The organism is Roseateles sp., assembly GCF_039595295.1.
Classification (GTDB): domain Bacteria; phylum Pseudomonadota; class Gammaproteobacteria; order Burkholderiales; family Burkholderiaceae_C; genus Roseateles.
In genome coordinates this window covers 1-54,974 of sequence record NZ_JBCNLU010000023.1, presented here as the reverse complement: position 1 = coordinate 54,974, position 54,974 = coordinate 1, and the positions used below count along the sequence as shown (strand labels likewise).

54 protein-coding genes are annotated in these 54,974 nt (G+C 69.4%); 26 read left to right on the top strand and 28 right to left on the bottom strand.

Going from position 1 to position 54,974, the window contains the following annotated elements; translation table 11 throughout:
- Positions 1-134: 134 nt before the first annotated feature.
- The 3 genes from ABDW59_RS16710 to ABDW59_RS16700 all read left to right on the top strand — a co-directional run bounded on the left by ABDW59_RS16710 (position 135) and on the right by ABDW59_RS16700 (position 3,693).
- The gene (locus ABDW59_RS16710) at positions 135-659 is read left to right on the top strand and encodes a hypothetical protein (RefSeq protein ID WP_343631066.1); all 525 of its coding nucleotides are present in this window, start codon (positions 135-137) and stop codon (positions 657-659) included.
- A 62-nt stretch (positions 660-721) separates the two neighbouring features.
- On the top strand, positions 722-3,223 hold the full coding sequence (locus tag ABDW59_RS16705; RefSeq protein ID WP_343631064.1) for an ATP-binding protein: 2,502 nt from the start codon (positions 722-724) through the stop codon (positions 3,221-3,223).
- An 86-nt stretch (positions 3,224-3,309) separates the two neighbouring features.
- Positions 3,310-3,693, top strand: a complete 384-nt coding sequence (locus ABDW59_RS16700) for a VOC family protein (RefSeq protein WP_343631125.1) — start codon at positions 3,310-3,312, stop codon at positions 3,691-3,693.
- Positions 3,694-3,716: 23 nt separating this feature from the next.
- Here ABDW59_RS16700 and ABDW59_RS16695 read toward each other — a convergent pair whose 3' ends face one another.
- Positions 3,717-3,959, bottom strand: coding sequence for a glutaredoxin (locus ABDW59_RS16695; protein WP_343631062.1), 243 nt, complete (start codon positions 3,957-3,959; stop codon positions 3,717-3,719).
- A gap of 15 nt (positions 3,960-3,974) precedes the next feature.
- Here ABDW59_RS16695 and ABDW59_RS16690 point away from each other — a divergent pair, with 15 nt between their 5' ends.
- Positions 3,975-5,207: a helix-turn-helix domain-containing protein gene (locus ABDW59_RS16690; RefSeq protein ID WP_343631060.1), complete on the top strand. Its 1,233-nt coding sequence runs from the start codon at positions 3,975-3,977 to the stop codon at positions 5,205-5,207.
- A 172-nt stretch (positions 5,208-5,379) separates the two neighbouring features.
- Positions 5,380-6,036 carry a hypothetical protein gene (locus ABDW59_RS16685; RefSeq protein ID WP_343631123.1) on the top strand — a complete coding sequence of 219 codons (657 nt, stop codon included), beginning with the start codon at positions 5,380-5,382 and terminating at the stop codon, positions 6,034-6,036.
- A gap of 142 nt (positions 6,037-6,178) precedes the next feature.
- Here the strand turns inward: ABDW59_RS16685 and ABDW59_RS16680 are convergent, their stop codons facing one another.
- The 4 genes from ABDW59_RS16680 to katG form a co-directional block, all read right to left on the bottom strand.
- On the bottom strand, positions 6,179-6,814 hold the full coding sequence (locus ABDW59_RS16680) for a CAP domain-containing protein (RefSeq protein WP_343631058.1): 636 nt from the start codon (positions 6,812-6,814) through the stop codon (positions 6,179-6,181).
- A gap of 68 nt (positions 6,815-6,882) precedes the next feature.
- On the bottom strand, positions 6,883-7,350 hold the full coding sequence (locus ABDW59_RS16675) for a hypothetical protein (protein ID WP_343631056.1): 468 nt from the start codon (positions 7,348-7,350) through the stop codon (positions 6,883-6,885).
- Entirely contained in the window at positions 7,313-7,918 is a 606-nt protein-coding gene (locus ABDW59_RS16670) for a nucleotidyltransferase domain-containing protein (RefSeq protein WP_343631054.1), read from the bottom strand. The genes ABDW59_RS16675 and ABDW59_RS16670 overlap by 38 nt, the downstream gene beginning before the upstream one ends.
- Positions 7,919-8,040: 122 nt before the next feature.
- Positions 8,041-10,233 (bottom strand): catalase/peroxidase HPI, encoded by a 2,193-nt coding sequence (gene katG / locus ABDW59_RS16665; protein WP_343631052.1) that lies wholly within the window; start codon positions 10,231-10,233, stop codon positions 8,041-8,043.
- A gap of 202 nt (positions 10,234-10,435) precedes the next feature.
- Between katG and ABDW59_RS16660 the strand changes: the two genes are divergently transcribed.
- Together ABDW59_RS16660 and ABDW59_RS16655 are read left to right on the top strand one after the other, a co-directional pair.
- Positions 10,436-11,122 (top strand): hypothetical protein, encoded by a 687-nt coding sequence (locus tag ABDW59_RS16660; protein ID WP_343631050.1) that lies wholly within the window; start codon positions 10,436-10,438, stop codon positions 11,120-11,122.
- Positions 11,123-11,260: 138 nt separating this feature from the next.
- The gene (locus ABDW59_RS16655; RefSeq protein WP_343631047.1) at positions 11,261-11,920 is read left to right on the top strand and encodes a peroxiredoxin; all 660 of its coding nucleotides are present in this window, start codon (positions 11,261-11,263) and stop codon (positions 11,918-11,920) included.
- 71 nt (positions 11,921-11,991) lie between these two features.
- Here ABDW59_RS16655 and ABDW59_RS16650 read toward each other — a convergent pair whose 3' ends face one another.
- Positions 11,992-12,921: a LysR family transcriptional regulator gene (locus tag ABDW59_RS16650; protein ID WP_343631045.1), complete on the bottom strand. Its 930-nt coding sequence runs from the start codon at positions 12,919-12,921 to the stop codon at positions 11,992-11,994.
- A gap of 97 nt (positions 12,922-13,018) precedes the next feature.
- Between ABDW59_RS16650 and ABDW59_RS16645 the strand changes: the two genes are divergently transcribed.
- Together ABDW59_RS16645 and ABDW59_RS16640 are read left to right on the top strand one after the other, a co-directional pair.
- Positions 13,019-13,750 (top strand): SDR family oxidoreductase, encoded by a 732-nt coding sequence (locus tag ABDW59_RS16645; RefSeq protein ID WP_343631043.1) that lies wholly within the window; start codon positions 13,019-13,021, stop codon positions 13,748-13,750.
- Between the two features lie 31 nt (positions 13,751-13,781).
- Positions 13,782-14,048 (top strand): 4-oxalocrotonate tautomerase family protein, encoded by a 267-nt coding sequence (locus tag ABDW59_RS16640; protein WP_343631041.1) that lies wholly within the window; start codon positions 13,782-13,784, stop codon positions 14,046-14,048.
- 25 nt (positions 14,049-14,073) lie between these two features.
- On the opposite strand, the gene ABDW59_RS16635 is transcribed toward ABDW59_RS16640, so the two are convergent.
- The gene (locus tag ABDW59_RS16635) at positions 14,074-14,772 is read right to left on the bottom strand and encodes a YitT family protein (protein WP_343631039.1); all 699 of its coding nucleotides are present in this window, start codon (positions 14,770-14,772) and stop codon (positions 14,074-14,076) included.
- A gap of 76 nt (positions 14,773-14,848) precedes the next feature.
- Complete coding sequence (locus ABDW59_RS16630; protein ID WP_343631037.1) at positions 14,849-15,877, bottom strand: amidohydrolase family protein; 1,029 nt, start codon at positions 15,875-15,877, stop codon at positions 14,849-14,851.
- A 251-nt stretch (positions 15,878-16,128) separates the two neighbouring features.
- On the opposite strand from ABDW59_RS16630, the gene ABDW59_RS16625 reads away from it, so the two are divergent.
- From ABDW59_RS16625 to ABDW59_RS16610, 4 genes are all read left to right on the top strand, one after another.
- Entirely contained in the window at positions 16,129-17,307 is a 1,179-nt protein-coding gene (locus ABDW59_RS16625; RefSeq protein ID WP_343631035.1) for an NAD(P)/FAD-dependent oxidoreductase, read from the top strand.
- A 167-nt stretch (positions 17,308-17,474) separates the two neighbouring features.
- Entirely contained in the window at positions 17,475-17,756 is a 282-nt protein-coding gene (locus ABDW59_RS16620; RefSeq protein WP_343631033.1) for a type II toxin-antitoxin system RelE/ParE family toxin, read from the top strand.
- Positions 17,757-17,784: 28 nt separating this feature from the next.
- The gene (locus ABDW59_RS16615) at positions 17,785-18,132 is read left to right on the top strand and encodes a HigA family addiction module antitoxin (protein ID WP_343631031.1); all 348 of its coding nucleotides are present in this window, start codon (positions 17,785-17,787) and stop codon (positions 18,130-18,132) included.
- Between the two features lie 8 nt (positions 18,133-18,140).
- Positions 18,141-19,313 carry a YbfB/YjiJ family MFS transporter gene (locus tag ABDW59_RS16610; protein WP_343631029.1) on the top strand — a complete coding sequence of 391 codons (1,173 nt, stop codon included), beginning with the start codon at positions 18,141-18,143 and terminating at the stop codon, positions 19,311-19,313.
- An 8-nt stretch (positions 19,314-19,321) separates the two neighbouring features.
- Here the strand turns inward: ABDW59_RS16610 and ABDW59_RS16605 are convergent, their stop codons facing one another.
- The 4 genes from ABDW59_RS16605 to ABDW59_RS16590 all read right to left on the bottom strand — a co-directional run bounded on the left by ABDW59_RS16605 (position 19,322) and on the right by ABDW59_RS16590 (position 24,319).
- Positions 19,322-20,026, bottom strand: a complete 705-nt coding sequence (locus ABDW59_RS16605; RefSeq protein ID WP_343631027.1) for an SDR family oxidoreductase — start codon at positions 20,024-20,026, stop codon at positions 19,322-19,324.
- A gap of 112 nt (positions 20,027-20,138) precedes the next feature.
- The gene (locus ABDW59_RS16600; protein ID WP_343631025.1) at positions 20,139-20,804 is read right to left on the bottom strand and encodes a TetR/AcrR family transcriptional regulator; all 666 of its coding nucleotides are present in this window, start codon (positions 20,802-20,804) and stop codon (positions 20,139-20,141) included.
- 114 nt (positions 20,805-20,918) lie between these two features.
- Positions 20,919-21,179, bottom strand: coding sequence for a VF530 family protein (locus ABDW59_RS16595; protein ID WP_343631023.1), 261 nt, complete (start codon positions 21,177-21,179; stop codon positions 20,919-20,921).
- Complete coding sequence (locus tag ABDW59_RS16590) at positions 21,176-24,319, bottom strand: two-component regulator propeller domain-containing protein (RefSeq protein WP_343631021.1); 3,144 nt, start codon at positions 24,317-24,319, stop codon at positions 21,176-21,178. Before ABDW59_RS16590 ends, ABDW59_RS16595 begins: the two co-directional genes overlap by 4 nt.
- Before the next feature lie 217 nt (positions 24,320-24,536).
- Here ABDW59_RS16590 and ABDW59_RS16585 point away from each other — a divergent pair, with 217 nt between their 5' ends.
- Entirely contained in the window at positions 24,537-25,139 is a 603-nt protein-coding gene (locus ABDW59_RS16585; protein WP_343631019.1) for a response regulator transcription factor, read from the top strand.
- A gap of 41 nt (positions 25,140-25,180) precedes the next feature.
- Here the strand turns inward: ABDW59_RS16585 and ABDW59_RS16580 are convergent, their stop codons facing one another.
- The 3 genes from ABDW59_RS16580 to ABDW59_RS16570 all read right to left on the bottom strand — a co-directional run bounded on the left by ABDW59_RS16580 (position 25,181) and on the right by ABDW59_RS16570 (position 27,577).
- Positions 25,181-25,603 carry an organic hydroperoxide resistance protein gene (locus ABDW59_RS16580; RefSeq protein WP_343631017.1) on the bottom strand — a complete coding sequence of 141 codons (423 nt, stop codon included), beginning with the start codon at positions 25,601-25,603 and terminating at the stop codon, positions 25,181-25,183.
- 29 nt (positions 25,604-25,632) lie between these two features.
- Positions 25,633-26,658: an alpha/beta hydrolase gene (locus tag ABDW59_RS16575; RefSeq protein ID WP_343631015.1), complete on the bottom strand. Its 1,026-nt coding sequence runs from the start codon at positions 26,656-26,658 to the stop codon at positions 25,633-25,635.
- Positions 26,659-26,746: 88 nt separating this feature from the next.
- Entirely contained in the window at positions 26,747-27,577 is an 831-nt protein-coding gene (locus ABDW59_RS16570; protein ID WP_343631013.1) for an alpha/beta hydrolase, read from the bottom strand.
- A gap of 377 nt (positions 27,578-27,954) precedes the next feature.
- Between ABDW59_RS16570 and ABDW59_RS16565 the strand changes: the two genes are divergently transcribed.
- From ABDW59_RS16565 to ABDW59_RS16545, 5 genes are all read left to right on the top strand, one after another.
- The gene (locus ABDW59_RS16565) at positions 27,955-28,617 is read left to right on the top strand and encodes a TetR family transcriptional regulator (protein ID WP_343631010.1); all 663 of its coding nucleotides are present in this window, start codon (positions 27,955-27,957) and stop codon (positions 28,615-28,617) included.
- A gap of 174 nt (positions 28,618-28,791) precedes the next feature.
- Complete coding sequence (locus tag ABDW59_RS16560) at positions 28,792-29,646, top strand: FAD binding domain-containing protein (protein ID WP_343631008.1); 855 nt, start codon at positions 28,792-28,794, stop codon at positions 29,644-29,646.
- On the top strand, positions 29,630-32,509 hold the full coding sequence (locus ABDW59_RS16555; protein WP_343631006.1) for a molybdopterin cofactor-binding domain-containing protein: 2,880 nt from the start codon (positions 29,630-29,632) through the stop codon (positions 32,507-32,509). Before ABDW59_RS16560 ends, ABDW59_RS16555 begins: the two co-directional genes overlap by 17 nt.
- A gap of 13 nt (positions 32,510-32,522) precedes the next feature.
- Positions 32,523-32,786 carry a DUF3311 domain-containing protein gene (locus ABDW59_RS16550; RefSeq protein WP_343631004.1) on the top strand — a complete coding sequence of 88 codons (264 nt, stop codon included), beginning with the start codon at positions 32,523-32,525 and terminating at the stop codon, positions 32,784-32,786.
- Positions 32,783-34,291, top strand: coding sequence for a sodium:solute symporter (locus ABDW59_RS16545; protein ID WP_343631002.1), 1,509 nt, complete (start codon positions 32,783-32,785; stop codon positions 34,289-34,291). The genes ABDW59_RS16550 and ABDW59_RS16545 overlap by 4 nt, the downstream gene beginning before the upstream one ends.
- Here ABDW59_RS16545 and ABDW59_RS16540 read toward each other — a convergent pair.
- The 6 genes from ABDW59_RS16540 to ABDW59_RS16515 form a co-directional block, all read right to left on the bottom strand.
- On the bottom strand, positions 34,200-34,670 hold the full coding sequence (locus ABDW59_RS16540; protein WP_343631000.1) for a response regulator: 471 nt from the start codon (positions 34,668-34,670) through the stop codon (positions 34,200-34,202). The two genes, ABDW59_RS16545 and ABDW59_RS16540, sit on opposite strands and share 92 nt — an antisense overlap.
- 16 nt (positions 34,671-34,686) lie before the next feature.
- Complete coding sequence (locus tag ABDW59_RS16535; protein ID WP_343630998.1) at positions 34,687-35,373, bottom strand: response regulator; 687 nt, start codon at positions 35,371-35,373, stop codon at positions 34,687-34,689.
- An 83-nt stretch (positions 35,374-35,456) separates the two neighbouring features.
- The gene (locus ABDW59_RS16530) at positions 35,457-36,638 is read right to left on the bottom strand and encodes a thioredoxin family protein (RefSeq protein WP_343630996.1); all 1,182 of its coding nucleotides are present in this window, start codon (positions 36,636-36,638) and stop codon (positions 35,457-35,459) included.
- A 192-nt stretch (positions 36,639-36,830) separates the two neighbouring features.
- Complete coding sequence (locus ABDW59_RS16525) at positions 36,831-37,499, bottom strand: DUF4148 domain-containing protein (protein ID WP_343630994.1); 669 nt, start codon at positions 37,497-37,499, stop codon at positions 36,831-36,833.
- Between the two features lie 241 nt (positions 37,500-37,740).
- On the bottom strand, positions 37,741-42,933 hold the full coding sequence (locus ABDW59_RS16520) for an AAA family ATPase (protein ID WP_343630992.1): 5,193 nt from the start codon (positions 42,931-42,933) through the stop codon (positions 37,741-37,743).
- A 280-nt stretch (positions 42,934-43,213) separates the two neighbouring features.
- Positions 43,214-43,624 (bottom strand): RidA family protein, encoded by a 411-nt coding sequence (locus tag ABDW59_RS16515; protein WP_343630990.1) that lies wholly within the window; start codon positions 43,622-43,624, stop codon positions 43,214-43,216.
- A 69-nt stretch (positions 43,625-43,693) separates the two neighbouring features.
- On the opposite strand from ABDW59_RS16515, the gene soxR reads away from it, so the two are divergent.
- Positions 43,694-44,137 carry a redox-sensitive transcriptional activator SoxR gene (gene soxR / locus ABDW59_RS16510; protein ID WP_343630988.1) on the top strand — a complete coding sequence of 148 codons (444 nt, stop codon included), beginning with the start codon at positions 43,694-43,696 and terminating at the stop codon, positions 44,135-44,137.
- A gap of 104 nt (positions 44,138-44,241) precedes the next feature.
- Here the strand turns inward: soxR and ABDW59_RS16505 are convergent, their stop codons facing one another.
- A complete protein-coding gene (locus ABDW59_RS16505; protein WP_343630986.1) occupies positions 44,242-44,433 on the bottom strand; it encodes a hypothetical protein in 192 nt (63 codons plus the stop codon).
- Positions 44,434-44,691: 258 nt separating this feature from the next.
- Between ABDW59_RS16505 and ABDW59_RS16500 the strand changes: the two genes are divergently transcribed.
- Together ABDW59_RS16500 and ABDW59_RS16495 are read left to right on the top strand one after the other, a co-directional pair.
- The gene (locus tag ABDW59_RS16500; protein WP_343630984.1) at positions 44,692-45,462 is read left to right on the top strand and encodes a DUF481 domain-containing protein; all 771 of its coding nucleotides are present in this window, start codon (positions 44,692-44,694) and stop codon (positions 45,460-45,462) included.
- A gap of 88 nt (positions 45,463-45,550) precedes the next feature.
- A complete protein-coding gene (locus ABDW59_RS16495) occupies positions 45,551-45,943 on the top strand; it encodes a GFA family protein (protein WP_343630982.1) in 393 nt (130 codons plus the stop codon).
- On the opposite strand, the gene ABDW59_RS16490 is transcribed toward ABDW59_RS16495, so the two are convergent.
- Positions 45,940-46,839, bottom strand: coding sequence for a LysR family transcriptional regulator (locus tag ABDW59_RS16490; RefSeq protein ID WP_343630980.1), 900 nt, complete (start codon positions 46,837-46,839; stop codon positions 45,940-45,942). The two genes, ABDW59_RS16495 and ABDW59_RS16490, sit on opposite strands and share 4 nt — an antisense overlap.
- Before the next feature lie 165 nt (positions 46,840-47,004).
- On the opposite strand from ABDW59_RS16490, the gene ABDW59_RS16485 reads away from it, so the two are divergent.
- Positions 47,005-48,108: an NADH:flavin oxidoreductase/NADH oxidase gene (locus ABDW59_RS16485; protein ID WP_343630978.1), complete on the top strand. Its 1,104-nt coding sequence runs from the start codon at positions 47,005-47,007 to the stop codon at positions 48,106-48,108.
- Here ABDW59_RS16485 and ABDW59_RS16480 read toward each other — a convergent pair.
- Genes ABDW59_RS16480 through ABDW59_RS16465 form a run of 4 tightly spaced genes read right to left on the bottom strand, consistent with a single transcriptional unit; the run spans position 48,029 to position 51,230 of the window.
- Positions 48,029-49,486, bottom strand: a complete 1,458-nt coding sequence (locus ABDW59_RS16480) for a patatin-like phospholipase family protein (RefSeq protein ID WP_343630976.1) — start codon at positions 49,484-49,486, stop codon at positions 48,029-48,031. The two genes, ABDW59_RS16485 and ABDW59_RS16480, sit on opposite strands and share 80 nt — an antisense overlap.
- Positions 49,462-49,659, bottom strand: a complete 198-nt coding sequence (locus ABDW59_RS16475; RefSeq protein ID WP_343630974.1) for a hypothetical protein — start codon at positions 49,657-49,659, stop codon at positions 49,462-49,464. The genes ABDW59_RS16480 and ABDW59_RS16475 overlap by 25 nt, the downstream gene beginning before the upstream one ends.
- On the bottom strand, positions 49,656-50,276 hold the full coding sequence (locus ABDW59_RS16470; RefSeq protein ID WP_343630972.1) for a phospholipase D family protein: 621 nt from the start codon (positions 50,274-50,276) through the stop codon (positions 49,656-49,658). The genes ABDW59_RS16475 and ABDW59_RS16470 overlap by 4 nt, the downstream gene beginning before the upstream one ends.
- Positions 50,277-50,300: 24 nt before the next feature.
- Positions 50,301-51,230 (bottom strand): LysR family transcriptional regulator, encoded by a 930-nt coding sequence (locus ABDW59_RS16465; RefSeq protein ID WP_343630970.1) that lies wholly within the window; start codon positions 51,228-51,230, stop codon positions 50,301-50,303.
- 115 nt (positions 51,231-51,345) lie between these two features.
- Here ABDW59_RS16465 and ABDW59_RS16460 point away from each other — a divergent pair, with 115 nt between their 5' ends.
- Genes ABDW59_RS16460 through ABDW59_RS16450 form a run of 3 tightly spaced genes read left to right on the top strand, consistent with a single transcriptional unit; the run spans position 51,346 to position 53,944 of the window.
- Positions 51,346-52,722, top strand: a complete 1,377-nt coding sequence (locus ABDW59_RS16460) for an aspartate aminotransferase family protein (RefSeq protein ID WP_343630968.1) — start codon at positions 51,346-51,348, stop codon at positions 52,720-52,722.
- A 59-nt stretch (positions 52,723-52,781) separates the two neighbouring features.
- Positions 52,782-53,249: a YbaK/prolyl-tRNA synthetase associated domain-containing protein gene (locus ABDW59_RS16455; RefSeq protein ID WP_343630965.1), complete on the top strand. Its 468-nt coding sequence runs from the start codon at positions 52,782-52,784 to the stop codon at positions 53,247-53,249.
- Complete coding sequence (locus ABDW59_RS16450; RefSeq protein WP_343630963.1) at positions 53,240-53,944, top strand: HAD family hydrolase; 705 nt, start codon at positions 53,240-53,242, stop codon at positions 53,942-53,944. Before ABDW59_RS16455 ends, ABDW59_RS16450 begins: the two co-directional genes overlap by 10 nt.
- A gap of 355 nt (positions 53,945-54,299) precedes the next feature.
- Here ABDW59_RS16450 and ABDW59_RS16445 read toward each other — a convergent pair.
- Positions 54,300-54,974: hypothetical protein (locus tag ABDW59_RS16445; protein WP_343631131.1), on the bottom strand; the 675-nt coding region annotated here is incomplete at its 5' end.

The window sequence follows — 54,974 nt, the reverse complement described above, 5'->3', positions numbered from 1 at the left end:
TCCCGTAAATTGCGTTGTCAAAGCTGACGCACTCCGACACGCGCACTCAACGCGTGCGCCTTGCGCCCAACAACCCCGAGCCAGCGCGATGTCGCCCCGTCCGGTACGGTCACGCCTTGATTCAGGAAGTCCCCATGTCCCAACGCCATCCGCACCACCGCCCGCTCGCCTCTGTCGTCCGCTTCGCCGGAGCGGCGCTGCTGGCCGGCGCGGGTGCCGGTCTGCTGGGCGGCTGCTCCGAAGCGCCGGAGCTGAGCCTGGGCGGCATGTCCGTCGCGCCCGATGTGGGCGTCGCCTATCGCGGCCCCCAGCTGTCGCCTGAGGAGACCGCGCAGATGGACCGCTGTGTCGCGCTGATGACGCCGATGCTGCGCGGCCATGCGGTGCGCTCGACAGCCGCCGCGCGTGGTGGCGAAGGGCTGGAGTACGTCTGGGTCAACGCCGACATGCACGACGACGCCGAGGACATCGAGCGCCGCAACGCCGCGGGCGCGACCGTCGGCGGCCATTGCCAGTTCGAAGACGGCGGCGAGGCGGTCCACGTCCACGCGTATCAGCTGGACCTGGAAGCCGGCGCGACATCCGGCTACCCCGCCTATCGCTACGTCGGCGGTCTCGGCGACATCGACTCGGCCCCGACCGCCTCCGCCGCGGATTGACACCGGCGGGCCGGACCCGCGCCAGGACGGATACTCGCGGATCCTCGATTCGCGGAGCCTCCGTGGCCGACTCTTCCGACGCAAGCGCCCAGCCTGCCTTCCTCTCCGGCGGCGGCGAGATGGCCCGCCTGATCGCCGCGCTGGACTGGAGCCGCACGCCGCTGGGCCCGCTGGCCGGCTGGCCGGAGCACATCCGCCACGCCACCGCGCTGATGCTGCGCTCGCAGGTGCCGATCGTGATGCTCTGGGGCCCCAGCGGCGTCATGATCTACAACGACGCCTACGGCGTCTTCGCCGGCACGCGGCATCCGCGGCTGCTGGGCAGCAACGTCCTTGAGGGGTGGCCCGAGGTGGCCGACTTCAACGCCCATGTCATGAAAGTCGGGCTGGCCGGCGGCACGCTGCATTACGAGGATCAGGAACTGGTGTTGGATCGCCACGGCCGCGCCGAATCGGCCTGGCTGAACCTCGATTACTCCCCGATGCTCGATGACCAGGGGCATCCGGCGGGCGTGATGGCCATCGTGGTGGAGACCACCGCCAAGGTCGCCGCCGAGCGCCGCGTGCGCGGCGAGCGGGAGCGGCTGATGCAGCTCTTCGAGCAGGCCCCCAGCTTCATGGCCGTGCTGGCCGGCCCCGAGCACCGCTTCGAGAGCCTCAACCCGGCGTATCAGCGCCTGGTCGGCGGGCGCGACCTGCTGGGCCGCACCGTATCGGAGGCCCTGCCCGACGCTGCCGCACAGGGCTACGTGAAGCTGCTCGATTCGGTCTACGAGACGGGCCGCGCCTACACGGCGCAATCGGCGCTGTTCTCGGCCGATACCGGCGGGCAGCCGGAAGAGCATTTCCTGGATTTCGTCTATCAGCCGATCCGCGACGACAGCGGCGCGGTGACGCACATCTTCGTCGAGGGCGTGGACGTGACCGCGCGGGTGCGCGGCGAGCAGCGCCGCGCCGCGATGGCCGGCCTGAGCGAGCGGCTGCGCGAGGTCCGCGATCCCGGCGCGATCGGTCATGCGTCGGCCCAGATGCTGGGAATGATGCTGGGCGCCAGCCGCGCCGGCTACTGCAGCGTCGATCACGAGGCCGAGGTCGTGCGCATCGACCGCGACTGGGTGCGCGGCGCCGGCGCGAGCGTGTCCGGCGAGCACCGGCTGCGCGACTACGGCGACTTCGTGGACGTGCTCAAGCGCGACGAGGTGGTCGCGATCGCCGATGTCCACGAAGATCCGCTCACCCGCGATCACCGCGAGCGCTTCGACGAGGTGAGCGTGCGAACGCTGGTCAACGTCCCGGTGGTGGAGCAGGGCCGGCTGGTGGCGCTGCTGTTCGTGCACGACGATCACCCGCGCGCCTGGAGCGCCGATGACATCGGCCTGATCCGCGAGGTGGCGCATCGCACGCGAGTGGCGGTGGAGCGCGCCCGCGGCGAACGCGCGCTGCAGGACCGCGAAGAGCGGCTGCTGCGCTCGGACCGCCGCAAGGACGAGTTCCTGGCCACGCTGGCGCATGAGCTGCGCAATCCGCTGGCCCCCATCCGCAACGCGGTGCACCTGCTCGGCGCAGCCGATCGGGAGGGGCGCTTCGCTGACATCCGCGAGCTGATGGAGCGCCAAGTCAACCACATGGTGCGACTGGTCGACGACCTGATCGAGGTTTCGCGCATCAGCCGCGGCCTGATCACGCTGCGGCACGAGGCGGTCAGCCTGCGCGACATCGTCGATGCGGCGGTCGAGAGCAGCCGCCCGCTGATCGATCGCGAGCGCCATCGGCTGACGCTGCGCTTCGACGGTCCGGCGCCCTGGGTGCGCGGCGATCCGGTGCGGCTGACGCAGCTGCTGGTGAATCTGCTCAACAACGCGGCGCGCTACACCGACGCGGGCGGGCTGATTGACGTCAGCCTGTCGCGCGAGGGCGGCGAAGCCGTGCTCACCGTCACCGACAACGGCATCGGCATCGCGGCGGAGCAATTGCCTCGGCTGTTCGAGCTGTTCTCGCAGCTGGACCGCTCGCACAGCCGCTCGCAGGGCGGGCTGGGCATCGGGCTGAGCCTGGCGCAGACGCTGGCGCGGCTGCATGGCGGCCAGCTCAGCGCGGCGAGCGAGGGGCTGGGGCTGGGCAGCCGATTCCAGCTGCGTCTGCCGGAGATCGCGGCGCCCGAGGTGGTCGAACGCGAGACCGCGCTGGACGACGCGCCGCTGTCCGCGCGGCTGCTGCTGGTCGACGACAACCGCGATGCGGCCGACACGACGGCGGAGCTGCTGCGGCTGATGGGCGCGGAGGTCGAGGTGGCCTACGACGGGGCGACGGCGCTGACGACGGTGCGGGTGTTGCGTCCGGACGCGGTGCTGCTGGACATCGGCATGCCGGACATGGACGGGCATGAGGTCGCGCGGCGCCTGCGCGACATGGCGCCGGAGATCGGCCATCCGCGCCTGATCGCGCTGACGGGCTGGGGCCAGGAACAGGACCGGGAGAAGACGCGCGCGGCCGGCTTCGACGAGCACATGGTCAAGCCGGTCGACGTGGAGGCGTTGCGGCAGACGCTGCGTGCAGGGCGCTGATCAGGCGCGAGGCAGTGGAGTCATGGCCGGAGGCGTCGAGGCCCGGCGGCAGGCAGTGGGAGAGCCATCGAATGGAGACCGGAACGATGCTGCGGGGCATGCACCATGCGGCGATCATCTGCGCGGACTATGGGCGCTCGCGGCGCTTCTACGTCGAGGTGCTGGGGCTGCGCGTGATCGCGGAGACCTACCGCGAGGCGCGGCGCTCCCACAAGCTGGACCTGGCGCTGCCCGACGGTACGCAGATCGAGCTGTTCAGCTTCCCGGATCCGCCGGCGCGGCCCTCGTATCCGGAGGCGCGCGGGCTGCGGCATCTGGCCTTCGTCGTGGACGACGTGGCCGCATGCAAGTCGGCGCTGGAGGCGCAGGGCATCGGGGTGGAGCCAGTCCGGGTGGACGAGCTCACCGGCAAGCGCTTCGTGTTCTTCGCCGATCCGGACGGTTTGCCGCTGGAGCTGTACGAGCGCTGAGGCTAGTGAGCGCTCAGCGGGGTTCAGCGGCCGAGCTGCTTGAGCGCGGCTTGCAGGCCGGTAACGCCGCCGACGCGCTGGTCGTTGATGAAGACCTGCGGCATCTGGCGCACGGCCGGGCCGCACTTTTCGTAGAAGGCGAGGCGCTCGGCCTCGTCGTCGATCAGGATCTCCTGGAAGGGCATGCCGCGCGACTTGAGCAGCATCTTCGCCGTGTCGCATTGCGGGCAGGCGGACTTGGAGTAGACGACGATCTTGAGTTCCATGGCCGGGAGTTTAATGTGGACGCCCTGATCACCGCCGCCGCGCGGTTTCTCGCCGCCGGCGACGCGCTCGGCGCCTTGCAGCGCGTGGCGCTGCGCGAGGACCCGCCCGCGCTGGCCTTGCGAGGCATCGCCATGGCGCAGCTGGGCGAGCACGCCCGCGCCCGCGAGTTGCTGCGCAAGGCGGTCAAGGCCTTCGGGCCGAGTGAGGCCGTGTCACGGGCGCGCTGCGTGGTCGCCGAGGCCGAGGTGGCGCTGGCGATGCGTGACTTCGCCGATCCGCCGCGCGCCTTGCGCCAGGCGGCCGAGGTGCTGGACGCCCACGACGACCGCATCAACGCGCTGCAGGCGCGGCTCATCGCGGTGCGGCGGCTGGTTCTGCTGGGGCGCCTGGACGAGGCGTCACGGGCGCTGCCGATGGTGGATCCGTCGGCCGGCCCGCCCTTGCCTGCGGCGCTGGCGAGCCTCGCGGAAGCGGAGCTGGCGCTGCGCGCGCTGCGCATCCGCGAGGCGCGACTCGCGCTGATCCAGGCGCTGGCGGCGGCGCGCCACACCGGCGTCGCGGCGCTGATCGCGGAGACCGAGCAGCTGCACGCGCTGCTCGACCGTCCCGCGGCGCGGCGCATCGACGCCGGCGTCGAGCAGCCGCTGCGCCTGGGCGAGGTCGAGGACCTGCTCGCCTCGCCGACGCTGGTCATTGATGCCTGCCGTCGCGCGATTCGCGGCGAAGGGCTGGAGGTGGGACTCGCGCGGCGGCCGGTGCTGTTCGTGCTCGCGCGGGCGCTGGCGGAGGCATGGCCGGGCGACGTCGATCGCGCGACGCTGATCCTTCGAGCCTTCCGCACCCGCCATCCCGACGAGACCCATCGCGCGCGCTTGCGGGTCGAGCTCGGGCGGCTGCGCGCGCTGATCGAGCCGGTCGCCAGCATCGATGCGACCTCGCGCGGCTTCGCGCTGCGTGTCGACGAGGGGCGGACGGTCACCATGCTCGCGCCGCCCATCAACGGCGAGCAGGCGGCGCTGCAAGCGCTGCTCGCGGACGGCGCGGCGTGGTCGACCTCGGCGCTGGCGCTCGCGATGGGCGCGAGCCAGAGGACTGTTCAACGGGCCTTGGCAGAGCTGGAAGCGGACGGACTCGTGCGCGCGATCGGCCAGGCGCGGGCGAAGCGCTGGCTGGCGCCGCCGATGACGGGCGGGCTGTCGGGAATCACGACGATCTTGTTACTCCCGGCTTCGGCGCCGGCTGGATAGATTGCCCCTCATGCGACGGGTTTCTTCCTTCTTCATCCACCATCCCCGCCGCAAGGAGACCACGATGAGCACTTCTCAATCGACTTCGGGATCGACCTCCGGATCGCCTTCGCAATCGACCTCGCAGAGCGCCGCCTGCGATCCGCATCAAGGCGCGGAGCTGACGCCTTCCATGGGACTGCCTGCCTCGCGCGCGGCCGAGGTGGTGCGGGAGTACGGACCCTACCCCGGCGCGCCGGCGGTGCATGGCGTGAGCCACGACGGCGATCGCATCTGGGCGGCGACGGCGTTGGGGCTGTTGGCCATCGATCCGCCGACCGGCGAGGTCGTGCGCACGCTGCCTTGCGTGGCGGATGCGGGCACGGCTTTCGATGGCCGGCATCTCTATCAGATCGCGGAGTCGCGCATCAACAAGATCGATCCGGCGACGGGTCGGGTGATCGGCTCGATTCCCGCGCCGTCGGACTCCGGACATGGAAGCTCGGGGCTGACCTGGGCCGAGGGCAGTCTGTGGGTCGGGCAGTACCGCGACCGCAAGATCGTCCAGATCGATCCGGAGACCGGCGACGTGCGCCGCACCATCGAGTCCAACCGTTTCGTCACGGGCGTGACCTGGGTGGACGGGCAGCTCTGGCACGCCACCTGGGAGGGCGACGAGAGCGAGTTGCGTCGCGTCGACCCGAAGGATGGCGCGGTGCTGGAGCGGCTGAGCATGCCCGCCCACATGGGTGTCAGCGGTTTGGAGTCGGATGGCGCGGGCTTGTTCTACTGCGGCGGGGGACAGACGGGGAAATTGCGCGCCGTGCGGCGCCCAAAGCAGGCGGCCTAATCGCCGCGAAGTCGCGCTGAGGTTGCCAGGCTAGGCGCGAGGTCCCGCCGCATAGCAGCGCTATGCAAGGGGCTGAGCAACGACGCATGGCAGCCTCAGCGCGGCTTCGCTGCAAGGGGCTGAGCAGCGACGCATGTCAGCCTCAGCGCGGCTTCGCGAGGTCCATGACCCAATACCTAGAGTACGAGTTCGACGTCGACGCAGCCGGTCGGCACGCGACACCCACATGGACATAGCTCGCCGACATCAGATTCGCGCAATGCCCGGGGCTGTTGATCCACGCGCTCATCACCGATTCGACGGTGGGTTGCCCGGCGGCGATGTTCTCGCCGGCCGCGCTCCAGCTGTAGCCGGCGGCGGTGATGCGATCGGCAAACGAGCGCCCGTCCTGGCTGTCATGGCTGAAGTAATTCTTCGTCGCCATGTCCAGCGCGTGCGCATCGGCGGCGTTGGTCAGATTGATGTTCCAGCTCAGCGCCGTGGTGGGAGGGAAGGTCCCGGAACTCCCACAGCTTGCGCCCGCTGCCCGCAACGCATTGATACGAGTCAGCAGGTCCTGCTGGAAGTTGGGCAGGTCGCAAGTGCCGACGACGGCAGGCGGCGTGGTCGGATTGGTCGGGGTCGTGGGAGTGGTCGGGGTGGTCGGTGTCGTGGGCGTCGTTGCCACGGGAGGCGCGTCTCCGCCCCCGCCGCCACAGGCGGCCAGGACCAGCACCAGCAACATCACGGCATCGAGCGGCAGGCGAGGCGCGCTCGACGGCTTGGGGAATCGGTTCATTCCGGCATCTTAGGAATGAAGGGGCAGGGGAGATGGAACGAAACGTATATCGCCCAAGTGACCCCGGCTCAGCGCGCCAGCCCACGTTGGATGAGCGCGCGATGCTTCCGATCAAACCAGGTCGCGACGTCCGCAAGAAAGGGCGCGACCCACTCCAGCGCCTCGCTCAGTTCATCGCCTTCGACCATGTAGCCGGGCCGGTACTTCCGGTTGCGCCAGTCGCGAAGAATGTCCAGTTCATCGAAGCGGCGCTCGCCGATCGCCAGCTCGTGCGCCGCGCCTTCCAACGCCACCGCGTGGTGACCTCGATCACTCGTGATGCGCCACCCCTCGGCGCACGCGACGGCCATGCAGGACAGCAGCACCGCATCCCATGCCGCGTCCATGCGCGTGCCATTGGAGATCGCCGGGTGGCGCGCGTCCTGCAACTTGGCTTGCGCCTGGTTGAGCCACTGCACCACGTCTCGCGCATTGACCGCCAGCGGCTTCAGAGGCGCCTCAGGCCGGGCCGCCAGCTCCTGAAATGACTTCGGCATCGAAATCCCCCATCAAGGGTATTCGCGGCCCTCGCGCGATGTCTTGCGCGAAGCTCTCCCCGCCACGAAGCTGTTCCTGAAAGGCGGAAATCGTAGAGGCCGTCGCATGCACCTCGCGGCCGAGCGCGCGAGCCGCGGGCTTCAAAGCAACGTTCACCTTGAGTTCCGACAAACTTCCCAGCACGAGGACGTCGATGTCACTGTCGGCACCCGCTTCACCGCGCGCGACCGAGCCGAAAACGAAAGCGACCTGTACCCCCTTCAAGGGCTGCAGCGCCTCCTTCAATGTCTCAACGAGCCGGCTGTCCTGCTGCATCAGCGCCACCAGCGGCGCGAGCGATGGATCGGGACTCGCTTGATAGCGAGGCAATCCATCCTGCTGCCGCCGCGAGACCAACCCTGCCGCGACCCACCGCCGCAACCAACGGGCCACGCTGCCCACGTCGGTCCCCGCCTCCGCCGCCAACTCGCGCTGACCGAAACCACGAGCCGGCTCGGCGAAGAGCGCTCGCAGCACACGGAAGCGGCCGATGCTGCCGAAGACTTCGGTCAGTTGGGATTCATTCATGGCGGGCTTGCTGAAGGCGTAGGCAATCTGCCTACATTGTAGGCAATCGGGCTACAGCGTAGGCAATCCGCCTACACCGTAGCCAATTTGCCTACACCTCAGGCTCGCCCCGCCCCCAAGGCTCAAAGCAAGTCATACCGATCCAGATTCATCACCTTGGTCCACGCCTTGACGAAGTCCCGGGCGAAGACCTCCTTGCCGTCGCTGGACGCATAGACCTCGGCCAGCGCGCGCAGCTGCGCGTTGGAGCCGAACACCAGATCCACCGCCGTCCCCGTCCACTTCAGCTCACCGCTGGTCCGATCTCGGCCTTCGAGCACGCCCGGCTCCGCCGCCCGCTGCCATCGGGTCCGCATGTCCAGCAGGTTGACGAAGAAGTCGTTGTTCAGCGTCTCCGGCGTCGTCGTGAACACGCCATGCGTCGACTGCCCGAAGTTGGCACCCAGCACCCGCAGTCCGCCGATCAGCGCGGTCATCTCCGGCGCGCTCAACGTGAGCAGCTGCGCCTTGTCGATCAGCAGCTCCGCCGCCGAGTCCACCAGGTCCGGCCGGATGTAGTTGCGGAAACCATCCGCCATCGGCTCCAGCACCGCGAAGGACTCGACGTCCGTCTGCTCCTGCGACGCATCCGTGCGGCCCGGCGAGAACGGCACCGTCAGCGCGATGCCGGCCTTCTTCGCCGCCGCCTCGACGCCCGCGCCGCCCGCCAGCACGATCAGATCCGCCAGCGAAATCTTCTTGCCGCCGCCCAGCCCGGCATTGAACTCCTGCCGCAGCGTCTCCAGCCGGCTCAGCACCTTCTCGAGCTCCGCCGGCTGATTCACCTTCCATTCCTTCTGCGGCGCGAGCCGGATGCGCGCGCCGTTCGCGCCGCCCCGCTTGTCCCCGCCGCGGAAGGTCGACGCCGACGCCCAGGCCGTCGTCACCAGCTGCGAGATGCTCAGCCCGCTCGCCAGGATCTTGGCCTTGAGCGCGATCACGTCCTGATCGTCGACCAGCGGATGATCGACCGGCGGTACCGGGTCTTGCCAGATCATCACGTCCTTGGGCGCGAGCTTGCCTAGGTAGCGCGCATGCGGGCCCATGTCGCGGTGGGTCAGCTTGAACCACGCGCGGGCGAAGGCGTCGGCAAAGGCCTGCGGATCCTTCATGTAGCGGCGTGAGATCTTCTCGTAGGCCGGATCGACGCGCAGCGCCAGGTCGGCCGTCGTCATCATCGGCGCGTGACGCTTGGTCTTGTCGTGCGCGTCCGGCACCGTGCCCGCGCCGGCACCGCCCTTGGGCGTCCATTGATGCGCGCCGGCCGGGCTCTTGGTCAGCTCCCATTCGTGGCCGAACAGGGTCTCGAAGTAGCTCATGTCCCAGGTCGTGGGCGTGGGCGTCCAGGCGCCCTCGATGCCGCTGGTGATCGTGTACACGCCCATGCCGTCGCCGAAAGCGTTCTTCCAGCCCAGCCCCTGCTCCTCCAGCGCCGCGCCCTCGGGCATCAGCCCGACCTGCGCCGGGTCGCCCGCGCCGTGGCACTTGCCGAAGGTGTGCCCACCGGCGACCAGCGCCACCGTCTCTTCGTCATTCATGGCCATGCGGCGGAAGGTCTCGCGGATGTCGCGACCCGACGCGGCCGGATCGGGATTGCCGTTCGGTCCTTCCGGATTCACGTAGATCAACCCCATCTGCACCGCCGCCAGCGGATTCGCCAGATCGCGGTCGCCCGCATAGCGTTCGTCGCCGAGCCAGGTGGTCTCCGGGCCCCAGTAGATGTCGGTCTCAGGCTCCCACACGTCGGCGCGGCCGCCGGCGAAGCCCAGCGTCTTGAAGCCCATGGACTCCAGCGCGATGTTGCCCGCCAGGATCATGAGATCGGCCCACGACAGCTTGCGCCCGTACTTCTGCTTGATCGGCCACAGCAGTCGGCGGGCCTTGTCGAGGTTGCCGTTGTCCGGCCAGCTGTTGAGCGGCGCGAAGCGCTGCGAGCCGGTGCCCGCGCCGCCGCGTCCGTCCTGGATGCGATAGGTGCCGGCCGAATGCCAGGCCATGCGGATGAAGAACGGGCCGTAGTGCCCGTAATCCGCCGGCCACCAGTCCTGCGAGTCCGTCATCAACGCGTGCAAGTCCTTGACGACGGCGTCCAGATCCAGGGTCAGGAACTCCTTGGCGTACTTGAACTGCTCGCCCATCGGGTTGGCGCGCGCCGAGTGCAGATGCAGGATGGAGAGATTGAGCTGATCGGGCCACCAGTCGCGGTTGCCCTTGCCGCCCGCGCTGGTGTGCTTGCGGGGAACGCCCGTGACGGGGCACTTCATTTCACCTGACATGTCGGTCTCCTCGGGATCGTTTGTGGGGAACCTGAGCCTGAATGCTCAGGCGCCGAGACTGTCCGCTGGCTACGATGGCCGGCCGAGTCTAGGACCGCCGTTCAGGCAACGGCAAGTGAAGCACTCAATCGACCCGATAGCCGGAACGGTGCTGTCATCACCGCGTCCACGGCACGCGCGACACTCGCCCCAGGAGATCCTCATGCTCGCCATCCCGACGGTCTTGGTCGCGCTGCTCGCCGGCCTGTTGCTGTCCAGCCATTGCCATGCGGCCGGCGGCCACCACGCGGTGGACGACGCGGCCATCCTCGATCCCGATCAATGCACCCTGGAGCTGTGGGTCGAGCACGCCCATCAGCAGCGCCGCCGTCTGCAGCATGCCGGAGGCGCCTGTCGGATCGCGGCCGTCGAGCTCGGCGTGAGCCTGGACCGCGGCACCGCCACCGATTCGCCCACGCTGCATCCGCATGCGGCTCAAGTGAAATGGGCGAAGGCGCTGTCGCCGACATGGAGCATCGGCGCGGCCGCCGCCGTCGGCTGGCAAAGCCTGGCCCCCAAGCGGCAAGCGCTGCTGGTGATCCCGGTCAGCTGGGCGCCTCGCCACGATCTGGCCGTCCACCTGAACGTCGGCCGCGCGCTGCGCGCGGGATCGCCGGACCGCTGGCAACGCGGCGTCGCCGTCGAATGGCAGCCCGTGCCCGAGTGGCAAGGATTGGCCGAAGTCTTCCACGACGGTCAGCGCCCGCTGGCGCGCGTGGGACTGCGGCGCTTCCTCGGCGAGAAGCTTTCCCTCGACCTCAGCCGGGCGCGGGCGCGCGCCACCGGCACGACGCCGCGCGAGGACTGGTGGTCGCTGGGCTTGAACTGGGATTTCGGGCGACCTTTTTGAGCGGCGCTCATGCGCGCGCCGCGCATGCATAGACGCGAACCGGATGAGGGCATTGGGCGGGGGGTCGTCATCCTCCATCGCAGGGATGAGAATTGCGATCCTATCCATTCGACCGACCTGACGACACCGGAGCCCACCATGTCCCTGCGCATCAACGACATCGCCCCGAACTTCACCGCGAAGACCACGCACGGCGAACTGACCTTCCACGACTGGATCGGCGACAGCTGGGCCATCCTGTTCTCGCACCCCAAGGACTTCACCCCGGTGTGCACGACCGAGCTGGGCTACATGGCCCGCATCGAGCCCGAATTCACCAAGCGCAACGCCAAGCTGATCGGCCTGTCCATCGACCCGGTGGACAACCACGCCAAGTGGGTCGCCGACATCGAGGAAACGCAGGGCGCGTCGGTCAAGTACCCGATGATCGGCGACACCGATCTGGCCGTGGCCAAGCTCTACAACATGCTGCCGGCCGATGAGGGCGGCACGTCCGAGGGCCGCACCGCGGCGACCAACGCCACGGTGCGCTCGGTTTTCATCGTCGGTCCGGACAAGAAGATCAAGCTGATGCTGACCTACCCGATGACCACGGGTCGCAACTTCGACGAAATCCTGCGCGTGCTGGACTCGATGCAGCTGACCGCCAAGCACCGCGTCGCCACGCCGGTGAACTGGAAGCAGGGCGACGACGTCATCATCGCCGGATCGGTTTCCGACGACGAAGCCAAGACGATCTACCCGGAAGGCTGGAAGGCGCCGAAGCCCTACCTGCGCATCGTCAAGCAGCCGAAGTGATGGCCGTGTAACGCGCGTCCGCCAGGCACGCTGCTGGCCGCGGCGGACGCCGCTCCGCCCACCTCGTCGACCTAGACCGCGAAGAGCGCCCGCTCCTCCTCGAAGACGCGGATCAGGTACTCCGCCACCGTGCGGATCGGCAGATCGCGCCGGTCCCGGCCCCGGATCAGCAGCCAGATCTCGCGCGGCTCGGGCACGGGGCCGAGATCGCACGGGAAGAGATCCGGTACCTGCCGCCCGATGTAATGCGGCAGCAAGGCCAGGCCCGCGCCGGTGCGTGCCGCCGTCGCCTGCGCCATCTGGTTGTCGGCGCGGAAAGCCACCCGCGCGCGAGGGAATCGGCGCGCAAGCCAGGCCGCTTCGGGCATGTCGGCGTTGGCCTCGTCGAAGCCGATGAACACGGGCGACTCGGCTGCCCGCCCCGCACGTGCCTGTTCATCGGCATCCGCGCGGCCATGCCGCTCGCAGAGTGGCGCCGTGCCGTAGAAACCGAAGCCCATCACGCCCAGCAGCTTCGCGATGAAGTCGCCATCGGCGGGTCGCCCCAGCCGGATCGCGATGTCCGCCTTGTGCCGGTCCAAGCTCACTGACCGCAGGTCGGTCGCGAGGTCCACATCCAGTCCCGGATGCAGCGCCGGCAAGGTCGCGAGGCGACCGATCACAAAGGCCTGAGCCAGTGCGGGCGGTGCGTTCACACGGACCAGACCGCGCGGCGCGTCGTCGTCGCCGGCCCGGCTGAGGGTCTGCGCCGCGGCCTCCATCTCGCCCGCCGCAGTCAGCACGCGGCGGCCCTCCGGTGTCAGGGCGTAACCCTCGGGGCGACGATCCACCAGCTTGCGGCCCAGGCTGTCTTCCAACGCCTGGATGCGGCGCGAGATCGTCGCGTGGTTCACCGACAGCGCCCGCGCCGCGGCCGACAGACTGCCGTGCCTCCCCAACGCGAGAAACACGCGCAGGTCCTCCCAATCGGGCGTCGCCCCTGTGCGTTTCTGATCAGCCATTGAGCGAGGATAGCGGCTCCCCCTCGCGGGACCTCGTCCCTACTCTTTCGACAACGCCGGAAGCCTCCGGCGCCCCTCAGAAAGAAAGGACCGTCCCATGAGCACTTCCATCCAGACCGCGAACGATCGCCGCGTCGCCATCGTCACCGGCGCCTCGCAGGGCATCGGCGCCGGCCTCGTCGCCGCCTACCGCGCGCTCGGCTACGCCGTCATCGCCAACTCCCGCGCCATCCGGCAGGGCGAGGACGCCGACGTCGTCGCGGTGCCCGGCCACATCGGCGATCGCGCCGTCGCCCAGCGCGTCGTGCAGACCGCGCTGGACCGCTTCGGCCGCGTCGACACCTTGATCAACAACGCCGGCATCTTCGTCGCCAAGCCCTTCTCCGAATACACCGAGCAGGACTTCCGCGACGTCGTCGACGTCAACCTCGGCGGCTTCTTCCACATCACGCAGCTCGTGATTCCCCAGATGCAACGGCAACGCGCGGGCCACATCGTGCAGATCACGACCACGCTGGTCGAGCAGCCCATCGCCGGCGTTCCCGCCGGCCTGGCCAGTCTGACCAAGGGGGGCCTCGACGCCGTGACTCGCGGCCTGGCCATCGAGCTCGCGAAGGAGGGCATCCGCGTGAACGCGGTCTCGCCCGGCATCATCCGGACGCCGATGCATGCGCCGCAGACGCATGAGTTCCTCGACGCCCTGCATCCGATGGGCCATATGGGCGACATCGCCGACATCGTTCAGGCGGTGGGCTATCTCGAACAGGCCGGCTTCGTCACCGGCGAGACGCTGCACGTGGACGGCGGCCAGCACGCCGGCCGCTGGTGAGCCGCCGTCGGTCTCAAGCCAAGGAGCTCGCATGCCCTACGTCAACATCCAGGTGACCCGCGAGGGCACCACCCCCGGCGCCGGCGCCACCACGCCCGAGCAGAAAGCGGCCTTGATCCAGGGCGTCAGCGATCTGCTGTTCCAGGTGCTGGGCAAGCCGCATCACATGACCTTCGTCGTGATCGACGAGATCGAGCTGGAGAATTGGGGCGTGGGCGGGCTACCGACGCCGGAGTTCCGGCGGCGACAGGCCCAGGAACGGCCCGAGCAGCGGGATCCATCGGAAAGCTCGGCATGAGTCTCGCGGCCCGAGCGGGCCGCGCTCACAACACCGCGTAGCGTCCGGGCTTGTGGTTGACCGCGATGAAGAGGTTCATCACCACGGCCGCGAGCACGGAGTACGCGACCCGCTCCACATCGACGACGGTGAGCGCCAGCAGCACGATGGCGCAGTCCATGCCCATCTGCACCTTGCCCGCGCGCCAGCCCTTGGCCTTCTGCAGGTAGAGCGAGACGATGGTCGCGCCGCCCAGGCTGGCGCGATGCCGCGCCAGGAACAGGCAGCCCGAGCCCAGCAGCAGCCCGCCCAGCACGGCCGCGTAGGCCGGATGGATGCGGTCGATGGCGAAGAGCTTGGGCGAGAACTCGGTCATCACCGACAGCAGCGCGATCGAGACGAAAGTCTTGAGCGTGAACTCCCGGCCCATGCGGGTCCAGGCGAACCAGTAGAACGGCAGGTTGATCAGGAAGAACAGCTTGCCCAGGCTGATGCCGGTGGCGTAATGCAGTACGAAGGCCGCGCCGGCCGTGCCGCCCGTCAGCAGCCCGACCTGCGCGAAGAGGATCAGCGCCAGCGACACGAAGATGGTGCCGGTGAAGATGGCCTGCGCGTCCTCGAAGGTCGTGTGCGAGCGGATGGCCAGGTCGGCGAGCGGCTCGACGGCGGACGGCTCGGGCGAGGGTCCGGCCGAGAGCTCGTTGGAACGCTCGGCGTGGGAAGGGATTGGCTGGGGGTCGCTCATGAAGGAAAGCTAAGCAGATTGCGTGCCCGCGAGGGGCGCGCATTGTCCCGCAATCGGCGTCCCCGATGAAGCCTCCCTATCGTCCGCGCGCCTTCAGCCGCGCGTCAAGCCGGGGGAACACGCGGCGGGCGTTGCCTTCGTAGACCAGGTGGCGTTCCTCGTCGCTCAGGTGCGGCGTGGCGGCGATGTAGCGCTTGGTGTCGTCGTAATGGTGGCCGCTGAGCGGGTCGATGCCGCGCACGGCGCCGATCATCTCGGAGGCGAAGAGCACGTTCTTCACCGGGATCACCTTCGTCAGCAGGTCGATGCCCGGCTGGTGATAGACGCAGGTGTCGAAGAAGATGTTGTTGAGCAGATGCTCGTCCAGCAGCGGCTTCTTGAGTTCCTGCGCCAGGCCGCGGAAGCGGCCCCAGTGATACGGGACCGCGCCGCCCCCGTGCGGGATCAGGAAACGCAGCGTCGGGAAGTCCTTGAACAGGTCGCCGGTGAGGCATTGCATGAAGGCCGTGGTGTCGGCGTTCAGGTAATGCGCGCCGGTGGTGTGGAAGCAGGCGTTGCAGCTGGTGCTGACGTGGATCATCGCGGGGATGTCCAGCTCGACCATCTTCTCGTAGAGCGGGTACCAGTGGCGGTCGGTCAGCGGCGGGCTGGTCCAGTGGCCGCCGGACGGATCGGGATTCAGGTTGATGCCGACGAAGCCGTACTCGCGCACGCAGCGCTCCAGCTCGGGGATGCAGCTGGCCGGATCGACGCCGGGACTCTGCGGCAGCATGGCCGCGCCGACGAAGTGATCGGGGAACATCTCGGCCACGCGGTGGCAGAGCTCGTTGCAGATCGCGGCCCAGGTGGACGAGGTCTGGAAGTCGCCGATGTGATGCGCCATGAAGCTGGCGCGCGGGCTGAAGATGGTGAGGTCGGAGCCGCGCTCGCGCATCTTGGCGAGTTGATTGGTCTCGATGGACTCGCGCAGCTCGTCGTCGCTGATGCGCAGGTCGGAGGCGCGCGGTGTGCGCGACGGGTCCTGGAGCGCGGCGATCTGCAGGTCTCGCCAGGCGCCGAGCGCGGCGGGAGCGGTGGTGTAGTGGCCGTGGACGTCGATGATCATGGGGGTCTTGCGCGACAGGCGATGAGGCGTTGCGGCGGATTGTGGAGAGCCCGGCCTCGTCGTCCTAGTTATGGCGGGGACTAGCTGCTATTCGGATTGGGCATATCCCGAAGACCCTCTCCCCTGCCCCACACAATTGGACGGCGCACCGATCGGCCCGGCGCGGCAGAGTTCGCGCCGGACCGCATGCGTTAAGCTCCCGCGCCCGCCGCAGCGGTCGGGCCCGGTTTGAAAGTCGAAGGGAAGCAGTCGTGTTGGACATCGATGTCGTGATCATTGGCGCGGGCGCCGCGGGCCTGATGTGCGCGGCGCACGCGGGCGCCCGCGGACGGCGCGTGCTGGTCGTCGACCATGCCAACAAGGCGGGCAAGAAGATCCTCATGTCCGGCGGCGGCAACTGCAACTTCACCAACCTGTACACCGAGCCGGCCAACTTCCTTTCGCAGAACCCGCACTTCTGCAAGTCGGCGCTGGCGCGCTACACGCAGTGGGACTTCATCGCCCTGGTCAACAAGCATCAGGTGCCCCACCACGAGAAGAAGCTGGGCCAGCTCTTCTGCGACAACAAGTCCATCGACATCCTGCGCATGCTGCTCGCCGAGTGCGCCGCGGTCGACGCGCAGGTGATGCTGGAGACCTCGGTCGAGTCGATCGAGAAGGTCGAGGGCGGCTACGCGCTGCAGACCTCGGCGGGTCCGATGACATGCCAGTCGCTGGTGATCGCGACCGGCGGCCTGTCGATCCCGACCATGGGCGCGACGGGCTTCGGCTATCAGGTCGCCAAGCAGTTCGGGCACACCTTGCTGCCGACGCGCGCGGGGCTGGTGCCCTTCACCATCACCGATCAGCTCAAGGACCTGTGCAACGAGCTCAGCGGCACCTCTGTCGATTGCCTGGTGAGCTGCAACGGCAAGAGCTTCCGCGAGAACATCCTGTTCACGCACCGCGGGCTGAGCGGCCCGGCGATCCTGCAGATCTCGTCGTACTGGCTGCCCGGCCAGGCGGTGGAGATCAACCTGCTGCCCGACGTGGACGCCGCGCAGTGGCTGGCGCAGCAGCGCAACGACCGGCCCAATGCGGAGCTGAAGACGCTGCTGGGCGAGGTCTTCACCAAGAAGATGGCGACGCTGATCGCGGAGCAGTGGTTCGTGTCCAAGCCGATCAAGCAATACACGCATGCGGAGCTGGAGCGCATCGCGGAGCAGCTGTCCGCGTGGCAGCTCGTGCCCGCGGGGACCGAGGGCTATCGGACGGCGGAGGTCACGCTGGGCGGGGTCGACACCAAGGAGGTGTCGTCCAAGACCATGGAGTCGCTGAAGTCACCGGGGCTGTACTTCATCGGCGAGGTGCTGGACGTGACCGGCCATCTGGGCGGCTTCAACTTCCAATGGGCCTGGGCGTCGGGGCATGCGGCGGCGCAGTTTGTGTGAGGCCTTGGGCTCGCCGATACGCGCCTCGTCGCTGACAAGCGCCTGACTTGTCGCGTCCCCGCATCCCCGCCAAATGGGGACGCAACCGGACCATGCGATCGCGCAAGGTCGCACGCCCGCGCGATCGCTAGGCTTGACGCATCTACTATTGCGCGTCAATACTAATCATGATCGAGAGCTTCGCCGACCGCCGTACAGCGGCGATCTTCGATGGCCGGGAGATTCGCGAGATGCCTCGCGCGCTCCAGAACGCCATCCGTGGAAAGCTGAAGATGATCGACGGCGCCCCGTCCATCGAGACGCTTCGGGTGCCGCCGGGCAATCGGCTGGAGCTCCTGAAGGGTGACCGCAAGGGACAGTGGAGCATCCGCGTGAACCGCCAATGGCGCATCTGCTTCCGCTGGAAAGCCGGCGCGGCACTCGATGTCGAGGTGGCGGACTATCACTGACCCGGCTTTCTGAGATCGGAGCGACCCCATGAGCATCCCGCGCAGCCAGCTCAATCAACTGGACTTCAGCAACATCACGACGGGCCGGCGCCTGGATGCCGTGCATCCCGGGAAGATCCTGCTGACCGAGTTCATCGAGCCCATGGGCCTGACGCGCTATCGCGTGGCCAAGGCGATCGGCGTTCAGCAGCGCCGCATCGACGAGATCTGCGCCGGCGATCGCGCCATCACGGCCGATACCGCCATCCGGCTCGGCCTGGCCTTCGGGATCGACCCGAGGTTCTGGCTCAACCTCCAGGCGCAGTACGACATCGAGGTCATCCTGCGGACGCACGGGGATCAGTTGGTCGAGGAAATCGACGCCCTTGCGGCCTGACGCGCCCCATGAGCAGCGAACGCCACCTCCACCCCTGGCAAGTCTCCACCGGCGGCATCGCCGGCCTGATCCTCAGCATCGGTCTGGCGCGCTTCGCCTACACGCCGCTGTTGCCGCTGATGCAGCAGCAGGCCGACCTCGGCGACGCCATGGGCGGCACGCTCGCCGCGATCAACTATGCGGGCTACATGAGCGGCGCCTTGCTCGCCGCCTGGATCGACGATCCGCGCTGGCGCGCCCGTCTCTACCTCTGGGGCATGCTGCTGGGCCTCGTGGCGACGGCCATGATGCCGCTTGCGCCCAACCTCGCGCTGTGGGCGCTGTCCCGCTACCTCGGCGGCCTGAGCGGCGCCGCCGGCATGCTGCTCGGCTCCGGCCTCGTTCTCGGCTTCCTGATGCGCGCCGGCAAGCGGCCCGAGCTCGGCGTGCACTTCATGGGACTGGGCCTGGGCATCGTGGTCTCCGCCGTCGGGGCGATGGCGATGGACCGCCTCGGTCTCGATTGGGCCGGGCACTGGTGGGGCTTCGTCGTCGTCGGCGTCGCACTGCTCGCCGTCACCTGGTGGTGGCGACCGCCCGCGCCGCCGCCCACGACCGTTGCCCTCGGCACCGGCGCGCCCGGCGCCACCTGGATGCGATGGATGCTCGCCAGCTACTTCTGCGCCGGATGGGGCTTCGTCATCAGCGCCACCTTCACCGTCGCCATCGTCGAGCGCCAGCCCCTGCTCAAAGGCCAGGGCCCGTGGGCCTGGTTGCTGGTCGGGCTCGCGGCGACACCGGCCGTGTTCCTCTGGGATCGCGTCGCGCGCCGCATCGGCGACATCAACGCGCTGCTCACCGCCTTCGCGCTGCAGATCCTCGCCGTCGTGCTGCCCGCCCTGTCCGGCAGCCTCGCCGCCGCGCTGGGCGGCGCGCTGCTCTACGGCGCGACCTTCATCGGACTGGTGAGCCTGACCCTCGCCCTCGTGGGGCGGCGCTCGCCCGGCAACCCCGGCAAGGCGATGGCGCGGTTGACGCTCAGCTACGGCGTGGCGCAGGTGACCGCGCCCGCGCTGGCCGGCGCCATGGCGCAGGCCAGCGGCAACTACCAGGCGGCGATGTGGATCACCGCCGCGGTGCTGACCGCCGGCATGCTCATCCTGCTGCGGCTGCGTGGACTGGAGCGCTCAGGCAAGGCCTGACGCCGCGCTCAATGCGCGAGCGCGTCCTGCAGGTACACGCCCGCCGACAGCGCCTGCTTGACCTGCCGCGTCGATTCGTCGACGGAGACCTCGACCTGCCCCGCCTGCACCGCGTCCAGCGTCTGACGGACCACGTCCTCCGGGCGCGACTTGGGCACGTCGAAGGCGCTGATCATGTCGGTGTCGATGAAGCCGCCATGGAAGCCGAGCACCTGCGTGCCCTGCGCGCTCAGCTCCTGACGCAGGCTGTTGGTCAGCGCCCAGGCCGCGGACTTGCTGACGCCGTAAGCGCCCAGCGTCGGCGTGTTCACCCAGCTCAGGATGGACAGGATGTTGACGATCGCGCCGCCGCCGTTGCGGCCCAGCGTGGCGGCGAAGGCGCTGCTCAAGCGCCACACGCCGAAGAGGTTGGTCTCCAGCTGATCACGCAACAGCGCCTCGGCGTCGTCAGCCAGCGCGCCGCCGGTGCGGCCGATGCCGGCGTTGTTGATCAGCAGCGTGACATCGCCGCAAGCGGCGACGGCGGCGGCGACCTCCTCCGGCTTGGTCACGTCCAGCTTCACCGGGATCACACCCGGCAGCGTGACCGACTCGATCTGCCGCGCCGCGGCATAGACCTTCTTCGCGCCGCGGGCCAGCGCCTGCTTGGCGAATTCCAGACCCAAACCCCGATTCGCACCGGTGATGAAGACGACGGATCCTTCGATGTTCATGGCTGTTCCTTTCCAGCTTGCTTCGATGACCGCGTTCGCGGCCGTTGATTTCATATGACGCACGTCATATTTACAGACAAACGAATGGCCTCGCGAGGGAGGCCATGTCGAATCAATGCCGACGCTTGGCGTCGGACTTCGTTTCCTTGTTGGACTTGACGGTGCTCGCTTTCGCCTCTTCGCCGTAGCGGGACAGCAGCGCCTGCTTGGTGCTGTCGAGCACCGCTCGCCCCTGATCGTTGTCGCCGAAAGCCCGGGCCAGCTGCAGCGCGCCGACCAGACTGCTGACGATGGACCACGCCTCGTCGGCCGGCGCGCGGTCGCCGAGCGCCTCGCCCACCATGCGATGCAGGTGCGTCATCAGCGCGCGCGAAACTTGCTGCACCGATTCGGATTGCCGCGGCATCTCCGAGACCAACGCAGCCACGGGGCAGCCGTTCTCGCAGTTGCCGATGCCGCTCTCGTGCAGATAGGTCTCGACCATCGCCCGGAACGGCGGCACGCCGGCCGCGGTGAGACGCTTCAATAGGTCCTCGAAGAGCGCCCGGCTGTCCTGCCCCGCCCGCGCTGCAGCCGCGCCGAGCAGCTCATCGCGCGACTCGAAATGAGCATAGAAACCGCCATGCGTCAGCCCGGCCTGCTTCATCACGTCGGCCACGCCGATCCCGTGGAAGCCGGCGCGCCTCACGCCGCGCGAGGCCACTTCCAGAATGCGCTCGCGCGACGCCTCCTTGCGGTCGGTCTTCGCGTTGCGGGGGGATGGGTTGATCGGTGCCATGGGGTGGATACTAATATGATGATCATCATACTGCAACGGAGGGGTACTTCAACCGCAGCGCCGAGATTGCCTATGACATGGCGCCCGGTTACTGAGGAGCTTCTGATCCGGCGCTCAGCCCCGCTCGTTCCTGCGCCGCTCGCGCAGCATGAACAGATAGAGCCCTTCGACCTTCTCCCGCGCCCACGGCGTCTTGCGCAGGAACTTCAGGCTGGACTTGACGCTGGGCTCGAAGGCGAAGCAGCGCAGCGGGATGCGGTCATCCAAGCCCTCCCAGCCGTACTCGTCGACCAGGGCGGTCACGATGGCCTCCAGCGTCATCCCGTGCAGGGGGTTGCGGGGCTGCGCTTGCGGCGGCGGGGCGTTCTCGGTCATGGGGCGGGATTGTCCTTCACCGGACCGACCGCATCGGCTGAATCGGCTGTATGGGCCGATTCGATCGGCCCGGCGGCATACGCCTTCGACGCGCGCAGCCGCAGCTCCACGGTGGTCCCCTTCCCCACGCGACTGGCCACGGACAAACGCGCCCCGATCGCCCTCGCGCGCTCGCGCATCGCGACCAGCCCCAGGTGACCCGGCCGACCGTCCGCCAGCAGCTTCGGCGCAATGCCCCGCCCATCGTCGCTCAGCGTGACCCGCAGCCCCCGCCAGCCGTAGCGCAGGCACAGCGTCATCCGCGTCGCGTCGGCATGCCGGAAGGCGTTCAGCAACGCCTCGCCGAAGATCAATCGCAGCTCCTCGCGGACCTCAGGCTTCAAGGGACGCTCACGGCCCTCGATCTCCACGCGGCATTCGCCGTCGTAGTCCCGCGCCAGTTGCGCGATCACGTCCTCCAGCGCTCGCGCCAGGCTTCCCGCCGCGGCCGGCGTCGAGCGCAGCGCCATCACCCGCCGGCGGCTTTCGTCCAGCACCTCATCCGCGAGGGCCAGGTCTTGCTCCATGGCCGCGCGGGCGGGGTGATCGATCGGCAGCCGCGTCGCGTTCGCCTCGAAGCGCAGGATCAGTCCCTGCACGCCCTGCAGCAGCGTGTCGTGCAGCTCGCGCGCGATGCGCTCGCGCTCGGCCAGCCGGGTGCGCAGCTTCTCGCGCGCGGCGCGTGCCGCCTGCCGCATGCGCAACCGGTGCAGCGCCCAGATCAGCGCGATGGCCGCCAGCACGCAGGCGGCGCGGAACCACAGCGTCTGATAGAAGGCCGCGGGGATCTCGATGACCTGGAGGGTCTCGCCCGCCGTCGGCACACCGTCGTTGTTGAAGGCCTGCAGGTGGAAGACGTAGCGCCCCGGCGCGAGGTTGGTGTACAGGGTCTCGCGCCGCGAAGTCCTGTCGCGCCAGCCGCGATCCTGGCCCTCCAGCTTGAACCGGAAGCGCACCCGCTCCGGAATGGACAGGCTGGCCGCCGAGAAGCGCAGCTCCAGCATCGAGGTCTTGATCGGCAGCCGCAGCGGCGCGCCGGGCGGGTACTCGACGCCGTCGGCGCGCACGCCGGTCACGCGCGCGACCGGCGCCACCGGGTTGCGCGTCAGACGGCGCGGATCCAGCCAGGCGACGCCCGTGATGCCCGCGAACCAGAGCCGCCCATCCGCGGCCTCCACGACGCTGGGCTGCGGCCAGAACGAGGTCGCGCTGACCGGATAGCCGTCGAGCGCATCGATCAGCGCATGCCGCAAAGGCTTTCCAGGATCCGCGAGGAAGGCGTCCAGATCGGCCTTGGTCACTTGCACGGCGCCCTTGCGGCCGTTGAGCCAGAGGTCGCCGTTGGCCGTCTCCACGATGCCCGACACGCCCATCAGCGCATCCGTGGACTCGGACATCAGCGGCACGAAACGATCCCCGTGCAACACGTCCACACCCAGCCCGCCGGCCACCAGCACGCGCGTGCGCCCTGCATAAACCAGGAAGGGATCGCCGACATCGACGCCCTCCTCCGGTCCGAAGCGGCGCACCGCACCGTCCTTCAAGCGCAGCACGCGGTTGTTCTTGAGCCCCAGCCAGACCGCGTCATCCGGCGCGACCGCCAAGGCCGCCTCGACCGGACCCGGCTCGCCGGGCACCGCCAGCGGCTGCCAGACCCCGTCGTCGAAGCGCTGCACGCCCAGCTTCTGGAACGAGGCCAGCATGCTCCCGCCCTGCGCCGCGATGCCCAGCACCCATCGGCCTTGCGCGCCGACGGGCCGTGGCAGCTCGACCCAGCGCTCCCCCTCCCTGCGCCACAGGCCGCTCGATCCGCCCATCAGCAGACGCCCCTGCGCGTCGCGTCCGACCGCGGTGACCTGCGCATTCGGTGCCGGGAGGGACGCCGCATCGCCGACGCCGCTCAAGCGCCATTTCGAATAGGTCCCCGTCGCGGATGCCGCCGTCCACACGCTGCCGTCGGGCTCCGCCGCGAGCGCGTAGTTGCTGGTCCCGCGCGGCAGCTCCGCCGGGACCAGCGCCGCGCGCCGGAACCGGTCCAAACCGGTCTTGGTCGCGACCCACAGATTGCCCTCGACGTCCTCCATCATCGTCATGCCGAAGTCGCCGCTCAGGCCCTCGGCGACGCCCATGCGTTCGGGGGGTTCGGGGAGGTCGATGGCGTCGGAGGTGGAGATCGGCAGCTTTCGCCGACAGAGCCCGGCGGGGCAGTACAGCGACCACAGGTTGCTCTCGCGATCGAGCCAGGTCGGCGACGAGCGTCTCGCGCCCCAGGTCAGCCGGGGCAGCAGCGGGGCTTGGGAGACCTCGGGCATGCGCCGCGCCGACTTCGCGTCGACGATCCAGACCCGGCCGTCCGTCACCGGCATGCTGCGCGCGTCGGTGCAATCGCCCACGCTCTTGAAACTGGTCGCGCCGCGCGGCAGCGCCTGCACCAGCCGGTCCCGCGCGCACACCCACACCGTGCCGCGGCCGTCGATCACCAGCCCGCCCAGCGGCATGCCGCCGAAGCCCGGGATCTCGTCGCCCCGCGTCCAGTGCTCGCCGTCGAAGCGGAAGAAGGCGGATTCGCCGCCGACCCAGATCCGCCCGTCGGCATCCTCGGACAGGTAGCGCACCCGCTGCGCGGCGACCGGCTCGGACTCCGGCACCTGCCAGACCTCGCCCTGCCGGATCCGCACCAGCCCGCGGGGGAAGAAGCTCACCCACAGATCGCCGTTGGACGCGGCCATCACCCGCAACACCGCGCCGGCCGGGAACGGCGTCGCCCTCGAAGTCGGGAAGCGCTCGAAGCGCAGACCGTCGAAGCGCAGCAACCCGCCGGGTCCGCCCATCCAGATCAGGCCGTCGGTGGACTGCGTCATCGCCCAGGTCTCGGTCGGCGCGCCGTCCGCGGCCGTCCAGGCGCGATGCTGGAACTGGCTCAGCCGCAGATCCGCATCCAGCGCCCAGGCCGCCGGGAGGCCCGCCACGGACGCCCACAGGACGACCACGGTCGCGGCAAGGCGCCGCAGCGACCGCAGGGCACAGCGTTGCAGGAGACGCTGCAAGAAGCGCTGGCAGAAGCCTTGGCGCAGCGGCGAACGGTGGGGATCGGACGTCATCGACTCGAGCGGGAGGTCGCGCGGACGCTATCAGAACTTTGGTCCGGCCAGGTCGCGGAATAACTCTTTCGAGGGATGACTTCGCAACCGGGGGCAACGGTACGTCAGCCGGCGGCCGGCACAGCGGCTACGCTTGGGCTTTCGCGATCCGGCCGATCGCGTCCTTCTTGCCGCCCCTGTGACCGACACCACCCCGAGCCCCCGGCCCATCACTGTGATGGCCGTCGACGACCATGCGCTGATGCGCAGTGGCATCGCCACCGTCGTGGACGCCGAGCCGGACATGCGCCTGGTGGCCGAGGCGGGCAACGGGCTGGATGCGCTCACCCGCTTCCGCCAGCACCTGCCCGATGTCACGCTGATGGACCTGCGCATGCGAGACATGGACGGCATCGAGGCGATGGCCGCGATCCGTCGCGAGTTCCCCGAGGCGCGCATCGTCATCCTCACCACTTTCCCCGGCGACTTCCAGGCCATGCGGGCGATGAAGGCGGGCGCCTCCGGCTATCTGCTCAAGGGCCTGCTGCGCACCGACCTGGTGGACACCATCCGCGGCGTGCACGCGGGTCGGCTGATGGTGCCGGCGGAGATCGAGGCCGCCATCGCCCAGCACGCGCACAGCCGCACGCTGTCGCTGCGCGAGACCCAGGTGCTGCGGCTGGTCGCGCTGGGTCAGGCGAATCGTGAAGTGGCCGAGAGCCTCTCGCTGACCGAGGAGACGGTCAAGGTCCACATCCGGACCATCCTGGGCAAGCTCTCGGCCAAGGACCGCACGCATGCGGTCACCATCGCGCTCAAGCGCGGGATCATCGAGCTCTGAGCCTGCGCCCGAGCCGGCGATCCGCGCTCGCCACGCCGAGTTCAGGCGACGCTGAACGAGACCTCGATGTTGCCGCGCGTGGCGTGCGAGTACGGGCACAGCTGATGCGCGCCGTCGACGAGGGCCCACTTCTGCGTCTCGGTCAGGCCCGGCAGGTTGACATGCAGCTTGGCCGCCAGCGCGAAGCCGCCGTCGGCGGTGGTGCCCAGCGTGACCTCGGCCTCGATGGAGGCGTTGTCGGGCACGCGCACGTTGTCGGCGGTCTTCACGCGGCGCATCGCGCCCATGAAGCAAGCCGAATAGCCGACCGCGAAGAGCTGCTCCGGATTCGTGCCCTTGCCGCCGCCGCCCGGCGTGCTGAGCTTGACGTCCAGCGCGCCGTCGCTGGAGACACCGGCGCCTTCGCGACCGCCGGTGGTCAGCGTGGTGGCGGTGTACAGGGGTTTCTCGATGATGCGGGTCATGGGGATGTCTCTTTCTTGTCGGGAGTGGCTTACCACTTGCTCAGGTCGATGATGGCCTTGGCGAAGTCCGCCGGCGCCTCTTGGGGCAGGTTGTGGCCGATGCCGCCGCTCAGGTTGCGGTGCTCGTACTTGCCCTTGAAGCGCGAGGCATAGGCCGCGGGCGCCGGGTGAGGCGCGCCGTTGGCGTCGCCTTCCATCGTGATGGACGGCAGCGACACCGACTGCACCTGCGCCAGACGCGTCTCGAGCGCCTCGTACTGCGGGTCGCCCTCGGCCGCGGCGATGCGCCAGCGGTAGTTGTGTACAGCCACCGCGACCTGATCCGGATTGACCAGGCTGGCCGCCGCGCGATCGAAGGTGGCGTCGTCGAAGTTCCACTTCGGCGAGGCCTGGCGCCAGATGAAGCGCGCGAACTCCTTGAGATTCTTCTCGTAGCCGATGCGGCCCCGCTCGGTCGCGAAGTAGTACTGGTACCACCACGAGAACTCGTCGGCCGGCGACAGCGGCGTCAGCGCGGTGGCGCGGTTCAGCACCAGGAAGCCGCTGACGGAGACCAGCGCCTGGCAGCGCTCGGGCCACAGCGCCGAGACCACGCAGGCATTGCGCGCGCCCCAGTCGCAGCCGGCCATGATCGCGCGGCGGATGCCCAGCGCGTCCATCAGCGCGATGGTGTCGGCGGCCAGCGCGGTCTGCTGGCCCGAACGCAGCGTCGCATCGGACAGGAAGCGCGTCGAGCCGTAGCCGCGCAGGTGCGGCACGATCACGCGGAAGCCTTGCGCGGCCAGCAGCGGCGCGACTTCTTCGTAGGTGTGGATGTCGTAGGGCCAGCCGTGGAAGAGCATCACCGGCGTGCCGTCACGCGGGCCGAGGTCCACGTAGCCGACGTCGAGCAGGCCGGCCTTGATCTGGCGCACCGGACCGAAAGCTTCGCGGCCGGTGGCGGCCGTCGCGGCGAGCGCGCCACCGGTCAGACCGGTGATGCCGGACAGCGCCAGACCGGCGCCACCGACGGCGGCGAGCGACAGGAAGTCGCGGCGGGAAGATTCATTCGTCATGAGGATCTCCTTGGGGGGACAGGGGGAGTGGCGGGAAAGCACGGCCCGCGGCGGCCAGGCAAGGGGCGGACGCCGCGGGCGCGGGGGCTTACTCGGCGTCGTGCGCGGCGGTCTCGATCAGCGCGGCGACTTCATGCGGATGGCTGACCATCACCACATGCGAGGCGTTGCGAATCACGAGTGTCTTGCGCGCATGGGCGCGCTCGGCCATCCAGGCCATCGCGGCGGGCGGAATGTTCTTGTCGGCGCTGCCGTAGACGTAATAGCTCGGCAGGGTCTTCCAGGCCGTGCCCTGGCTGGCTTCCTTCAGCGCGGCCTCGGCCACCGGGCGCTGGCCCACGGCCATCAGGCGCGCGGCGTCCGGCTTCACGTCGGCGGCGAACTGGTTGCGGAACTTGTCCTGGTCGATGTACAGGTCCACGCCGCCTTCGGGCAGCGGCACCGGCGCGGCCAGCGCGTCGCCCAGCGTGCTGCCGGGGAACTTGCCCGCGAGCTGGACCACGGATTCACCGGTTTCCGGCGCGAAGGCCGACACGAAGACCAGCGCCTTCACGCGCGTCTGGCCGACCGCCGCGTTGCTGATCACCGAGCCGCCGTAGGAGTGGCCGACCAGCACGACCGGGCCGGGGATCTTGTCCAGAATGGACGCGGTATAGCGGGCGTCGCCCGAGACGCTGCGCAGCGGATTGGCGACGGCGACGACGGGATAGCCCTTGCCGCGCAGCTCGCCGGCGACGCCGTTCCAGCTGGAGGCGTCGGCGAAGGCGCCGTGAACGAGCACGATGGTGGGCTTGGTCGTCGCCGACGCGGCGGTCGGAGCGGCCGAAGCGGACGCGGCGTCCTTGGCCAGGACCGGCAGAGCGACGGCGAAGGCGGCCAGCGCCGACAGGGTGAGCGTGCGAAGAATGCGTTTGGACATGTGGGCCTCTGATTGGCGGGTTGCCGAGTCGGCGCAGGGCCGTTCGGCGGGTTGATCCGGGGACGCGCGAGCGGCGCCCCGCGATGTCCGCCATCAGAGCAGCGGCACTTGCCGCGGAGAATTGAACGAGCGGCCTGCGGCGCTCATACCTTGGTATCGATCCGCGATCGAGATCCCGCGCGCTGCTCGCGCGCGGACGCGGCTCGCACGGCGGGGCGCGCCCCGCGCGATCCCCCGATTGCCGGAAGTCATGACGCTGCGTATCATCGCCACATTCATGTAGTGCCTGCTACATGAAATCAACATCCGGCGCGGCGATCCCGCGTCGGGACGGAGACGCCGCCCAGGATGGCGGCGCTCCGGGCACCGGAACATTCATGGCCCAGACCAAGCAGACCAAGGCGGTGCGCGGCACCGGCATGCGCGAGGCCGCCGCCCAGGCGACCCGCGACAGCATCCTCAAGGCGGCGACCAAGGTCTTCGCCCGGTACGGCTACGACGGCGGCAGCATCGAGAAGATCTCGAGCTCCGCGAAGACGCACGACCGGATGATCTATTACTACTTCGGCAGCAAGGAGGGGCTGTTCATCGCGGTGCTGGAAGGCATCTACCAGCGCATGGACGAGGCCGAGGCCAAGTGCGTCGCCGACCCGGACGATCCGGTGGAGGCCTTGAACACGGTGATCCGCTTTAAGATCGACTACTACCGGCGGCATCCCGAGTTCGTGAACCTGCTCAACACGGAGAACCTGCTCAAGGGCAAGCACGTGCAGAAGTCGGACAAGGCGACGGAGTACTCCTCGCACGCGGTGCGGCTGATCGACCGCATCCTGACGACGGGCGCGGAGCGGGGACTGTTCCGACCGGCGCTGAACGCGCGCGACGTCTATCTGCTGATCGTGTCGGCGTCCTACTTCTTCACCTCCAACCGCTACACGATGTCCGCCTTCCTGGGCGATTCCATCGACAACGGCGTCGCCGCGGAGCAGTGGGAAGGCTTCGTCATCGACAGCCTGCAGCGCGTGGTGCGAGCGGATTGAGTTTGCCGGGGAGCGCCGCGCTACCTCCGAAGAGGTAGCCGATCCTGGTCTCAAGCGGCATCGGCGTCGCGGGGCGCACCGTGCGCCATCCTCGACTTGTAGGATCGCCCGCACGGCCCGGCAGAACGACTCTTCCCCCCAGCGCCCCGCGCCTGGGACCGGCCGCTTGCCCCGATGAACCATCTTCGCGTCCACACCCTCGACGAGGCGCTGGCCGAGCTCGCGCGCCATCCGCGGCGCGTGCTCTGCGGCGGCACCGACGTCTATGCCGATCCGTCCCGCCCGGTCGCCGGGTCGACGTGGCTGGACATCGGCCGGGTCGCGTCGCTGAAGCCCATCGCGCTGACGGACGGCCATCTGCGCATCGGCGCCGCCGCGACCTGGGAAGCGATCGAGCAATCGCCGCTCACGCCGGGCGTGCTGCGCGAGGCGGCGGGCCAGGTCGGCTCCCGGCAGATCCGGGTGCAGGGAACGCTGGGAGGCAACCTCTGCCACGCCTCGCCGATCGCCGACGGCGTGCCGCCGCTGCTCGCGCTGGAGGCGCAGGTCGAGCTCGCCAGCCTGGCCGGTGTCCGGCGATTGCGGCTCGATCAGTTCCTGCTCGGGCGGCGCCACACCGCGCTGAGGCCGGATGAGTTGCTGAGCGCCGTGCTCATCCCGACGCCCGCTCCGCATGAGCGCGGCGCCTTCATCAAGCTCGCCAATCGCGACGGGACGGCATTGGCCACGGTCTCGGCGGCGCTCTGCCTGCGATGGAACGAGAACGGCGTCGCCGCGCGCGCCGCGATCGCCATTGGCGGCGCCTCGGACGTCCCGGTGCGGCTGCGCGGTCTCGAGGCGAGACTCGAGGGCGCCCGCCCCGTCGACCTGACGCACCTCATCCGCGACACGCCGATGCCGGAGCTCTCGCCCATCGACGACCACCGCGGCAGCGCCGCGCTGCGCCGCCATCTGGTGCGCGTCGCCATCGAGCGCGCCGCCGCGCACTGCGGCATCGAGATGGAGGTGAACCATGTCGCCTCCAAATGAAGTCACGACGCCGCCCTCCGCCGACGCATGCGCCGATGCGGGCGACACCGCCTGGGCCGAGATCAACGGCCAGCGCCGCACGCTGCCTGCCGATCGCTCGCGCACCGTCGTCGCCTTCCTGCGCGAGGACCTGGGCCTGACCGGCACCAAGGTCGGTTGCGGCCAGGGCGACTGCGGCAGCTGCAGCATCGTCGTCGACGGCGAGCCCCGCTACGCCTGCATCACGCCGGTCGCGCAGCTCGACGGCTGTCGCGTTCTGACCGTCGAGGGCCTGGCCGAATCCAGTCGCACCGGCGCGCGCCTGCAGCACGCCTTCCTCGCGCACCAGGCGGTGCAATGCGGCTTCTGCATCCCGGCGATGCTCACCGCCGCGGCGGCCGCGATCGATGCGGGCCGGGTGACGGACCGCGCCACCGCTTGCGCCGCGATCGACGGCGTGCTGTGTCGCTGCACCGGCTATCGCAAGATCGTCGACGCGATCGTCGAGGTCGCCACCGGCGCCGATTCGCGCCCGCTCACGCCGCCGCCCGAGACCGGCATCAACGTCGGCCAGCCGCTCACCCGCCTGGACGGCCCCTGCAAGGTCGACGGCAGCCAGCACTTCGGCGCCGACGGCATTCCCGCCGACGCCCTCTTCCTGCGCGCGGTCCGCAGCCCGCATCACCGCGCACGCTTCACGCTCGGCGACGTCGACGGCTTCGTCCAAGCCCATCCCGGAATCGTCCGCGTGTTCACGCACGCCGACGTGCCGGGCCGCAACCTCCACGGCATCGCGCCGGCCTATGCGGACCAGCCGGTCCTCGCCGAGAGCGAGACCCGTCACCGCCTCGAAGCCGTCGCGCTGATCGCCGGTGAGCGCGAGGCCGTCGCCGCGCTGGACCTCGCCGACTTCCCGGTCACCTGGACGCCGCTGCCCGCCGTCTTCAGCGTCGAGGACGCCGCCCACCCCGACAGCCCGCAGCTTCACGCGAGCCGCGTCGGCAACCAGTTGATCGAAGGCCGCGTGAAGCGCGGCGACGCGGCGGCCGCGATCCGCGAGGCGGCGCACGTCGTCAGCGGCCGCTTCTCGTCGAGCTTCGTCGAGCACGCCTACCTGGAGCCCGAAGCCGGCTGGGCACGGCGCGTCGGCGACACGATCGAAGTCCGCTCGCCGACGCAGGCGCCGCATCCGCATCGCGAGGACCTCGCGAGGGTGATGGGCGTCGCGCCGGAGCGCATCCGCGTCGTGCCGACCGCCGTGGGCGGCGGCTTCGGCGGCAAGCTGGACATGACGGTGCAACCGTTGCTCGCAGTCGCGGCTTGGCATCTGGATCGCCCCGTGGGCATCGTGTTCACGCGCGAGGAATCGATGGCGACCTCGACCAAACGGCATCCGGCGCGCATCGTCTCCACGCTCGCCGCCGATGAGCAAGGTCTGCTGCGGGCGGTCGAATTCGAAGGCGACTACAACACCGGCGCCTATGCGTCGTGGGGAACGGCGGTCGCCAACCGCGTACCGGTGCATGCGGGCGGCCCTTATCGTGTGCCGCATTACGCCGCGCGCGCCCGCGCCGTCCACACGCACATCACGCCGGCCGGCGCCTTCCGCGGCTTCGGCGTGCCGCAGACGACGATGTCGCAGGAGCAGTTGATCGACGAGCTCGCGCTGCACGGCGGTTGGGATCCGCTGGAGTTCCGCGCCCGCAACGCGCTGAGGCCGGGCGACTCGCTGCCCACGGGGCAGGTACTCGATGACAGCGTCGGCATGGTGGCGTGCCTCGATGCGCTGCGGCCGCATTGGATCGCGGCGCGCGAGCGTGCCCACGAACGAAACGGGGCGGCGCGCCCTCACCTTCGCTACGGCGTCGGCATGGCGGCCTTCTTCTACGGCTGCGGCAACACCGCGTCGCCCAATCCGTCGACGGTCCGCATCGGGCTGCGGCCCGACGGCACGCTGGTGCTGCATCAGGGCGCGGTCGACGCGGGACAAGGCGCCAACACGGTGATCCCGCAGATCGCCGCCGACGCGCTGGGCGTGCCCATCACGCGCCTGCACATCGTCGGCGCGGACACGCATCTGACGCCGGACTGCGGCCGCACCTCGGCCTCGCGCCAGACCTTCGTCACCGGGCGAGCGACCTTCCTCGCCGGCACCGCGCTGCTGCGCCGCGTGCGCTCGCTGCTGGACGCGCCGGCCGATGCGCCAGTCGTGTTCGGTCCTGGCTGGGTCGGCGTCCGAAGCGATGACGGCACCGGCGCTGAGACGGGGTCAGACACGCAAGCGGACGGGACAGGCGTCGCGCGACGCTTGTCCTTGGCCGACCTGCCCGTCGACGTCCACGGCTACGCCATCGCCGCCGAGGAGCGCTTCGACCCGCCCACCGTGGCGCTGAACGCCGCCGGCCAGGGCCGTCCCTACGCGACCTACGCCTTCGGCGCGCAGATGGCCGAGGTCGAGGTCGACATCGAGACCGGCCGCGTGCGGGTGCGCCGCGTCGTGGCGGCGCACGACGTGGGCCGCATGGTCAACCCGACCCTGCTCGAAGGCCAGATCGAAGGCGCGGTCGCGCAAGGCGTGGGACTCGCGCTGATGGAGCAGTACCTGCCCGGCCGCAACGACAACCTGCACGACTACCTGATCCCGACGGTGCACGACGTGCCCGAGGTCGAGACGCTCTTCGTCGAGGCTCCGACGGCCATCGGCCCCTACGGCGCCAAGGGCATCGGCGAGCCGGCGCTGGTGCCCACCGCCGCCGCCATCCTCAACGCGATCCACCACGCCACCGGCGCCCGCGTGCGCGAGGCGCCGGCGACGCCGGACGTGGTGCTGCGCGCGCTTGCCGCCACCGGTCGCGGCGTGCATGCGCGATCGACACGATCATGAACCCGGAGGCCGGATGAAGCTGCGTCACTGGCTCGCACTGCTACCCGTCGCGCATGCGGTGCTGGGCGTCGTCTTCGCCGACCGCGTGCGGCCCTTTGTCGCCGGCCTGCCCTTCTTCATGGCCTGGATCATCTCGGGCACGCTGCTGTGCGCCGTCGTGATGGCGATCGTCTACCGGCTCGATCCCGCGAACCGCGGTGAGGAGGCCGAGACCGGCATCGACGGCGGCGAGGCCCCGCTGCCCGCCACCAACGCGCCACGCGGCCATCGCTCATGAACCTCGCCGCTGTCGTCATCCTGCTGCCGCTGGCGTTGTCCGTCGCCATCGCGCTGCGCGCGCGGCGCGGCGTGACCATGGACCTGGCGCAATGGAGCGTGGGCGGCCGCGGCTTCTCCGCGCTGCTGGTCTTCGTGCTGATGGCCGGCGAGCTCTACACCACTTTCACCTTCCTCGGTGCCAGCGGCTACGCCTACGGCCACGGCGGCGCGGCGCTCTACATCCTGGTCTACACCTCCCTGGCCTTCGTGATGTCCTACTGGCTGCTGCCGCCGATCTGGCGCCTGGCCCGGCGGCACGGCGCGATGACCCAGCCCGAGATCTTCGCCAAGGTCTACGACAGCCCCGCGCTGGGCCTGCTGGTCGCGGCCGTCGCGCTGCTCGCGCTGGTGCCTTATCTGGTGGTGCAGATGAAGGGCCTGGGCCTGATCGTCGAGATCACCTCCTACGGCGCGCTGTCGCCGGCCGCCGCCGTGTGGCTGGGCGCCAGCGTGATGACGGTCTACGTGATGCTGTCGGGCATCCATGGCTCGGCGATGACGGCCGTCGTCAAGGACGTACTGGTGCTGGTCGTCTGCGTCTTCCTTGGCCTGTACCTGCCCTTCCACCATTACGGCGGCCTGGGCCCGATGTTCGACAGCATCGAGGCCGCCCGGCCCGGCTTTCTCGCGCTGGCCGAACCCGGCCGCGGCGGCGTGTGGTTCCTGTCGACGGTGGCGCTCTCGGCGCTGGGCATGTACCTGTGGCCGCATGCCTTCAGTGCGGTCTTCACCGCCCGCACCGAGCGCAGCTTCCGCAAGAACGCCGTGGTGATGCCGCTCTACGCGCTGGTGATGCTGTTCGCGATGTTCGCCGGCTATGCCGCGGTGCTGAAGGTGCCGGGCCTGAGCGGCGGTCAGATCGATCTGGCGCTGCTCAAGCTCTCGCTGCAGACCTTCGATCCCTGGTTTGTTGGCGTCATCGGCGCGGCCGGCATGCTGACCGCGCTGGTGCCGGGATCGATCATGCTGATCTCGGCCTCGACGCTGCTGGCGCGCAACCTCTATCGGCCGCTGCATCCGGGCGCGGACGACGCGCGCCTGATGCTCGTGTCGCGTCTGGGTGCGCCGGTGCTGACGCTCATCGCGGTCGCGCTGACGCTGCGCGGCGGCTCCAGCATCGTGGCCTTGCTGCTCATGGGTTTCGGCGTCGTGACGCAGCTGGCGCCGGCGCTGCTGTGCGCGCTGATCGGCCGCCCCTATGCCAACCGCTACGGCGTGATGGCCGGGATCGTCGTCGGCGTCGGCTTCGTGGCCGCGACCGTGGTCAGCGGCGCCGGCACGCGCGAGCTGCTGCCCTTCGCGCCGGCCTGGGTGCATCAGCTCAACATCGGCATCGTCGGACTCGCGTTGAACGCGACCGTGCTGCTGCTGGTCAGCCGCCTGACGCGCGGCCTCGCGGCCCCGACGCCAGCGCCCGCTGCACCCACTCCTCCAGCTCATTCGCATCGATCGGTTTGTCGATGACGTGCAGCGCGCCCTGCCCCAAGGCGCGGCGCCGCACCGTCTCCGATGTCAAGGCCGTGATGAACAGCGTCGGCGGCGCGACGCCGTCCTTCTGCAAGCGCGCCAGCAGCCCGATGCCGTCGAGCCTCTCCATCTGGATGTCGCAGACCAGGCAGGCGGTGCGCGCCGCGAGGCCCGACGCCAAGTAGTCCTCGGCCGAGCAGAAGGTGTGAGCCTCCCAGCCGAAAGCCCGCACCAGGCTGCCGGTGGCCGCGCGCACGAAGGGGTCGTCGTCAACGACGGCGACGATGGTGGTGGCGGCGGCGACCGCAGCGGCCGGAAGTGCCGAGGCGACCGGGGCATCCGGGTCGGCCATCACGGCGGAGGGGCTGATCGACACGCGCGGGCTCCGGGGCTCAGACGGTCTCGCGGATCACGCCGAGCGCCTGCATCTTGCGCACCAGCTCCGCCACCGAGCGCGATCGCATCTTGCGCATGCCCTGGCCGCGGTGGATCTTGGCGGTGATCTCGGCGATGCCCATCTCCCCGGCAATCTGCTTGTTCAGACGACCGGAGGCGACGTGCTCCAGCACCTCGCGCTCGCGCGGCGTGAGCGACGCCCAGCAGCCCCGCAGCTCCTCGAGCGAGCGCTCGACGACCAGCCGCTTCGCATCGAGCTCCAGCGCGGCGATGACCGCGTCGATCATGTCCTGGTCGCGGAACGGCTTCTCGAGGAAGTCGCGCGCGCCGGCCTTCATCGCCCGCACGGTCATGGAGACATCCCCATGGCCGGTCATGATGATCACCGGCATGTGGCCCAGGCCGCGGCCGGCCAGCGACTGCTGGAAGGCCAGCCCGCTTTCACCGCGCAGCCGCACGTCCAGCACCAGACAGGACGGACCGCTGACCTTGGGCGCGGCGAGGAAGGCCGCGGTCGAGGGGAAGTCTTTCACCTCTAGTTCCATCGAGCGCAGCAAGCTGGCCAGCGAGGTCCGGATCAGGTCCTCGTCGTCGACGATGAACACGGTGCGGCGCACCGCAGCGTCCGCCTGGCCGGCGATGTGGGGGGCCGGCTTGCCGGGCTGGGAAAACACTTGCTGCATGACGGTCACCTGATCGCGCTGGCGCGCACGGTAGCACTGCGGGCGGCCCCGCGGCGGCCGCCCTATACGAAGAGATGAGCTCGTTAACCGAAGGTGAAGGCGTAGGTCCGCGCGCCGGTGCCGAGGAAGCGGATCTCCACGCGCCGGTCGCGTTGCACCGCGCGCTGGCGCACCAGCTGGTAGAGCCGCGTGGCGTCCACCATGCCGTTGCCTTGCGCGTCGATGTCGACGCCGTGGTCCTCGCCGGGCGGCTGGCCGTCGATGGTCACGAGGATCTTCACCGGACCGCCGTCGCTCGGCGGGCCCATCACCAGGTTCACGTCGCGCGCGTGGAAACGCACGGCGAGGGATGCGTTCGCCTCGTCGGCGGTGGCGTACTCGGCGCCGACGGTCCATGCGCCGGAGAGCGTCCATTCATTGAGGTCCAGCTGACTCGCGACGTAGCGCCGCGAGCGGTCGCGGGACAGCGCGCTCGCTCCGGCCATGCTGGTCGCCTGGGCGTAGCCGATGTAGCTCTCGGGCGAGCGCAGATGATCCAGGTCCGCCGGCATGCCGACGCCGCTGAGATCGGTGTCCATCGGCGCGGGCGTCGATGGGGAGGTCGGCGTGGCCGTCGCCGCCGCGGCGGCGGGCTTGGCCGCCACGGTGGTCGAGGTCGTGGGTGCGGGCGGCATGGTCTCGCGCAGCAGGGTCTGGATGATCTGCTCGGTCTCGGGCGACCCGTCCTCGCCGAACTGGTGATGGCGGATTCGCCCCTGGGCATCGACGATGTAGAGCGCCGGCCAGAAGCGGTTGCCGTAGGCACGCCAGACCTTGAAGCCGTCGTCCAGCGCGATCGGGTAGGTCAGCTTGAGGTCCTTGACCGCGCGGGTGACGTTGGCGGGGTCCTTCTCGAAGCCGAACTCGGGCGAGTGCACGCCGACGACGACCAAGCCTTGCTTCGCATAGCGCTGCGACCAGGCGCGCACGTAGGGCAGCACGCGCAGGCAGTTGATGCAGGAGTAGGTCCAAAAGCTCACCACGACGACCTTGCCGCGCTGCGCGCTCAGGTCGATGGGCGGGGAGTTGAGCCAGCCGGTGGCGCCGGTGAAGGCGGGGGCCATGCCTTCCACGGGCGGAGAGGCGGCCTGGCTGGTCACGCCGACGCTGGACATCGCCAGCAGGATCAGCGCGAACGAGCGCCGCGGCCAGTCGACCAACGCGGCACCGGCGATCAGGGCGAGGGTCAGCGCGACGGCGCCGAGAGCGAGGAGGGAGAGCGTCATCGCGGGCTCCACGGGTTGCGGATGGGTCGAGGGGGAAAAGAATGCAGGAACGGAGGTCGGAGTGGGGCGCCGGCCCTCACTCCTCCCCCTCTCTCGCTGGCGGGAGAGGGGAAACGCCGGGCATGTCGGGCGACCGATGTTGTTCGAGTGCTTGGTCGTGCGGCAGGCATGGCGATATCGACAAGGCGTCGTTCAGCTCGACTTGCCGAGCGCCATCACCAGATGCTGGTAATGACCGTCGCGCTTGAGCTGCTTGTAGCGGGCCAGCGCCTGCTGATAACCGGCGCTGCTGCGTTGCACGTCGCCCTCGCTGCGGTCATAGGCGGCCAGGCCGGACTCGCGATAAATCTGCAGATCGGCGACGACTTCGGCGCGCGTCAGCGGGCGGTCCATCATGTCCATCATCGTGAGCTGGTCGTAGCGCTCCTGCGCGGCGACGAGGGCGGCGGACTGATTGGACTCCTCCCCATCACGGCGCTCGACGTCGGCCAGACCGGACTCGCGGTAGAACTTCAGATCGGTCAGCACCTGCTGGCGCGACAGCGCCGGCTTGACCGCGCCGTCGGCCGGGATGCCGCGCAACTCGAGATAGCGCAGACGCGCCGCGCGCCACTCGGCCGTGCCGATCTTCGATTGCGACTCGTCCGACTCCAGCGCGGCCAGGCCCGAGTCCTGATAGGCCTTCAGATCGGCGACGACCTGGTCGCGGGTCACGGGGCCCGTCGTGGCCGAGGCGGCCGGCTCGGCCAGCGCGACCGACATCAGGCCGGCCATCAACGCGCAGCCCAGCGTCGCGGCGAGCAGCAGGCGCTGCGGCTGGAAGCGCCGCGGCGGGAACAGGGGAATTTCATGGTGGTTCATCGTCAACTCCTTGGGTCAGGGGATGCCCGGCGGCGCGCGTCGCGCACTCGGTCGCGACCGGCTGCCGACGGGTCGGCGGATCGCGGTGTCCGGGCCATCCGAGCTCGTGTCCGCGATGTCGTCGATATGACCAGAGCCCCTTTCCTCGACCAATCCAACCAAGCGGCGGCTCCTCTCATACGAGGGTTTCCACCGAGATGACCGCCGTATGCCCCGTCGCCGTCCGCAAGGCGCGATCTCCTCATCCTTCCTGCTGAGGACTGGCGCCAAAGCTGGGCAGGCTCAGCGTGACCCGCGTGCCGCCAATGGCGCCCGGATCGAAACTCAACGCGCCGCCGTGCGCATCGACGATGGATTTGCAGATCGCCAGACCCATGCCCATCCCGTGCGACTTGGTCGTGAAGAAGGGCTCCAGCACCTGACGGACCGCGTCGGCGGCGATGCCCACGCCGCGGTCCTCGACGACGACCTCGACCAGATCCGGACGCGTCACCGCCCACTGCAGGGACAGACGGCGCAGATCGGTCGGCAGATCGGACATGGCCTCGGCGCCGTTCATCAGCAGATTGATCGCGACCTGCTGCAGCTGCACCCGGTCGCCGCGCACCGGGCAAGGCATCGTGGGTCCCGTCACCGACAGCGTGACGCCGAGCTCCGCCAGCGAGCCGCCGACCAGGGTCGCGCACTCGCGCAGCGCGTCGCCCAGATCAACCTCGGCAAACTGCGGCTCGGCTTTGCGTGCCATCGCGCGCAGTCCCTGGATGATGCTTTTCGCGCGCTTGGCGCTCAGACTCACATGGGAAATCATGGTGAGCGCCTCGCCGATGTCGGGCTCGGGCCGGCGCAGCCAGCGACCGGCCGCGCTGGCCGAGGTGTCGATGGCGCTGAGTGGTTGACCGATCTCGTGAACGATGGAAGCGACCAGCTCGCCCATCGCCTTCAACCGGCTGGCACGCGCGAGCTCCTGCAGCGCGTTGCGCAGACGCTCCTCGGCCTCGGCGCGCTGGCGGTTCTGATCGACGAGCTCCTCATAGAGCCGCGTGTTCTCCAGCGAGAAGGCCGCCTGCGACGCGATCACCTCCAGCAGCTCGGCCTTGGCCGTGGTGAAGACGCGCGGCGCCAGCGAGTTCTCCAGGTAGAGCACGCCGATCAGACGCGCGTAGCGCATCATCGGCACGCATAGCAGCGAGCGCGGCTTGGCGCGCATCACGTAGTCGTCCTGCGCCAGAGCCGGCGCGTCACGCGCGTCGTCGTGCTGCACCGCATGCTGCGTGCGCGCCACCGCATGCGCGATCGAGACCGGTAGCACCTCGGGCGAGAACGGCGCCGGCTCCTGCGTCACGACCAGCTCGTCATCGTTGAGCCGCGCGCGCGCCCGCACGATCCATTGCCCGTCGCGCAGCAGCGCGAGCGCGCCGTAGTCGGCGCCGGCGGACTCCAGCGCGGTGCGCATCGTCGTCTCGACCAGGCGCTCGGGCACGATGTCGCTGGCCAGCGCATGCGTGATGCGCAGCACCGCCTGCACGTCCAGCTGATGCAGTCGACTGGTCGGCGCAGCGGGCTGGTCAGCGTCATTGAGCTCGGGATGACGCTGCAGCAGGTCGCGCGCCTTCGCGACCGCGCCCCAGCGCTGCCAGGCGGCCAGCGCATGGCGCAGATAGGCGCGGCTCTCGATCTCGCGATGCTGGTCCGCGTGGAAGCCGGCGGCGAGCTCCGCCGCCAGCGCCTCGACCTGCGCGAAGCCGTGGCGACGCGCTTGCGCGACGGCACTGGCGTAGAGCTCGGCGGCCTCGGTCGCATGCCCGAGCGCGCGGGCCTGCTCGGCCAGCACCAGCGCGCGACGGGCGCCGAAGTTCTCCGCGCAGTCCGCGGCCCAGGTGTCCAGCGCCGCCACATGACGACGCAGCGCGGCCTCCTGCGCGTCGTCGCGCTCGCGCAGACGCAGCAAGGCGAGCGCGCCGTAGAACGGCAGGTCCGCGTACTCGGCGAACGAGCGGCCCGCGCGCTGGCAGGCCTCGGCGCGACGACGCGCCTCGAGCGCCTCCGGCAGATCGCCGAAGAGCAGTCCCGCCTGCAACCGATAGACCCAATAGGCGAAGTCGACCAGCGTGGCGGGCGCGCTCTCGACCGGCTCGGCCATGCGCTCGGCATCGCCGGGGCGCGCGGCTTGCAGGTCCGCGTGGTCGCGGCCGGGTTCGCCGTCTTGAAGCGCGGCCAGCAGCGAGCGCTGCGCCAGCAAGGCATCGACAACCAGCTTGAAGTTGGCGTCACGCGCGCGTTGCAGCGCGCGGTCCACGGTCTGGCGCACGTCTTCCAGGAAGTCGCCGGCGAAGAGCATCCCGGTCGCCTGATTGCGCCCGCAGTACAGCGCGAAGGTGTGGTCGCCGACGCGGGTCGCGATGTCGAAGGCGCGCAGGTGATGCTCACGCGCGACGCGGGCCGGCGCGGTCCAGGGCACGACGAAGGTCGCGTAGGTGTGATGCACGCGCTGCTGATAGCGGCGCAGGCCGCGGTCCTCGATCAGATGCAGCGCCAGCTCGCCGAACTCGCGCGAGCGCCCGTAGTCGCCGTAGCGCTCGCCCAGCACGCGGATCATGCACACGTAGCCGTTGACCGAGGCGTCGGTGTGACCGTTGGCGACGGCCAGGCCGACCATGCGCATCAGCATCAGGTCCTCGAGGTTCTGGTCCGAGTACATCGCCGGCGGCAGCAGGTCCGCAAAGATGTCCACGATCGCGCGGCGCAGCGGGTCGGTGTCGGCGCCGATGTGGCGCAGACCGGCCACGCCGCGCTCATCGAGCCAGCCGCGCAGACGCTGATGCTCCTCGTCGACCTGCGCATCGGTGGGCCGGCGCGGCAGCTCGATGCCCGCGCGCGCCAGGAAGGCGAAGCCCACGTCCAGCGCCAGATCGAAGCGGCCCAGCGTCGTGTAGAGCGCGACCCGCAGCCGCGCCACGTCCGTGCCGAAGAGTCCGTCGCCGGCCATGCCCTGCAGCGCGGCCAGCCGGCCCTCGGCCGCCTCCAGCGCGCCGGTCATGAACTCGGCCTCGCCGCAGAGCAGGCTGGCCTCGAGCGCGTCGGCGCTGGTCTGCTCGTCGCCGAACCAGTGCAGCGCCCAGCCCAGGAACTCCAGGGCCGAGTGATGCGCGGTCGCGGCTTTCGCACGCTTGCCGGCCTCCAGATTGATCAGCGCGAAGCGGCGCCGCTCCGCCGCATCCGTCACCGCGGGCGCGGCGAGGTTGGCCTGCGCGGCGATCGAGAACACCGGCGGTTCCGCCATCGCCGCCTTGGCCGCCGTGCGGCCGTCGGCCTGCACGACGCCGGTGCCCACCGTCATCAGACGCCGGGCGATGTCCAGATGCAGCGCCGCGCGCTGCGCCGTCGGCAGGGCGACGTGCACCGCCTCGCGCACGTGGTCGTGGATGAAGGCCCAGTGATCGCCCTCGTCGGCGACGAAGCCCGCCGCCACCGCGGGCGCGAGGGTCTCGGCCAGCATGGACTCGTCGATGCCGGCGGAGAACGCGAGCAGGCAATCCTTGGCGTGATCGCCCAGGCAGGCCAGCGTGTGCAGCAGCGCGCGCGTGGCGTCGGGCAGCGCGGTCAGCTCGTCGGCCAGCAGCTCGCCGACGTCGCGCATCGCGGGGTGCGCGGCGATGCGCTCGATCGCCCAGGTCCAGCGCGCGGACTCGGCGTCATAGGACAGAAGCTGCTCGTGGACCAGACGCGCCAGCAGTCGTCGGATGAAGAAGGGGTTGCGGCCGGTCCAGGACTCGATCAGCGCGATCAGCTCGCCGAGCTGGTCCGCGTCTTGTTGCAGGGCACGCGCGACCAGTTCGCGCGCGGCGCCGGCTTCCAGCGGGCTCACGCGCAGATGCAGGGCGTCGGGGCGCTGGAACAGCGGCGTCGCGCGCAGCGGATGCCCGTCCTGCACGTCCGGCGATTCCTGCGAGCGCACCGATCCCAGCACCAGCAGCGGAGCCTGCGCACGGTCGATGAGCAGCCGCTCCAGGACCTGGAGCGTGTCCACGTCGGCCCATTGCAGGTCGTCGATCAGCAGCACCAGCGGGCGCTCCGGACGCGCGAAGCAGGCGATGAGGCGGGCCATCGCGCGCAGCACGATCTCGCGCTCGAAGATCAGCGCCGCGTCGGCCATGGCCGGCGCCTGCGCGTCGGCGGGCAGGCCCAGGATCTGACGCAAGCCCGGCACCAGTCCGGCGACAGTGGCGCCGACCGGCTCGGTTGCCACACGCAGGCGGTCGCGCCAGACGTCGAACTCGATGTCCGAGCTTCCCAGCACGCGCTGCAACAGCGGCTCCAGCGCGCGGGACAGGCAATCAAAGGGAAGGCCGCCGCGCGCGGCGGTGCACTTGCCCGTGGCCACAAGCGGCGCCGCAGTGCCCGGCCCGGCGCCCATGCGGGCGACGGCCTCGCGCAGCAGCGAGGACTTGCCGATCCCGGGCGGGCCCCAAACCCAGCCGGTCTGCGCGCCGTCGCCGGCCAGCACGCGCTCATGCAGCAGGCGCAGCTGGACCAGTTCGTCATCGCGGCCAACCAGCGGTCCGTCGTCGCGCACGGCGGCGATCGCGGCGCGGGCGTCGAGCGCGAAATCGGGGATCTCGCCATGGCGGCGCAGCAGCTCGTCGCAGCTGCGCAGGTCGGCGAGCAGGCCGTTGGCATCGGCGTAGCGCTGATCGGGGGACTTCTCCAGCAATCGCATGACGATCCTCGACAGTTGCGCCGGCAGATCGGGGCGGGACTCGTGTGGCGGCGCGGGCCGTCGAGTCGCGTGGGCGTGGACGCGCGCCGCGGTGTCGGCGCCCTCGAAAGGCGGCGCGCCGGTGAGCAGCTCATGAAAGATGCAGCCCAGCGCATAGAGATCGGCACGCGCGTCGACATCGACATTCATGCGGGCGCCCAGCTCGGGCGCCATGTAGTCGAAGCAGCTGTCGTCCCAGGCGAGCGTCTCGTCCGCCTGCGGTCCGGGCGCGCCCAGACGCAGCGCGAAGCCGAAACCGGTCAGCGTGGCGCGGGCGGCGGGGCCGTCGATGAAGATGCGATCGGGCGAGAGCGCGCGGTGGATCACGGCCGCGCCGTGCATGCCCTCGACCGCCGTCGTGATCGCCAGGGCCAGGCGCAGAAAGTCTTCGGCGGGCAGCGGTGCGCCGACGAGCTCGCGCAGCAAGCGACCGCCGGGGTCGCGCAGCAACAGCAAGGCGCCCTCTCCGGCGGGCTGCATGGATTCGGGGATGGCGGCCCAGTCGGGATGCAGGGCGGCGCGGAAGGCGTACTCGCGCTGCAGGACGGCCAGGGTGGCCGGCGCCTCGCTGCCGCGGCCGGCCACCAGCGTCGCCGCCCCGGCCGCGGGGCTGACGCGATGCAGACGCGGTCCGTGGGGGGACAGCTCGATGGAGGGCAGGTGGGCGAGGTCGTTCATGGGCACTTCAATGTAGGGAACACTACATGAAACCCATCATAGGAGCCGCCACCTCGCCGGCGCAAGGCGCGGGAGCGCCGAGGCATCCCTCGAAAGAGTTAGTCCGACCGTTTCGGTCGCGCCGGGACCGGGACTGGCGCGAGCCTCGCGCAGGTCGTGCGATTGCCCGACGCCCTTGCTACACGCCGATACGTCGCAGGCGCGCCGCCGGTCGATCCGCCGGTCGATCCGCCGGTTGGGGTGAGGGCCGTCGCAGCCCAGAGCGCACCGGAGCTCCGCGCTATGCAGCCACTGCCGCCGTCGCCTCAATCTCAAACAGCATCCCATCCAGCGCCAGCCTCGGCACCGGAATCAAGGTGCAAGCCGGCGTCGGATGTTCCCCCCAAAGCGCCTTGATCGCCTCGCCGAGCAGGAACAGCCTGGCCTCCGAGTGATCGACGACGAGCACCGTCAGCTTGACGACATCCCTCACCCGCGCCCCCGCTGCCGCCAGCGCGATCTGCAGGTTCTCCAGCGCCTGATCCACCTGGGCGCCGAAGTCCTCGGCCAGCCGCCCCTGGGCATCCTCCCCGCCTTGCCCGGCGACGAAGACCAGCCGTGCCGGCCCGTCGACGGTCGCCACATGCGAGTAGCCATTCGGTGCCGGGTCATAGAGCCCGGCGGGATTCGTGAATCGGAGCATGGCGGTCATGTCGTTGCTGAAAATCCGCCTACTATCCAACCTCAACTTCACTTGAGGTCAAGACATGACCCTCGATCCATGAACCTGGCCCGCAAGGACGACCGCCTCGGCGTCGGCGAGATCGCCTCCCGCAGCGGCCTGGCCGTCTCCACGCTGCATTTCTACGAGCAACGCGGCCTGATCCGCAGCGAGCGCAACGCCGGCAACCAGCGCCGCTATCCGCGCTCGGTGCTGCGGCGCCTGGCCGTCATCAAGGTCGCGCAACGCATGGGCATCGCCCTGGGCGAGATCGCCGACGCGCTCGCCGTTCTCCCCGACGGACGCGAGCCCACGAAGGCGGACTGGAAGCGCCTGTCCTCGGCCTGGGCCGAATCGCTGGACGAGCGCATCCGCACCCTGACCCGACTGCGCACCCAGATGGACCGCTGCATCGGCTGCGGTTGCCTGTCGCTGAAAGCCTGTCCCTTGCGCAACGACGGGGACCGGCTCTCAGGGGAAGGCCCAGGGCCGCACTTCGAATGACGCTGCGCATGATGGTCCGTCGTTGGAGGCGTGACCGTGAGGCCCTTACCGCCCGTCCTTGATGCCGTTGCCTGCAGGTCCTGGCTGGCCGCCGAGACGCGCGCCTACGCCGACGAGCCCTGCAGCGCCCAGGACCGGCTCGCGCCGACGATGGCGCTGTTCGAGCAGGTCATCGCCGGCGAGCCCGGCGACTTCGGCGTGGAGCTCGCCTGGCACTTGACCGACCTGTGCGGCGAGCTGTGGCGCTCCGAGCAGATCGAGGCCGTGCTGGACGCGGTCATGCCCTGGGTTGACATCTACCCCTCCATCTCGCTTGCGCATCGCAACCTCGGACAACGTACCGAAGAGCAGCAGGTGCTACGCGAGGGGCTCACCGTCGCGGTGGCGCAGCCGGCTCGACTCCGCGACGGCGCTGCAACGCATCGAGGTCGCGCACGCGCAGCAGTTGCAGGCGCCGCGCGCCTCGCAACACCTGGCGTCAACGACTCGTTACCGCGTGGGAGCGGCACTTGCCGCAGGCCGGCGTCATTCAACTCCCCCAAAGGACTTCCGCCATGCCGCCGACGCGTCAGCACATCGCTTCCGCCTGCCTCTGCGCAATCTCCCTTCTGCCGCTCGCCAGCCAGGCGCAGGTGACGGTCAAGCCGGATGGGCAATGGCGCTCGCTGTTGACGGCGGGCGCGAGCCTCTCCTCCGGCAACAGCAACTCGACGACGGTCAACCTCAGCGGCGAAACGGTGAAGGCCAGCGAGACCGACAAGCTCTCGATGAACGCGCGGGCGCTGTACGTCAAGAACGACGACTCGGAATCCGAGCAGCGCTACTCGGCGGGCGCGCATTACCAACGCGACCTCAACGAGCGCATCTTCGGTTTCGGCCAGTTCGACGCGTTGCGCGACGAGCCGGCGAATCTGTCCTCGCGCTACTCGGTCGGCGGCGGTCTGGGCTACCACGTCATCAAGCGCGACGACCTGACCTTCGACGTCTCCGGCGGTCTGGGCTACACGGCCGAGCGCTACCTCGCACCGGAGATCAAGGACGGCGTCTCTCGCAGCCGCTACAACAACACCGAACTGCTGATCGCCGAGGAATCGACGCACAAGATCAGCGACAGCACGACGCTGAAGCAGAAGCTGTCGGTGCTGCCGAATCTGCGCAACAGCGGCGAGTACCGCGCCGTCTTCGACGGCGGCGTGTCGGTGGCGATGACCAAACGGCTGAGTCTGACGGCCACCGTCTCGCATCGCTACGACAGCGATCCGGGACCGGGCCTGAAGAAGGGCGACACGCTGTTCATCACGGGTGTGTCGTTCCGCGTGGATTGACGCTACGCCGCTGCGCGCGCTAGTTTCCACTCGGCATCGGCTCGCCGAGCGTGCGAGCCGGGTGCCGCTTTGGCCCAAGGAGAGACTCATGGACCGGATCAGCGCAGGCTGTCTTTGCGGAGAGGTGCGGCTCGTCGCGAAGGGGCGTCCCTATCGTGTCGGCCTCTGCCACTGCCTCGATTGCCGCAAGCATCATGGGGCGCTCTTTCATGCGTCGGCGATTTATCCGCAAGAGGCGGTCCGGATCGACGGTGAGACGCACCACTACGCCGGCCGGCACTTCTGCCCGCGTTGCGGCTCGTCGGTGTTCTCGCGCAGCGGGGATGAGGTGGAGGTCTCGCTGGGCGCGCTCGATGCGCCGGACCAATTCACGCCGACCTACGAGCTCTGGACGATACGGCGCGAGTCCTGGCTGCCGCCCTTCCCGCTCGCGCATCGCTATGAGCGCGATCGCGAGGGCTTGGGGAGGACGGAGGATTAGAGCAACTGCGGCAAGCTCGGCGCCATCGCCCCCACCGTCCCGCGCAGATGCTCGACCACATGCTGAGCGCGCGCGGACAGCGGCCATTCGGCGCGATGGATCAGCCACAGCGTGTCCACCACCGGCGAGCCGCAATCGAGCACGCGGATCTCGTCCTGCCGAGGGAACGCACGCCGCGCATGCTGCGTCAGCACGGTGAAGCCCAGCCCGCGCGCGACCGGCTCCAGCATCAGGCCGATCTGGTTGCTGAAGCCGCGCACCGGCAGGTCCTTCACGCCTGGCGAGCCCGGGAAGTGCCGGCTCAGCAGGCGATTGGCCATGGACTGGCCGTCGGGATAGTCGATGAAGCCGATGCGGCGCAGGTCCTCCCAGGTCCGGACCTCCTCGCCCGCCGGCATCACCAGCTCCAGCCGTTCCTCCAGGAACGCGCAGCTCGCGAGCCGCGCGTCGTCCGGGCGCAGCGTCACCAGGCCGAGCTCATAGCGGTTGTCCAGCACCGCCTGCAGCACCTCGGGATCCGGCGCGAAGCGATGCCGCACCACCAGGCCCGGCCGCTGCGCCTGCAAGTCCAGCAGTTGCGGATAGATCAGCAGCCCGATGCCGCCCGGCGTGATGATGCCGACCTCGCCTTGGCAGGCGTTCTCGTCGGCGAGCCGGCCGCGCAAGCGTTGATCGGCCTCGTCCAGCTCGCGCCAATAGTCCAACGTGGCTTGGCCGGCAGGTGTGAGCTCGATCGCGCGCGGACGCCGGATCACCAGCGATCCCAGCGTGCTCTCCAGATGGCGCACATGCTGGCTGACCGCCGCCTGCGTCAGGTCCAGCGCCTCGGCCGCACGGGTGAAGCTGCCCAGCCGGGCGAGCGTCGCGAAGCTGCGGAGCCATTGGGGATTCAGCATGGGGAGTCCTGAAAACATAAGCAACTCTTATCGACGCAATAAGAGCGCATGACTTTTCATTATGGACGTGAGTTTTTAGACTGCCGCTTCCGCAGGTCTTTCCGGCCTGCGCGCGGTCGCCGATCGCTGTGCGGCGCGACCGCCTCCCCTCTCCGAAAGTCCTCGATGTCCCAACTCTTCTCTTCGTTCTCCCTCAAGGATGTGGTGCTGCGCAACCGCATCGCCGTGCCGCCGATGTGCCAGTACAGCGCCACCGACGGCCTGGTCAACGACTGGCATCTGGCGCATTACGCCGGGCTGGCGCGCGGCGGCGCGGGGCTGGTGATCGTCGAGGCCACCGGCGTCGCGCCGGAAGGCCGCATCACGCCGGCCTGCCTGGGCTTGTGGAACGATGAGCAGGCCGCCGGCTTGGCGCGCATCGCGGCCGCGATCTCGGCGCATGGCGCAGTGCCCGGCATCCAGATCGCGCATGCCGGCCGCAAGGCCAGCGCCCACAAGCCCTGGGAAGGCGACGACCACATCGCCGCCGGCGACCCGCGCGGCTGGGCGACGCTGTCGCCGTCGGCGGTCGCTTTCGGCAAGGGCCTGCCGCAAGTGCCCAAGGCGATGGACAAGGACGACATCGCCCGCGTGCAAGCCGACTTCGTCGCCGCCGCTCAGCGTGCGCGCGATGCCGGCTTCCGCTGGCTGGAGCTGCACTTCGCGCACGGCTATCTGGCGCAGAGCTTCTTCTCGGTCCACGCCAATCAGCGTGACGACGAATTCGGCGGCAACGCAGAGAACCGCGGCCGCTTCCTGCTGGAGACGCTGCGCGCGGTTCGCAAGGTCTGGCCGGAGCATCTGCCGCTGACGGCCCGTTTCGGCGTGATCGAGTACGACGGCCGCGATGAAGAAACACTGGCCGAGGCCATCGGCCTGACCCGCGCGATGAAGGCCGAAGGTCTGGACCTGCTGAGCGTGAGCGTGGGCTTCTCGACGCCGGACGCGAAGGTGCCGTGGGGCCCGGCCTTCCTGGGCCCGATCGCCAAGCGCGTGCGCGAGGAAGCCGGCCTGCCGGTCGCGTCGGCGTGGGGCTTCCACACGGCGCAGTTGGCGGAGCGCGCAGTCGCGGACGGTCAGCTGGATCTGGTCATGATCGGCCGGGCGCTGCTCGCGAATCCGCACTGGCCGTATCAGGCCGCGCAGGAGCTCAAGAAGGAGCGCCCGACCTGGGTGCTGCCGGCGCCGTATGCGCATTGGCTGGAGCGGTATCAGCCGCAGGTGGGGTGAGCGTTGGCTCGCCCAACCGGGCGAGCCCCTCCTTCACCTTCCGGAACGCCGCCGACGAGCGCAGCGCCTCCGCGCCGGCCTTCTGCAGCTCGCGCACGTCCAGCGCTTCGATCGTGAACGCGGTTGGCACGCGCAGCAGGCTGTGGCGGATCTTGTCGTCCGGCACGTCGTGCAGGCTGACGCTGACGATCTGCAGTTCCGCATCGGCCGCGAAGGGACTGCCCGGCGTGCCGCGCGTGCGCATCAGCTCTTCCTGCCAGCGGCGCTGGTCGTCGCTGAGCATCGCCAGCGTGACCTGGGTCTCGCGCGCGCCCGCGCCGAAGATGAGCGTCTCGATCACCTGGCCGGTGGTGGGCACCTTGTCGCTCGCGTCGATGCGCTCGGCCAGATCGCGCTCGGAGTTCACCGTGATCAGCACCATGCGACGGATCGATCCGGGCGGCGCGTCCTTGAAGGAGGTCGCGATCGATCCGCCCGCCAGCAGCCGGTCCAGCAGCAGCCGCGCGCCGGTGTTGTCGGAGACGCCGCCGTCGACCAGATGGATGAAGGGACGCTCCTTGGCGTCGCGGTAGCTCTGCGCGCTGAGCGCCAGCAATCGGGTGCGGTAGTCGTCGCCGGTGCTGGGCGAGGGGCGCGGCGCCGGACCGGGCGCGCATTCGCCGGCGTGGTTCTGCAGCGTCATCGGCGACAGCAGGATGGGCACCGCCGACGAGGCCGCGACCGCGAAGGACAGCGGCGTTCGGTCCAGGTCCGAGCAGATCAGGCCGAACTGCTCGGGCGTGAAGTCGAAGGGCGTGCCGGTGGTCAGGTCGGTCGCGGTGACCATCAGGTCGGGCGCGTTCGGACGCGCGCGCAGGTCGGCGAAGGTGCGGCCCTGATAGAGCTCGTCCAGCCGCTGCGCCAGGATGTGGCTGCGGCCGTACCAGGGCGAGGTCAGGTGATAGAGCCGCGCCGGCGCGAAGGCCTGGCGGATCAGGCCGGCCTCGAAGGGCAGCATCAGGAAGTCGGGCTCGAAGCGGGTCAGCGTCTCGTCGCCGAAGGCCGCGTAATGCGCCGCCAGGATGCTGCCGCCGGACACGCCGCTCACCAGATTGACCTGGTCCAGCAAGGTCGTGGGCTGGCCGTCGATGGTGAAGGTCGTTGCCTTGAGCTCGCGCAGCACGCCCAGGCCGAAGGCGGCGGCACGCGCGCCGCCCCCCGACAAGGTCACCGCCGCAACGACCGGCCCCGAGGGACGGCGCGGTGCGACAGGCGCCGCAGGGGGCGTGCCGTCGGCGCTCGGCGGCAGGCCGGCATTCAGCCAGGGTCGGTAAGTCGAGCAGCCGCTCAGCGCGGCGATCGCGAGCGCGGCGATCAGCGCGCGAGACTGTCGGCGCACCGGCTCAAACCCTTGTAGTCGCAGACGTATTCGCACTTCTCGCGGTCCTTCTCTTTCTCCATGCACTTCTCATAGCAGCGCTTCGGATCGAAGTCGGCGGAGGCCGGACCGACGGCGACGGCCATCGCGGCGAAGAGGGCGGCCGTGGCGGCGCGTTTGAGGCGAGGATTCATGGCTTCTCCCTGGGCTTGCTGTCTTGCTTCTGATTCGGCGAATCGGTCGGGGCCGGAGCATACGGCTGCCCGAGGTTCCATCGCGACTGCCAGTGCGCGAGGTACTGGCGCGCGACCTCGGGCGCGTTGCGGATGACGACGACGTTCTCGGAATTGAGCGTCTCCGCCGACGGCGCGAAGTTGAATGAGCCCGTCTCGACAGTTTCCCCGTCGACGATGACGGTCTTGTCGTGGTGGATGTGGAAATGGTCGTTGGTGCGGAGCTCTACACCGTGTCGGGCCACGAAGTCCATCGCCTTGCGGCTGGTCTTGTTCTGGTTGCGCTTCTTGTCGACGACCACGCGCACCTCGACCCCACGCTGCTTCGCGTCGACCAGCGCCTGCATGATGTCTGGCGCCTGGAAGGCATAGGCCAGGATCTGGATGCTGCGCTGGGCGCTCCCGATCGTCACCAGCACCAGCTGCCGCGCCGAGCCCTCGGGCGAGAAGCCGACGCGGATGTCGGGTTCGGCATGAGCGAGTGAGGGCAGCGCCGCCAGCGCCGTGAGCGCCGTCAGCGACGCGAGGGCGATCAAGGTCGGCAAGGCCGTCGAGGCCAGCAAAGGTCGGAGGGTCATGGACGATCCTTGTGGGCGGGTCATTCAATTCTCCTGGGCATGCGCCTCGTCGAGCATCTCGATCAGCATCCTCGCCGCGCGCGACGGCGACGGATCGTTGCGATGCAGACGCACGAACTCGCACTGGTAGCCGAGCAAGCCGGGCGAGACCGCGCTCAACCGCCCCTCGTCGACGAAGGGCTGCGCGTAATGGCCGGGCAGGAAGCCGACGAAGCAGCCGGTGAGGATCAGCATCGCCACGCCTTCCTGGTCCGAGGCCGTGGCCTGGCGCACCAGCTGCTTGCGATGCGCCAGCCGCATGTTGGGCGACTGGTAGCCCAGCGCGGCCAGCGGCTGACGGCGCAGGTCGGCCCAGCTCCAGCGCTCGGTCGACGCGAACCAAGGATGCCCCGGCGCCGCGTAGAGCTGCATCGGCTCCGAGAACAGGCGCTGATAGGCGAGGCTGGCCGACTGCCGGTGCTCGGGCACGATGCCCAGCTGGAACTGGCCGCTGAGCACGCCTTGCTCGATGGCCTCGATGCCGCTGACGTGGATGTTCAGGCTCACAGCCGGCGCCGCGCGATGGAAGCGCTCCAGCGCCTGGCTGATGCGGCTGGCGGGATTGCTGACCGTCTTCTCGAAGACCGCCAGATGGAGCTCGCCGCCGATGCGATCGTGGATCTCCTCCACGCGCGAGCGGAAGTCCGTAGTGGCCGACAGCAATTGCAGCGCGGCCGCATACAGCTCGCCGCCCTCGGCCGTCAGCGCGAAGCCGGCGCGACCCCGGCGGCACAGCACCAGCCCGAGGCGCTCCTCCAGATCCTTGATCTGCCGGCTGATGGTGGGCATGCCGACGTTGAGCTCCAGCTCGGCGGCCGCCATGCCGCCGCACTCGACGACCGACTTGAAGACGCGCAGCAACCGCAGGTCGACATCCGCGATCTGGCCAGGAAGATGGGGATTGCTTGGTTTCATGCGCTGGCAAGTGGACATTGATTCGCGATCATCTGCCGCAAGTGACGGCGCTGGCAAGATGGCGGTCGATTTCGATCCTCGGATCCGCTCTCGACCTCTCTCATCAGGACGCGCCATGACGGAAAACCCGACCTCGCCGAATCCCCATCTGTCCAACTCGCCGCGCGAGACCGGCGCGGGCTGGATGGACGCCCACTGGATGCCCTTCACCGGCAACCGCCAGTTCAAGGCCGATCCGCGCCTGATCACCGCCGCCGAGGGCTGCTACTACACGATGCAGGACGGCAAGCGTCTCTTCGACGGCCTGTCCGGCCTGTGGTGCAGCGGCCTGGGCCATGCGCGCCAGGAGATCGTCGAGGCGGTCAGCAAACAGGTCGCGACGCTGGACTACTCGCCGGCCTTCCAGTTCGGCCATCCGCTGTCCTTCGCGCTGGCCAACCGGCTGGTCGAGAAGATGCCCGCCGGGCTCAACCGCGTGTTCTTCACCGGCTCGGGCTCGGAGTCGGCGGACACGGCGCTCAAGATGGCGCGGGCCTACTGGCGCGCACGCGGCCAGGCGAGCAAGACCCGCCTCATCGGCCGCGCGAAGGGCTATCACGGGGTCAACTTCGGCGGGATCTCGGTGGGCGGCATCGTCGGCAACCGCAAGACCTTCGGTCAGGCGGTGGAGGCGGATCACCTGCCCCACACGCAGCCGCCCAACGGCAGCTTCCACAAGGGCATGCCGCCGGCCGACGGCCCGCACGGCGCGTCGTTGGCGGATGAACTGCTGCAACTGATCGCGCTGCACGACGCGAGCAACATCGCCGCGGTGATCGTCGAGCCCTTCTCCGGTTCAGCCGGCGTGGTCATCCCGCCGGTGGGCTATCTGCAGCGGCTGCGCGAGATCTGCACCGCCCACGACATCCTGCTGATCTTCGACGAGGTCATCACCGGCTTCGGCCGCACCGGCGCGTGGACCGGCGCCGAGGCCTTCGGCGTGACGCCGGACATCCTGACGGCGGCCAAGCAGATCACCAACGGCGTGCAGCCGCTGGGCGTCGTGGTCGCACGGCAGGACATCCACGACCTCTTCATGGCGCAGGGCGGGCCGGACTACATGCTGGAGTTCCCGCATGGCTACACCTACTCCGCGCATCCGGTGGCCTGCGCGGCGGGCCTGGCGACGCTGGACCTGCTGGAGCGCGACGACGCCCTGCAGCGGGTGCGAGAGCTGGCGCCGGTCTTCGAGGACGCGGTGCACGGCCTGCGCGGCTCCAAGCACGTGCTGGACATCCGCAACTTCGGATTGGCCGCGGGCATCACCGTCGCGCCCGCGCCGGGCGAGCCGGCCAAACGGCCGTATCGGATCGCGATGGACATGATCCGCAAGGGCTTCTACGTCCGCTACGGCGGCGACACCATCCAGCTCGCGCCGCCCTTCGTCAGCAGCGAGGCGGAGATCCGCGACATGGCGGCGGCGTTGGGCGAGAGCTTCGAAGCGACCGAGTGAGCTGAGGCCTTGAGGGACGCGTCGGGTGCATGCGGCGCCGCTGTTCAACAATGGCGCCCATGCAGCACGACACCCTCCTCCAGTTACTCGAGTCCCAACAGGCGCGCTTCCGCGTCATCGAGCACCCGCCCGAGGGGCGCTCCGATCTCGTGGCCGAGATCCGCGGCACCGCGCCCGGTCAGGGCGCGAAGGCCATGCTGTGCAAGAGCAAGGACGGCGCGGGCGAGCTCGCGCTGGTGATCCTGTCGGGCGACAGGAAGCTCGATTTCAGGAAGGTCGCCGAGGCGCTCGGAATCAAGAAGGCGACGCTCGCGAGTCCCGAGGAGGCGATGGCCGCGACGGGCAATGTGATCGGCGCGATTCCGCCCTTCGCGGAGCCCGGCATGCGATTGCTGGTGGACCCGGCGCTGGTCGAGAGCTACGGCGAGATCGCATTCAATGCGGGCCGATTGGATCGGTCGATGGTGCTCAACACCGAGGACTACCTGCGCATCGCGCAACCGACGCTGGTGAGCGTATGCAGCTGAATCGGATTCGGGCGATCTCGTTTGATCTCGACGACACGCTGTGGCCGTTCATGCCCTGCGTGGTGCGGGCCGAGGCGGCGTTGACGCAGTGGCTGCGGGTGAATGCGCCGGGGACGGCGGGGTTGCTGGCGTCTCCGACGGCACTGCGTGATTACCGCGCGCGAGTGGATGCCGAGCATCCGGAACTGCAACTGGACTTCAGCGCGATGCGGCGGGCGTCGATTCGCGCGATGTTGGCGGACGCGGGAGAGGACCTCGCGCTGGTGGAGCCGGCATTCGAGGTGTTCTTCGAAGAGCGGCTGACAGTGGAGCTCTATCCGGATGTGCTGCCGGCACTCGAGGCGCTGAGCCAGCGATTCACGCTGGTCGGGCTGTCGAATGGGAATGGATGCATTCATCGCGCAGGGGTCGGGCATCTGCTCAAGGGGAGCTTGAGCGCGGCGACGCTGGGAGTCGCGAAGCCGCAAGCAGAGGCGTTTCATGCCGCGGCTGATTTAGCCGGGGTGCACCCGTCAGAGCTGCTTCACGTCGGGGATGACTGGGAGCTGGACGTGGTCGGCGCGGTGCGGGCGGGGGCGCAGGCGGTGTGGGTGACGCGGCATGAGGGGGCGTCGTTGCCGTCAGACAGGACGGGCACGCCGCATACGGCGATTGCGGATCTCATGCGGCTGAGCGAGGTGCTCGCTAGTCGTTGAGGCCGCGACGCGATGCGTCGAGGCCCTCAAGGCGATGGGTTGGGCCGGTGGCGACGATGCTGCCTTGAGCCATCCATGAGCGGGATCCGAGTCAAACATCAAACATCAAACATCAAACATCAAACATCAAACATCAAACGGCAACGGCCCGCGATTCGGCGGGTCGTTCAGGGTCAGGTCTTGCTGACCCGGGTTCATGAGCAATAAGATCTGAGACGGCGCTCTCTGGGAAGCGCTCGCTTGAGTGAGGCACCAGGTTCTGAGACATACGCCCCCCTAAGGCTCAAGCGGCCCCTCGCGCCGAGCGACAAAGTCAGCGACAAGACGTACCTGCAGCGCCGCAATCAATTGAGCCTCAGGGGCAAGTGCTTTCATCGCCCTTGGCGTCGACGACTTGACCGGTCAGCAAATCGATCATCTGTCGCATCTTTTCTCGCTCGAGGTAGAGCTCCCAGTCGTGCGCCTCCCAGAACACGGCGGCACGGGTCACGGGCGCCGAACCTTGGAAGTTGATCAAACGCGGAGCCGGTGGCCGTTCGCCAGAAGGTCGCGCCGACAGAGCGGCGCTCATTGAACAAAACGCCTTGAGGGATTGACCCAAGTCACTGGATCCAAAGATTGACAGGGCCCCGTTGATGGGGCCTTTCGAAACACCGACGTCTTTCTCATTTACGCCGACGATCAGCATCGCATCGCTGATCAACCCAGCATGGGCTCGACCGTCCGCATCCGTCCCTCCTCCGAAGGACGCTGCGGGAGTGGCTGGCACCACCATCGCTACTCGAAGATCGCGCACCGAGGGAATTGGAAATCTTTCAGACCCCATCGCGTTGGCTCGAAACTCTGCAAACAGCTCGGATTCACGTCCAACCCGGCCGAAAACGGCGCCCGGGTCCCCGAGGGTGAGAACATCTTCCAGCAGTTCAAGAAGGCTGTGTTGGAGCGCGCGCTGGGCGCCGAGCTGAGCCATCACCTGGGCTATGCGCCCGGCGAGGCCAAGCCCGAGGGAGCGCCGGCCAATCACCGCAAC

Coding starts and splice junctions, on each gene's coding strand:
- ABDW59_RS16620 (WP_343631033.1), top strand. CDS start 17,475: ATGATCGAGAGCTTCGCCGACCGCCGTACAGCGGCGATCTTCGATGGC.
- ABDW59_RS16670 (WP_343631054.1), bottom strand. CDS start 7,918: ATGAATGAATCCCAACTGACCGAAGTCTTCGGCAGCATCGGCCGCTTC.
- ABDW59_RS16630 (WP_343631037.1), bottom strand. CDS start 15,877: ATGATCATCGACGTCCACGGCCACTACACCACCGCTCCCGCCGCGCTC.
- ABDW59_RS16550 (WP_343631004.1), top strand. CDS start 32,523: ATGAAGCTGCGTCACTGGCTCGCACTGCTACCCGTCGCGCATGCGGTG.
- ABDW59_RS16580 (WP_343631017.1), bottom strand. CDS start 25,603: ATGACCCGCATCATCGAGAAACCCCTGTACACCGCCACCACGCTGACC.
- ABDW59_RS16595 (WP_343631023.1), bottom strand. CDS start 21,179: ATGACCGAGAACGCCCCGCCGCCGCAAGCGCAGCCCCGCAACCCCCTG.
- ABDW59_RS16605 (WP_343631027.1), bottom strand. CDS start 20,026: ATGAACATCGAAGGATCCGTCGTCTTCATCACCGGTGCGAATCGGGGT.
- ABDW59_RS16640 (WP_343631041.1), top strand. CDS start 13,782: ATGCCCTACGTCAACATCCAGGTGACCCGCGAGGGCACCACCCCCGGC.
- ABDW59_RS16570 (WP_343631013.1), bottom strand. CDS start 27,577: ATGTCCAAACGCATTCTTCGCACGCTCACCCTGTCGGCGCTGGCCGCC.
- ABDW59_RS16575 (WP_343631015.1), bottom strand. CDS start 26,658: ATGACGAATGAATCTTCCCGCCGCGACTTCCTGTCGCTCGCCGCCGTC.
- ABDW59_RS16505 (WP_343630986.1), bottom strand. CDS start 44,433: ATGTCAACCCAGGGCATGACCGCGTCCAGCACGGCCTCGATCTGCTCG.
- ABDW59_RS16525 (WP_343630994.1), bottom strand. CDS start 37,499: ATGAACCACCATGAAATTCCCCTGTTCCCGCCGCGGCGCTTCCAGCCG.
- ABDW59_RS16655 (WP_343631047.1), top strand. CDS start 11,261: ATGTCCCTGCGCATCAACGACATCGCCCCGAACTTCACCGCGAAGACC.
- ABDW59_RS16555 (WP_343631006.1), top strand. CDS start 29,630: ATGTCGCCTCCAAATGAAGTCACGACGCCGCCCTCCGCCGACGCATGC.
- ABDW59_RS16685 (WP_343631123.1), top strand. CDS start 5,380: ATGGGACTGCCTGCCTCGCGCGCGGCCGAGGTGGTGCGGGAGTACGGA.
- ABDW59_RS16565 (WP_343631010.1), top strand. CDS start 27,955: ATGGCCCAGACCAAGCAGACCAAGGCGGTGCGCGGCACCGGCATGCGC.
- ABDW59_RS16695 (WP_343631062.1), bottom strand. CDS start 3,959: ATGGAACTCAAGATCGTCGTCTACTCCAAGTCCGCCTGCCCGCAATGC.
- ABDW59_RS16500 (WP_343630984.1), top strand. CDS start 44,692: ATGCCGCCGACGCGTCAGCACATCGCTTCCGCCTGCCTCTGCGCAATC.
- ABDW59_RS16680 (WP_343631058.1), bottom strand. CDS start 6,814: ATGAACCGATTCCCCAAGCCGTCGAGCGCGCCTCGCCTGCCGCTCGAT.
- ABDW59_RS16535 (WP_343630998.1), bottom strand. CDS start 35,373: ATGCAGCAAGTGTTTTCCCAGCCCGGCAAGCCGGCCCCCCACATCGCC.
- ABDW59_RS16520 (WP_343630992.1), bottom strand. CDS start 42,933: ATGAACGACCTCGCCCACCTGCCCTCCATCGAGCTGTCCCCCCACGGA.
- ABDW59_RS16710 (WP_343631066.1), top strand. CDS start 135: ATGTCCCAACGCCATCCGCACCACCGCCCGCTCGCCTCTGTCGTCCGC.
- ABDW59_RS16455 (WP_343630965.1), top strand. CDS start 52,782: ATGCAGCACGACACCCTCCTCCAGTTACTCGAGTCCCAACAGGCGCGC.
- ABDW59_RS16635 (WP_343631039.1), bottom strand. CDS start 14,772: ATGAGCGACCCCCAGCCAATCCCTTCCCACGCCGAGCGTTCCAACGAG.
- ABDW59_RS16645 (WP_343631043.1), top strand. CDS start 13,019: ATGAGCACTTCCATCCAGACCGCGAACGATCGCCGCGTCGCCATCGTC.
- ABDW59_RS16515 (WP_343630990.1), bottom strand. CDS start 43,624: ATGACCGCCATGCTCCGATTCACGAATCCCGCCGGGCTCTATGACCCG.
- katG (WP_343631052.1), bottom strand. CDS start 10,233: ATGTCAGGTGAAATGAAGTGCCCCGTCACGGGCGTTCCCCGCAAGCAC.
- ABDW59_RS16485 (WP_343630978.1), top strand. CDS start 47,005: ATGTCCCAACTCTTCTCTTCGTTCTCCCTCAAGGATGTGGTGCTGCGC.
- ABDW59_RS16545 (WP_343631002.1), top strand. CDS start 32,783: ATGAACCTCGCCGCTGTCGTCATCCTGCTGCCGCTGGCGTTGTCCGTC.
- ABDW59_RS16585 (WP_343631019.1), top strand. CDS start 24,537: ATGGCCGTCGACGACCATGCGCTGATGCGCAGTGGCATCGCCACCGTC.
- ABDW59_RS16530 (WP_343630996.1), bottom strand. CDS start 36,638: ATGACGCTCTCCCTCCTCGCTCTCGGCGCCGTCGCGCTGACCCTCGCC.
- ABDW59_RS16700 (WP_343631125.1), top strand. CDS start 3,310: ATGCTGCGGGGCATGCACCATGCGGCGATCATCTGCGCGGACTATGGG.
- ABDW59_RS16490 (WP_343630980.1), bottom strand. CDS start 46,839: ATGCTGAATCCCCAATGGCTCCGCAGCTTCGCGACGCTCGCCCGGCTG.
- ABDW59_RS16465 (WP_343630970.1), bottom strand. CDS start 51,230: ATGAAACCAAGCAATCCCCATCTTCCTGGCCAGATCGCGGATGTCGAC.
- ABDW59_RS16650 (WP_343631045.1), bottom strand. CDS start 12,921: ATGGCTGATCAGAAACGCACAGGGGCGACGCCCGATTGGGAGGACCTG.
- ABDW59_RS16560 (WP_343631008.1), top strand. CDS start 28,792: ATGAACCATCTTCGCGTCCACACCCTCGACGAGGCGCTGGCCGAGCTC.
- ABDW59_RS16660 (WP_343631050.1), top strand. CDS start 10,436: ATGCTCGCCATCCCGACGGTCTTGGTCGCGCTGCTCGCCGGCCTGTTG.
- ABDW59_RS16475 (WP_343630974.1), bottom strand. CDS start 49,659: ATGAATCCTCGCCTCAAACGCGCCGCCACGGCCGCCCTCTTCGCCGCG.
- ABDW59_RS16450 (WP_343630963.1), top strand. CDS start 53,240: ATGCAGCTGAATCGGATTCGGGCGATCTCGTTTGATCTCGACGACACG.
- ABDW59_RS16600 (WP_343631025.1), bottom strand. CDS start 20,804: ATGGCACCGATCAACCCATCCCCCCGCAACGCGAAGACCGACCGCAAG.
- ABDW59_RS16495 (WP_343630982.1), top strand. CDS start 45,551: ATGGACCGGATCAGCGCAGGCTGTCTTTGCGGAGAGGTGCGGCTCGTC.
- ABDW59_RS16590 (WP_343631021.1), bottom strand. CDS start 24,319: ATGACGTCCGATCCCCACCGTTCGCCGCTGCGCCAAGGCTTCTGCCAG.
- ABDW59_RS16675 (WP_343631056.1), bottom strand. CDS start 7,350: ATGCCGAAGTCATTTCAGGAGCTGGCGGCCCGGCCTGAGGCGCCTCTG.
- ABDW59_RS16615 (WP_343631031.1), top strand. CDS start 17,785: ATGAGCATCCCGCGCAGCCAGCTCAATCAACTGGACTTCAGCAACATC.
- soxR (WP_343630988.1), top strand. CDS start 43,694: ATGAACCTGGCCCGCAAGGACGACCGCCTCGGCGTCGGCGAGATCGCC.
- ABDW59_RS16610 (WP_343631029.1), top strand. CDS start 18,141: ATGAGCAGCGAACGCCACCTCCACCCCTGGCAAGTCTCCACCGGCGGC.
- ABDW59_RS16470 (WP_343630972.1), bottom strand. CDS start 50,276: ATGACCCTCCGACCTTTGCTGGCCTCGACGGCCTTGCCGACCTTGATC.
- ABDW59_RS16460 (WP_343630968.1), top strand. CDS start 51,346: ATGACGGAAAACCCGACCTCGCCGAATCCCCATCTGTCCAACTCGCCG.